This is a genomic window from Faecalimonas sp. LCP19S3_D12 (assembly GCF_052121495.1).
In the GTDB taxonomy this organism is placed as follows: Bacteria; Bacillota; Clostridia; order Lachnospirales; family Lachnospiraceae; genus Faecalimonas.
Genome location: NZ_JBQKED010000023.1, coordinates 1 through 54,595, shown reverse-complemented (window position 1 = coordinate 54,595; position 54,595 = coordinate 1). Strand labels below are relative to the sequence as shown.

Sequence of the window (54,595 nt, the reverse complement as noted above, 5' to 3'; positions counted from 1 at the left end):
ATTAAATATAACAAACTATGAAACGGTTAATTTTAAAAAAGCCCGTATTTCCGGGCTTTACAGCACTTTGTAACACGATATAAACCAGTCCGATAATCCCTCATTCCTTTAAATAACCAAAAAAGAAAGCTGTCACAGCTTTCTTTTTTTGTCTACCTTTTTCGTTTTTCCATCCAAGTCAGCAAATCGTGAAAAACCAGACTACGATCCACTTCATTTAAAATCTCATGGCGGTCATTTTCATATAACTTTATGGAAACATCTTCTATTCCACATGATTTGTAATCTTTATAAATGTTTTCCACACTCTTTCCAAAGTTACCAACAGGATCGTCTTTTCCAGCCACTAAAAATATAGGAAGTGTCTTTGGTAGCTTCCCATTTTTCTCCTGACGATTTACCTCCTGTATTCCACAGAACATCTGATAATAAGCATTGACAGTAAACATAAAGCTGCATAACGGATCTTTTGCATAATTTTGAGAATTAACGGGATTTCTCGACAGCCAATCAGAACCATTTGTCTCTTGTGAGAACTTCTTATTGAAACCGCCAAACGCCATATTGTTCACCAATTTACTGCGATATTCCCAGCCTCTTCCAAAAGCAATGATACGACATAGCACTTTGCCGGCTGTAAGAAGCAGATTGGACTTGCTTCCGGTTCCCATCACAATTGCTCCCGAAATCCCATCCCCATATAACCCGAGATACTGTCGAAGCAGAAAAGACCCCATACTATGTCCCAGCATAAAATATGGTACATCTTTATATTTTTTCTTCGTTATCTTTCTCAAATGGTGAATATCTCCTATCACGTAGGTATTTCCTTTGGATTCATGAAAAAATCCAAGCTTATCTTTTGACGTGACAGATTTGCCATGACCTAGATGGTCATGGCCCACAACATAATATCCTTTTTCTGCTAGAAATCGTGCAAATTCATCGTAACGGTCAATATGCTCCACCATGCCATGGCACATCTGCAATACCGCCACCACTTTTCCCTCCGGTATCCACTCAATTGCATGGATCTGCGTGGTGGCGTCTTTGGATGGATAATAAAATTCGTTTTTTACTACTCTTTTGTTCATTTACATCATCTACTATCTATCATGAATTCTTATATAATCTCTGTGCGGACACAATGGCTTGTAAGCCGGACGGATGATCTTATCCACATTCTTCAGCTCTTCTAACCGATGTGCACTCCAACCTACGATACGTGCTGCCGCAAAAATCGGTGTATAAAGCGCTTTTGGAAGCCCAAGCATTCCATATACCAAACCACTGTAGAAATCGACATTTGCGTTAACACCTTTATAAATTCTACGCTTTTCCCCGATAACCTCAGGTGCCATATGCTCTACCATCTCATACAAAGCATATTCTTTCTCGCAGCCTTTTTCCGTTGCAAGCTGCTTTACAAATTTCTTAAAGATATCCGCTCTTGGGTCAGAAACAGAATATACTGCATGTCCCATTCCATAAATCAGCCCTTTTTTATCAAATGCTTTTTTATCAAGCAGATCTTCCAAATATTTACGAACTGCATCCCTATCTTCCCAGTCTGACAAATGTTCTTTCATATCTTCAAACATCTGTGTCACCTTAATATTGGCGCCACCATGCTTTGGCCCTTTCAAAGATGCCATCGCTGCCGCCATAGTCGAATAGGTATCTGTTCCGGATGAAGTTACAACGTGTGTCGTAAAGGTCGAGTTATTTCCACCGCCGTGATCCATATGTAATACTAACGCCATATCCAGAATCTTTGCCTCTAATGGTGTATATTTCCGATCTTCACGAAGCATCATTAAAATATTTTCCGCCATAGACAGTTCTTTTAATGGTGCATAGATATATAAATCTTCACCTCTGCGATAATTGTAAGCATGATAGCCATATACCATTAACATCGGGAACTGGCTGATCAAATTCAGACACTGGCGCAGAACATTCGGAATCGATGTGTCATCCGCTTTTTCATCGTAAGAATACAGATTCAAGATGGAGCGAGACAGACTATTCATCATATCTCTACTTGGCGCTTTCATGATAATATCACGCACAAAATTCGGTGGAAGTGTTCTTCTCTCTGACAATGCTTCTGTAAATCTATTCAACTGCCCTTCTGTCGGAAGTTCCCCGAACAACAGCAGATAGGTCGTCTCTTCAAATCCGTAATGTCCCTCTGCTAAGAATCCATTCACCAGATCTTTAATATTGTAACCTCGGTAATACAAATTTCCTTCACACGGTACTTCCTCACCGTCTACAATCTGAGATGCACAGACATCAGAAATGTTAGTCAGTCCGGCAAGAACACCTTTTCCGTTAAGATCACGCAGACCTCTTTTTACCTGATACTCTGTATATAACTCTTTTTCAATTGCATTGCTTTCTTCACACAATTTTGCAAGCTGCAAAATCTCCGGTGTGATATCAAACAATAACTCGTCTATTGAATTTGCCATAGTCATTCCCCTTTCCGTCTTTAAAGTATTGTAGTTTATTATACTAAATTGTAAATAAAAAAACAACAAATATATCATGAACGATTTATTAAAAAAGAGACAACTCTTGTAAAATTTGTCTCTTTTCTGAAAATATTCTAATTACTTGACGGGAAGAACGGTCTCAATGCTCCCGCTACATTACTGATCGGCATCGTCTGAAGCCATACTCGACCTGGTCCTGTAACCACCGTATTGAACAGACCCTCTCCTCCAAATACGACATTTTTCAATCCTTTGATTGTCTGAATGTCCATCTGGCAGCTTGGTGTCATCGCTGCAAGATGTCCTGAATCAATTACAATTTTCTGTCCTGGCTGTAACTCATATTCGACCACATGGCCATCAAATTCAGCAAAAACAGTTCCCATACCGGATACCTTCTGTAGAATGAATCCTTCTCCGCCAAATAATCCGGATCCCACTTTTTTGTGGAAATGAATCGACAGTTCCACACCTGCTTCTCCCGCAAGGAACGCACTTTTCTGAAAAATCATCTCATTTCCAGGTGATACCTGAAATGCCTTGATAGATCCCGGAAAACTTGAAGCAAATGCGATCATTCCATTTCCGCCCTGTGCTGTGTACGTATTTTGGAATAAAGCTTCTCCTGAAAATGCTCTTCCAAATACTTTTCCGATACCTCCGTTTGATGTCGTCTGCATCTCCATATTCGGTGACATCCACGACATTGAGCCACGCTCTGTGATCATTTTTTCACCAGATTCCAAATAACAAACAACAACTGGTAATGTTTCTCCCTTGATTTCATAACGCATATGAATCCCTCCTTTTTCTGAAGTTATAGATTTTGATTAATTCTATCACTAAGCATCGCAAATTCCTGCAATGTCAAAGCCTCACCTCTCACACTCGGACCTTTTCCAAGACTTTCGATCGCAGTTGTGATCACTTCTTTCGGAAGATGAATCTCCGGCGAATTATTCAGTCCGTTGGCAAGTGTTTTTCTTCTCTGGTTAAAAGAAGCACGGATAATCTGGAACATTAATTTTTCATTTTCAACCTGTACCGGCGGTTCTTTATGACGTGTCAGACGAATGACTGCCGAACCAACCTTTGGTCTTGGCATAAAACAATTCGGCGGCACATTCGCAACAATATATGGTTCTGCGTAATACTGCACAGCGAGGGAAAGTGCCCCGTAATCTTTGGTTCCCGGCCCCACCTGCATCCGATCCGCCACCTCTTTTTGCACCATGACAGTAATACTTTCAATCGGTACATGGCTTTCAAACAAGCCCATAATAATCGGTGTCGTAATATAATACGGCAGATTTGCAACCACTTTGATCGGCTTGTTGTCATTATATTTCTTTGCAAGTTTTGGAATATCCACTTTCAGCACATCGTCATTGATCACAGTCACATTGTCGTATGCCTGCAACGTATCCTCCAAGATCGGAATCAATGCTTTGTCGATCTCCACCGCCACAACCTGTCTTGCAGCACATGCGAGATACTGTGTCATCGTCCCGATTCCCGGTCCGATCTCCAGCACAAAGTCATCCTTCGTAATCTCTGCTGAACTGATGATTTTATCCAACACATGCGTGTCGATCAAAAAATTCTGTCCAAACTTTTTCTGAAATGAAAAATCGTATTTTTGTAATATTTCAATTGTATTTTGCGGATTGCCTAATGTTGGCTTTGTCATATATTTACCTCAAATTCTAAATAAATCTCTTCCATTTTTCTCTGTGCGGGCAACAACTTCATCGTAGCTGATTCCTTTGAGCTGCGCGATCTCCTGAGCGATATAAGGAATGTTCAGAGAAGAATTGCGTTTTCCTCGATTCGGAGCCGGTGCAAGATACGGCGAATCGGTCTCCAGCAGAATCTTTTCCATCGGTATATCTGCCACAACTTCTTTGAGTTTCTTGCTATTCTTAAATGTGACAACACCTCCGACACCGATGTGAAATCCCATCTTCACATATTCCTGCGCCATCTCCTTTGAATACGAAAAGCAATGAATTACACCGCGAAGTCCTTTTGCATGCTGCTGCATCATCTCAAGCGTGTCCACCGCCGCATCTCTGCTGTGAATAATGACCGGAAGGTTGAATTCCCTCGCCAGTTCAAGCTGTCTTTGGAACCATTTTTTCTGTATCTCATGAGATTCGTTATCCCAATAATAGTCAAGTCCAATTTCTCCAACTGCCACAACCTTGTCTTTCTTGCACTGTTCTCTCAAATATGCAAATTTTTCCTCATCCAGTATTCCTACTTCATCCGGATGCACGCCTACTGCCGCATAGATAAATGGATACTCTTGTGCCAATTGTACCACTTCTGTGCAGGATTGAAAAGTGGCACCGACATTAATAATCGTGCCAATGCCATTTTCTTGCATAGAATTTAAAAGCTCTGTTCTGTCTTCCTCAAACTGCTCATCATCATAATGCGCATGGCTTTCAAATATCATTGCTTCCATCTTATAAAATCTCTTTTCTTAACTGTTCTGGAGTCTTCTGTGACAATAATGCCGGCGCGATATCAAATACTGTCTTCGCCCCACATTCACCATTTGCGGAAAGTCTGTATGCCGCTCTCGCATAAGCAACTAAAACACTTGAAGTAAACTCCGGATTTGAATCCAGTTTCAAAGAATACTCAATCACATGTTTATTTCCTTCTCTTCCTGTCTCTCCTGTGCGGATCACAAAACCACCGTGAGGCATTTTGCTGTGATTTTCCTTTAATTCTTCTTCTGTGATAAATGTCACTGTTGTGTCATAATCTGCAAAATAGTTTGGCATTTCCTTGATTGCTTTTTCAATCTGTGCCTTGTCCGCACCTTCTTCCGCTACAACATAGCATTCACGCAAATGCTTCTGTCTTGTCGTAAGCTCCGGCTCACTTCCACTTCTTACTTCTTCAACTGCCGCTTCAATCGGTACTGTATACTGGATGCCGTTTTTTACTCCTTCTACACGACGGATCGCATCAGAATGTCCCTGACTTACACCTTTTCCCCAGAATGTGTAAGTGCTTCCCTGTACTAAAATAGACTCTGCGTAAATACGGTTCAGCGAAAACATTCCCGGATCCCAGCCAACAGAGATAATTCCAATATGATTTCCCTCTTTTGCTGCTGCATCTACATTTGCAAAGTATTCCGGAATCTTTGCGTGTGTGTCAAAACTGTCAATAATATTAAAGTTCTTTGCAATCTGTGGACCCATAACCGGGAGATCTGTCGCAGAGCCGCCGCACAGAATCATCACATCCACTTCTCCTTTCAGAGAAAGTACATCATCTAAATGTACCTTTTTCACACCTTCCGTGAGAATCTTTACATCCTCCGGATTACGGCGTGTCACAACGGCCACAAGCTCCATATCATCGTTGCGCTCAATTGCAAGCTCCACACCACGTCCTATATTTCCATAACCTACAATACCAATTCTGATTTTATTCATTTTTCTGTTCTCCTTTCAACTTTGGGGACGTAGTAAAATTCAATTTTACTACGTCCCCAATTGAATTTTGCCCTGTCCCTTTTTGACTTCTACGTGAACTAATTTTAACAAATTTCCGCGCCTGCCGGCATTGTTTTTTCCGGTGTCATCAGCGCAAGATTGCCTTCTGCGTCTTCCGCACATAAAAGCATACCTTCTGACAGAACCCCTGCAAGTTTTGCCGGTTTCAGATTCACAAGTACCATCACTTTTTTTCCAACCATCTCTTCTGCTGTATAATGTCCTTTGATACCTGACACAATCTGTTTTACCTGACTTCCGATTTTCACCTGCGAGCAAAGTAATTTTTTCGATTTTTTTACTTCCTCACAAGCGATAATCTCTCCAACCTGGAACTGCATCTTCATGAAATCGTCAAATGTGATCTCTTCTTTTGCTTCGATATCAATTCCTTCCTCTTCTTTTTCTTCCTCTACCGGTGGATGAAGCTCTTCCACTTTTTTCATGACTTCTTCCAAATCAAGTCTCTGGAATAAGATCTCCGGCTTATCTGTTACATTTCCGCCGTTCAACTGAGCAAGAATCTTCTCAGATGTCTCCGGCATAAAGGATGACAATAATTCTGCTCCCTTGGAAATGCTGTCAATCAAGTTATAAAGCACTGTCTCAAGACGGTCTTTCTGCGCTTCATCTTTTGCAAGTACCCAAGGCATTGTCTCATCAATGTATTTGTTGCAGCGTTTGAAGAGATTGAAAATCTCTGTGATCGCATCTGCCACGCGAAGTTTGTCCATCTTCTCCTCGACAGCTGTCGGAGTGCCGTCTACAACCGCCTTCAAGTCTGCATCTACATCCCCTGCTACTCCCTTGTCAGTCACGCTTCCGCCAAAATATTTATTTGTCATGGAAACTGTTCTGTTCACAAGATTTCCAAGTGTATTTGCAAGATCAGAGTTCATACGCTCTACCATCAGCTCCCATGTGATCACACCATCATTTTCGAATGGCATCTCATGCAGCACAAAGTAACGGACAGCATCCACGCCGAACATATTCACAAGCTCGTCTGCGTAGATTACATTTCCTTTTGATTTACTCATCTTTCCGTCACCCTGCAAAAGCCATGGATGTCCGAAAATCTGTTTCGGCAGTGGCAAATCCAATGCCATCAAGAAAATCGGCCAGTAAATTGTATGGAAACGAATGATATCTTTTCCGATCAAATGCAAGTCAGCAGGCCAGTCTTTTTTGAACTGTTCTGTGCTCTCGCCATCACAGTCATAACCAATTCCCGTAATGTAGTTTGTCAGCGCATCAAGCCATACATATACGACATGTTTTGGGTCAAAGTCTACCGGAATTCCCCATTTAAATGAAGTTCTCGATACACAAAGATCCTGAAGACCCGGCAATAAGAAATTGTTCATCATCTCATTTTTACGGGAAACCGGCTGAATAAATTCCGGATGCGTGTTAATGTGCTCAATCAGTCTGTCCGCATATTTGCTCATTTTGAAGAAATATGCTTCCTCCTGTGCCGGCTGCACCTCACGTCCACAGTCCGGACATTTCCCGTCTACTAACTGAGATTCTGTGAAAAATGACTCACAAGGTGTACAGTACATTCCTTCGTAGTGTCCTTTGTAAATATCCCCTTGTTCATATAATTTTTTGAAAATCTTCTGAACTTGTTTCTCATGGTAATCATCTGTTGTACGAATGAATTTGTCATAAGAAGTATTCATCATATCGGCAATCGCCTTTACTTCCCCGGCAACTTTATCCACAAATTCCTTTGGTGAAACGCCTGCTTCCTCCGCCTTCAACTCAATTTTCTGTCCGTGTTCGTCAGTTCCTGTCTGGAAAAATACATCATATCCCTGACTTCTCTTGTATCTTGCAATCGCATCTGCAAGTACAAATTCATATGTGTTTCCAATATGCGGCTTGCCCGATGTGTAGGCAATCGCTGTCGTCATATAAAATTTCTTCTTGTCCATGTTCCTACTCCTTTTTGTATAAAAAATGAAACCCATCTTCCCAACAAAAGTTAAGAAGACGGGTCTGATACCGTGTTACCACTTCTCTTCGCTTATACTTCACAGTATAAACCTTATCAAGTATGTTCATACACCATACTCTTTCGCTATAAAGGGCGAACCCATTGTACTTCACTAAAATCTTTCAGCTTGGCACACCGCTCAGGAGCCATCTTCGATATCTCTTTCATCGTCTCTTCTCAGCTTCATGAGACTTCTCTGTAAATGTCTGAAATATCTACTCTTTCCATCATTGCGTTTCCTGTTTTTAATGTTATCTCACATGAGAAAAGCGTATCACAGGATTTTCCCAGTGTCAAGATTCCCATTTTTCTTTTTTATTACAATTCGCACATCAGTCAATAGTAAATGAGTTCATGCTTGCATGAGGACTCATTTGTTGCAGACTGATGAAGGGAACGCCCGTTTATGAGCAAAAATAGCTGTTTACAGCGGAAAAGCACTGAAAGTGCGTTTTGCGAATTGCGTGGAGTGAACTGTAGTCACACATCAGTCTACTTCCAATACTTATCCAAGTACTTTTCTATTTCTTCTTGTGGCAATGAGAATTCTTCCATCAAATTCTTCCTTGCCTGGTCTTTAGAAATATCACATTTCATGCAAATACGAATTGTTGCTTTAATCCCTTCAGCCAATCCCTCATTTCGTAAGTCTTCCCTCAAGGCTTTTCGAAATTCTTCTTCGTCATATTCTGTCAAAATCATATCTACGACCTCCGCTCGATTTTTTTGAAGTACATCTGCAAGAATTCCATTTTTAATACAATTATCCACTGCAATCTCCACTGACTTTTCAAACTGCATCCCTTCTGCAAGATACTTGCGGATTGTTGCAATAAACTCTGCATATTCTCTCAATTGCTTACACTTTTCCATTAATTCTCGATTCTTCCCCAAATTAATATTAAGCACAACTGCTGTACATTCCAGTGCTGGATTCATTTCCCATTTGTCCTCAATAAACAAATCACTCAACTTTAACTCCTGACGTTCCGGCTCCTTTTTTGTTCCATTGTAAAATACAATATACTGTGGGAACGGAATATGTAGTGGCGATGTGGAATACAATCGATATTTCACCGGCTCAATGTAATCCCGATACAACGATGAAAAATAGAATAAGCCACGCAACGGTAAGTTGGGACTGAACGAGCTCTGATGTTCATAGAGATTCATCACATCACCAATGATAAAGGACAGATCATTTTTCATCCCCATATAGACCACGTCTTCAATCGTTGTGATAGTTAAATCATCGGGATTCGTATAATTACTGTCATTAATCGCATTGTAAAGCTCCAGCAAATCCTTTTTCTCATGGAAAATAACTCGGAATACCCTGTCTTTATACTTCTTATTTATCTTATGTTCTACCAAATGTTTTCCTCCTTTACATTTTATCAAATACAAATCTATGAATCAATGAAAAGAGCATACTTTCATAGGCGCCACCTACCTTTTTAATACAGAATAAACTATAACTTTTTCATAAAATACAAATCGGATTTCTTGTGACGAACGCCACGGAATTTTAGAAAATATAGAATGTTTGATTTGTAGTATTAATCATAGCACGATAAGTCCCATATTACAATATTTTTGACCAAAAGAGATGCACCGACACAATGCATCTCTTTTTCCAATCTGATTACAATTCTTCTCCGTTTGTTTTGATCACCTGCTGATACCAGTAAAATGATTTTTTCTTCAGACGTGCAAAGTCTCCTGTTCCGTCATCATATCTTCTCACGTAAATCATTCCGTAACGTTTTGCATATTCTCCGGTGGATGCAGATACAAGGTCAATGCAGCCCCACGGTGTATATCCCATCAGATCCACCCCATCTTCCACCGCAAGCTTCATCTGTTCAATATGCTGTCTGAGATAATCAATGCGGTAGTCATCATTCACCGTTTGATCCTCTTCCAATACGTCCTTTGCCCCCAATCCGTTTTCTACAACCATCAGTGGTAAATGATATCTGTCACTTAAGTCATTCAACGCATAACGCAGTCCTTCCGGATCGATCTGCCATCCCCAGTCTGAGGCTTTCAGATATGGATTTAAAACTCCTCCGAGGATATTTCCCTCCCCGCTCTTTTCTTTTGAATCTGCTGTCTGGCAAGAAGACATATAATAAGAAAATGTGATAAAATCTACTGTTCCGTTCTTTAAGATTTCTTCATCTCCTGCTTCTTTCTCCAACACAACTCCCATCTCTTTCAGAAGAGAATCTGCATATGCCGGATATGCTCCGTATGCCTGCACATCTGCGCAGTAATAATTGTAAAGCCGATTGTATTTCTGGCAGACAAGAACATCCTTTGGATTGCATGTCAGCGGATAACTCGCCGCGTAAATCATCATATTTCCGACTTTATATTCCGGATCGATCTCATGCGCCATCTTCACGGCAAGTGCAGATGCAACGAACATGTGATGAAGTCCCTGAAATCTCTGCTGCGGAATGTCCGGCTGTTCCATGAACACCGTAGGATTTTCCAAATCATTTAAAATTCCCTGATTCAAAAGCGCTCCCATCGGCGCCACAGAGCTGTTGATCTCATTAAATGTAAGCCAGTATTTTACCTTCCCTTTATAACGCTCGAAAATTGCGCGGCAATAATTGAGATAATAATCGATCATTTCTCTGCTCACCCATGCATTACATTTCTTCGTCAATCCAAATGGTACTTCATAATGCGAGATGGTAATAATCGGTTCAATTCCGTATTTCAGACATTCATCAATCACTTCCTCATAGTGTCTTAAACCTGCCTCGTTTGGCTCTTTCTCGTCGCCGTTTGGGAAAATTCTTGTCCATGCAATTGAAAAACGATAGCATTTGAATCCCATTTCCGCAAAGAGTGCGATGTCCTCTCGGAACTTTTCATAGTGACGAATCCCCTCGTGACTCGGATAAAATGTCCCCTCCTCCAACACCGGAGTAATTCGCTTGCTCTGTCCAAATTTCCCTCCTGTACAAATATCAGAAACGGACACACCTTTTCCATCTTCGTTCCATGCACCTTCACACTGATTGGCAGCTGTAGCGCCGCCCCACAAAAATTTTTCAGAAAATCCCATCTTCTTATCCTCCTATCACAAGTCTTTCATTTTCTACTGTTACTCCACCGAGCTCTTCCGCATTGGTGATGATCACCGGAGTCTGAATCTCGCATCCGGCTTTTTGAATAGCATCTATATCAAATTCCAGCAGAAGCGCTCCCTTTTTAAAATGCTCTCCATTTCCGATATGTGCCTTGAATGGCTCTCCTTTCAAAGCTACCGTTTCGAGTCCTACATGAATCAACATCTCGATTCCATTGTCGGATGTGATTCCAATCGCATGTAATGTATCAAATAGATTTTCACACACTCCGTCAAAAGGTGCATATACTTTTCCTTCTGACGGCACAATCGCAAATCCTTCTCCGAGGATGCCTGTCGCAAATGTATTATCCTTTACTTCTGTGAGTGAAATCACCTTTCCTTTTACCGGCGCTTCGATTTCTACTTTTCCGGTAAGAACAGCTGCGCTCTTCTGTAATTCTGCTTCTTCTACAGCTTCCTCCTCTGCCTCACCCTTTGTGAGAATAAAGGAGAGTACAAAAGAAAGTACGAGTGTCACTGCAAAAATGATTACTGCATATAAAAAGTTTTTCCCTCCGTCCGGAGAAATGAACTGTACCAAAGATGTCATGGACGGAGTCACAAATGCATAAGATTTTACCTGTAAAATTCCTACGATCAATCCACCGATTCCACCGGAAATACACGCTGCAACCATAGGCTTTTTCAACTTCAGAGTAACTCCATACATTGCCGGTTCTGTTACCCCTGCAAGCAATGCAGATACAGCCGCCGGAAATGCCATCTTTTTCATTTCTTTATCTTTTGTCTTAAATGCTGCTCCAAATGTAGCTCCCGCCTGAGCAGTGTTGCTGCACAACATTGCCGGAAGCAACATCAAATCATATCCCACACCGGAAATTCCAAGCATAGACGCCGGCACGAATGCCCAGTGCATTCCAGTCATTACGATAAACGGCATAAATCCGGCAAACAGCATCATCGCAAGCCATGGTGCAAATCCATAAATTCCGTTGATTACGAATTGCAGACCATTTCCTATAATTAATCCAAGCGGTGCGATTGCACAGAGGGTAATCGGAGTTACAATCATTACAATCAAAAGCGGTTTCAAAAAGCTTTTTGACCACTCCGGTGTGATTCGATCAACAAGTTTCTCCACATATTTTAAAAGCAGTGTTGATAACATCGCCGGAATAATCGAAGACGAATAACTTCCATGTACTACCGGTATCACACTAAACAGATGTGTCGCACTATCACCGGCAAGCAACGTGATCACGTCCGGATAAATCAATACCGAGGCAACCATCACAGAAAGATACGAGTTACAATTCAGCTTTCTGGATGCCGTGAACGCCACCAGCACCGGCAAGAAATAAAACGGAGCGTCTCCAAGTGCATTCATCAAAATATAGGTGTCACTTGTCGTCTGCATCACATTCAAAAGTGTCGGACCAAAAATGACGAGCAGTACCTTCACAAGACCACCTGCAATAATCGCTGTGAACAGCGGTGTCATACACCCTGCAATAAAGTCCAGCGCCACAACAATCGGATTAACTTTTTCTATATGCTCTGCTGCACCGCTTCCGACCGCTGTATCAGAAATACCGGTTGCAGCTACTACTTCCTTGTAGACATTTCCCACGGAGTTTCCGATGATCACCTGATACTGTCCCCCCGCAATATTGACTCCCATCACACCCGGAATCTTTTCTACCTCTTTTTTGTTTGGAATACTTTTGTCCTTCAGAACAAATCTTAATCTGGTCATGCAGTGTGTCACCGACGTAATATTCGCAGTGCCACCAACTGCTTTTACGACTGCCTCTGCAATCTGTCTGTTTTTCTCTGCCATAATTTTTTCTCCTTATCGTTACTACGTTTTCTAAAATATCTTCTCGATTCATGTGCACCTGCCCCGAGAAAACAAAAACCTCCCACAACAGAGCCGCTATACGCCGTCTCTGCCATGGAAGGTAATGCCCAAATGGTTACAATCCTTCTCTCGTACATATCCTGTTAATATGCAGAATCAGATATAATTTTTCTTCTTTTGAAAGTATAATACCACATTTTCTTTTAAAATATCGTTCCAGCAATTCGACACATGCCGCAATCCCCGGAAACTCATCTTTCATGCTCTGATACATGATTCCATTGTCTGAATAAAGCATCTTGTTTCCTGCAATCCGGTCTAGCAGATACATCAGATGCGAGGAATAACGTGCAAAATTGAATGAATCTCTGTCAATCACAATTCCTATCTCATCTTCCACGATACTGATCGTGTCTTCCAGAATCTCCTGATATTGCTTCTTCAACTGATCAGCCACATCCGTCTTAAGCCTTGTATCATATCGGGCATTTACAAAATTCATTGCAATTCCCGAAGCTTCATTCGGATCTAACTGAACATTGAATCTGCGTTCTATCTGCTTCACCGCATATTTTCCAATGCGTGCCTCCGCTGGAAATGTCTGCTCCACCTCATAAATCAATGGCATCTGTACATCGATATTTTTCTGTGCCCTCTGAATACTAAAGTGAATGTGATCGGACATCGTCACGACCAAATTCGGGTTCATCTCATACCCCAGCTCATTTTTTGCAATCTCCACAAGTTTCGCTGTAAAATGAATCACTTTTTCCGGAATATCCTTGAAAAGTTCAATATACTTTGGGTCAATATCGTAAAATGTCCGTGTGATCAAGTTCAGGTCTTCAACCTCATATGGAGTTTTGGGAAATCCAATACCTTTACCGACAGCAATCAGTTCTTTTCCCTCACCATCGATACAAATGGCAAAATTATTGTTTAATTTCTTAATTACTTGCATCTCTCTCCAATAAAAAAACTCCTCAAGACACTAAACACCTCATTTTCACTAAACAGGTACTATTAGTAATGCCTCAAAGAGTAACAATCTAATCTACATGTATATATTAGCAAAATACATTAATTTTGTCCAGCGGCACATTACACAAATATTTCTTGCGATTTTTAGTGGTTTTCACAATAATATTTTTCTTTTTAAATAATTCCATTATTTATTTTACATCTCTTCACTTTCCCCGAATATCGCTTTCAACACCGCTGAGAATGCTGCTGCGACAGGCCATATGATCCAACTTCTTCCCCAGTCAAATGTATACAAACTATATCCAAGATACACTGCCGTCACCAGTGGCCAATAGATGGCAGCCCATTTTTCTGTTTTCCTGTCTATCTTTTTGGCTTTCGCCGTATATTCTCCTTCCTGCAGCAATCTGTCGTATGTCTCTCTGACCATGCACACCTGAATCAAAAGATAGACCGCAACAGCAACAATCATAAATAAAAAAACAATTCCTGTCACTAACAGGTGATCCGGAAGTCCAAACGCCCCCATCACAATAAGTGGAAGAATTGATATGATGCATAGACTGACACCAATTACAATTCCCATTGTATAACGTTCCGAATACCCTTGTTTTTTCTCTTTGATAATTCCGGTAACGCCGTATTCCAACTCAATGATTTCTGTATCAATATACTGGTATTTTTCCATTTTCATTCCGGTTGTGATAAAAAGAGCGACTGCCGGAATCACCAACAAAATTAATGCAGCAATTCCTATGCCTCCTGCCACATCTTCACTGATTCCGATCTTTCCGTATTCCGCCATACTTGCCAAATAAATTAATATCACCGGACTCAAAATACACAAAACAACCCCCACTCCGATTCTCTTTGCCGCACACCGTCTATCCTTTATATATTCCTTCGACTCTTCCAGAGAAATTTTATAAATGGTTTCACCGCCTGCCGCTTTCTCCACCGTCTCCTCTACAAAAATTTCTGCCTTTTGTGTTTCTTCTATATCGTCTCTCAACAGATAATCCGTACTCACGCCAAACACTTGACTCAGCAGCAGAATTTTACTCAGGTCCGGAATAGAAGCGCTGCTCTCCCACTTCGACACAGACTGCCTCGACACGTGAATCTTCTCAGCAAGTTCCTCCTGAGACCAACCATTTTTCTTTCTCAGCTCCATAATCTTTTCCGCTAAAATCATATTATCTCTCCTCCTGTATTGAATTTATACCACAACTCTAATCCATTTTCCAGTTGCAATCTACCAACTCCCCTTGAAAATGTGTCAACCGGCAGTTGCAAATGCCGAAAACACGCCACTTCCTGCTGTCATACATTCCCCGCATCCCACATAAGATACTAAAAACGCTCTGGAGTCTTTTATGAAACAGAAAAAATATTACGTATCTCTTATTTCATTTTTTCTCGCTATCACCATCCTTCTCACCAGTTGTTCTTCTCCCTCCATTCCGACAAATGCGAATACTGCATTTCAAAATTTTACCCGAAATCTGTTTGAGCAAGATGTCGTTTCCACAACAATCGGTCTTCACTATACCTTGCAAAATCCAGAATCCTACGGTATCAAAGAAATTCCGATTACATATGGTTCCTTCGATGTAGATGAAACCGCTTCCTACGCAGCTCTTGAAAACTGTAGTGCGGTGCTCGATAAATTTTCCTATGATACTCTGTCGAAAGAAAATCAAATCACATACGATGTCCTTTCTTCTTATCTGGATACTGCAAAAAAAGGGATTCCGTACAGTCTCTACGAAGAACCACTCAGTCCGGTCACCGGCATTCAGGCACAACTTCCAGTTCTGCTCGCTGAGTATCAATTTTTTTCTGCAAAAGATATCGAAACCTATTTAGCCCTCCTTAAGACGACACCGCAATACTTTGATTCCCTCATTCAGTTTGAACAGAAAAAATCGGATACCGGATTGTTCATGGCAGATTACACCGTCGACTCCATTTTGGAACAATGCAACGCATTTCTTGCTATGGGCGATTCTAACTATCTACTATCCACGTTTGAAGAACGGCTCTCTGCACTGGAAAATGTGACAGCGGAACAAAAACAAAGTTATATCAGCCAAAATCATGAACTTCTCTCTTCTTCGATTTTGCCCGCCTACGAGCACCTTGTGTCTGCACTCACTAAGCTCAAAGGCTCTGGTAAAAATACGAAAGGTCTCTGCAATTTGCCAAATGGAAAAGATTACTATGCTTATCTTGTTTCCCGTGACACAGGTTCTCCGCATACGGTAGAAGAAATTCAAAAACGAATCTATGCTCAGATTAGCTCCGACCTCATTGATATGCAGACAGTTGCCGCCAAAAATCCAACTCTCTCTCGGGAAACTTCCGTCACTTACGACGTTCCGCCGTCTGCTATCATACAGGATTTGGAGCAAAATATTACCGATGCATTTCCAAAACCTGCAAATGTCACCACGCGGATTAAATATGTCCCAGACGCATTGGAACCATACTTAAGTCCGGCATTTTACATGATACCTTCCATCGACAATACTTCCGAAAATGTCATCTATATCAATCAGGCTCATACTATGGAAGATATTCGCCTGTTTACGACACTGGCACACGAAGGCTATCCGGGACATCTCTATCAGACTACCTACTATGCCAATACCAATCCGGACCCACTCCGAAATCTTTTAAATTTCAGCGGTTACGTGGAAGGCTGGGCGACCTACGCTGAAATGTGCTCCTATTATCTGAGTTCTTTGGAAAAACCGTACGCCACGCTGCTGCAAAAAAACAGCTCTGTCCTCCTCGGGCTTTATGCGGCTGCCGACATCGGTATTCACTACGACAATTGGAGTCTTGCACAGACCACTCAGTTTTTTACTTCTTACGGAATCAAAGACGAGAAGGCAATTCGAGAAATTTATCAGCTGATTATCTCTGATCCTGCCAATTATTTAAAATATTATGTGGGATATTTGGAAATTTTAGATTTGAAAAAAGCGTCACTCAAAAAGAAGAAAGAAAAGTTCTCACAAAAAAAATTCCATAAGTCGATATTGGATATTGGTCCCGCTCCGTTTGATGTAGTGGAAAAATGGTTGTAATCTGCATACAATATAGCAATACCATTATGAAAGAAAGGGAATTTATGTATATCCTTTTTAGTATTTTCATCATCATACTACTGTTTTTCTTTGTAATCAATCACTCTCGAAAAAAATGTATTATACGTAAAATTTGCTGTATGACGCTGGAAGAAAAATGTAATTTGCTAAATACGATCATTGAACCGATGGGATTTTCCTATCTGGCTGATCAGGACATTTTTACTTCCACACGTGATGCCTGGCAGCGCAAAATGGGATATCAGTCACTTTATAACCGAGGCGCTGTTCATTTTAATATGGTGTTCGACTATCTTCCGGTCTACTTTGACTACAACGATAAAACCTGGATGATTCAGCTCTGGAAAGGACAATACGGAGTCAACACCGGAGGGGAAATCGGCGTATACCATGCAGACCACATTGTCTCACAAGAACAGCTTGACACCACATTATTCCAGCCGGTCGACGATTCAGATATGTTAAAAATGTCAATGGAGCTGATGCGAGATGGGAAATGTGTTTTTCGGCTGACCTGCGTTCATTGGTGGCTCACCGGATTTTCTATGGGGTTATTTTCATGGCCAAAACAGCTCTCCCTGAATGCCTCCATCACCTTTCCAGACTGTGCGATGATGAATGCATTTATCGAAGGGCTCCTAAAACAGTCTTACTGTCGATGTGACCTCGCCATCTGCGGACTGACATTGACTTTTGACATGAAACCTCTTTGCCGCCATAAAAATTGTCTGCAAAAATTAGCTGCCTGGTTCTCTCAATGGAAAAACCGTATGTTTTGTCGGCTCTTTTTATTTGCTACCCGACCATTTTGTCTTTCTTTAGATCGGCTTCTCTATCTTTACTATTTTCTTCCGTTTGCATTTCAAAAGACAATGCATGTTCGTGGCTACAAACGAAAATATATTCGCCGTTGTGGCTGTAGGAGGCAATAATTATGGGATATGAAACAAGAATTTCAAAAGCATTTGAGGGGGCATTAAAGCTCCCTCTCAGTGACAATTCTAAGTATGTTCTGTTCAGTGACTGCCACCGGGGAGTTGGCACTTCCAATGATAATTTTCTAAAAAACCAGCATTTATACTTTGCAGCCTTACAACACTATTACCAAAATAATTTTACGTATATTGAATTGGGGGATGGGGATGAACTTTGGGAAAACCGATCCTTTGACCGGATTCTTGAAATACACAGCAATGTTTTTTGGCTTCTGTCCCAGTTCTACTATCAAAAACGGCTATATTCGATCTACGGCAACCATGATATTGTAAAACAGAATTCCTCTTTTGCCACCTTGAAATGTAAGGCTTATTATTGCGATGCAACCCAATGTTACCTTCCGTTATTTCCAGGTATTACGTTTCAATCTGGGATTATTCTCTGGGATAAAAATCATAAAAAAGACATTTATCTCACTCACGGACACCAAGCTGATTTTTTAAACAGCACCCTTTGGAAAACAGCTCGTTTTCTTGTACGTTATGTCTGGGGTCCACTGGAACAAATCGGTTTTTCCAATCCAACCAGTGCCGCACGCAATCACACAAGAAAACAGAAAATCGAAGAACGACTTACCCGATGGGCAAAAAATGAAAATCATATCCTCATTACAGGACATACCCACCGCCCGATGCTCGGCACAAAAGATTCCCCTTATTTTAATACCGGAAGCTGCGTGCACCCACGGTGTATCACCTGTATCGAAATTGAACACCGCTGTCTGACGCTCGTGAAATGGTGCCTGGATACTCACGAAGATATGAGTCTGTATGTCTCACGAGAAGAATTAGCCGGACCAATTTGCGTGGATGAATATTAATTGGGGACGTAGTAAAGCTCAAAAAGGGACAGGGCAAAGTGCAAAAAAGGGACGTAGTAAAATTCAATTTTACTACGTCCCCAATTGTTATAAATTTATATTCCCGCTCTTACCGGATACGCTCAATCTTGACATTGCACGTGCCAAGGATGCAGAAGAAATATGGTATTCCTGTATGCTTTGTTTCTGTCTGAGTTGTTCTTCTGCACGCTCTTTTGCTTCCTGTGCTCTTTTTACGTCAATCTCTTCCGGACGTTCTGCTGTATCTACAAGCACATAAACTCGTCCGTGAGATACTCGTGCGAACCCGCTTCCGACAATCGCAATCTGCCATGTCCCATCTGGCATCTTAATCTTCAATTCTCCGCAATCAATTGCCATGATCACACTCTCATGATGTGCCAGCACTTCCCGCTGTCCATCCAGTGCCGGAATAATCACTCCGGTACACGGACCATCATAAAAGAGATGGTCACTGGCAATTAATCTGATACTAAATGTAGTTTTCATAACACTCAGCTCCTTTTAATGTTCCATTGACTTTGCTTTTTCAATCACATCATCAATTGTACCGACATTAAAAAATGCAGCTTCCGGATACTGATCCATCTCACCATCAATGATTGCTTTAAATCCGCGGATTGTCTCTTTTAATGGAACATATCTTCCCGGAATTCCTGTAAAGTTTTCCGCTACAAAGAATGGCTGAGATAAAAATCTCTGTACCTTTCTTGCCCGGTAAACAGTTGTCTTATCTTCTTCTGATAACTCTTCCATACCTAAGATGGAAATGATATCCTGAAGTTCTTTATATTTCTGCAAGATAGCCTGTACATTTCTTGCTACTTCATAGTGTTCTTCTCCCACAACATCTGCTTCCAGAATACGAGAGTTTGATTCGAGCGGATCTACCGCCGGGTAAATTCCCTGTTCTACAATCTTTCTTGACAATACAGTTGTCGCATCCAAGTGGGCAAATGTTGTCGCCGGAGCCGGGTCAGTCAAGTCATCAGCCGGCACATAAACAGCCTGTACAGATGTTACAGAACCATTTTTTGTAGACGCGATTCTCTCCTGCAGTTCACCGACTTCATTTGCAAGAGTTGGCTGATATCCTACTGCTGAAGGCATACGTCCAAGAAGCGCGGAAACTTCTGAACCAGCTTGTACGAAACGGAAAATATTATCAATAAACAACAATACATTCTGATGTTGTTCATCACGGAAATATTCTGCCATGGTAAGCCCTGTCTCAGCCACACGCATACGCGATCCAGGCGGCTCGTTCATCTGACCGAACACCAAAGCAGTCTTGTCAAGAACCCCTGACTCTTTCATCTCCGACCACAAGTCATTTCCTTCTCTGGAACGTTCTCCTACTCCGGTAAAGATAGAATATCCTCCATGCTCTGTTGCGATATTACGAATCAATTCCTGAATCAACACGGTCTTACCTACACCGGCACCACCGAACAGACCAATCTTACCACCTTTTGCATATGGAGCCAAAAGATCGATAACTTTGATACCTGTCTCCAAAATCTCTACTACAGGACTTTGTTCTTCAAATGTAGGAGCCTCTCTGTGAATTACCCAATGCTCTTCATTCTCCAAAGACTCACCGCCATCAATTGTATCTCCAAGAACGTTAAATAAACGCCCCAATGTCTTATCTCCTACAGGTACTTTAATCCCTGATCCGGTTGCAGTTACTTCCATATCTCTGCTCAATCCTTCACTGGCATTCAGCATGATACAACGTACTGTATTATTTCCAATGTGCTGTGCAACTTCCATCACGCAGCGTTTCCCATTGTTATCTACTTCCAACGCATCTTTGATATATGGAATATCATTATTTTCAAATTCCACGTCGACGACAGGTCCCATAACCTGTACGATTTTCCCTTTATTCATGCGTTTGCAACCTCCCTTCTGTTATTTTGCTTTCTTCTTTTTCTGTGCTTTTGCACCACTGATTACCTCTGTGATCTCCTGCGTAATGGCAGCCTGTCTCACTCGGTTAAATTCGATATTCAGATTACGCAAAATTTCTTTTGCACTCTTTGTGGCACCATCCATTGCCATCATTCTTGAATTCTGTTCACTACAGAACGACTCAACAAGTGATCCGTAAATAAATCCAGTCACATAATTCGGAATGATACAATCCAATACATCCTTTGGTGTCGGAAGCATCGGAATCTCATCCAGCTGAATTCCCGCCGGGACCTGACAAAATGCTCCTGACTGAAGTGGAAGAAGCTGCTTTGTCTCAGCCACCATCTCCACCGCATTCTCCATTCTTGTATAAATAATATGCACCTCATCCAATTCTTTTCGATTGAATAAATCCAGCATCTTCTCAGCAATCACTCTTGCACGGTGCATCGTTGGTTTTTGCACTGTATATTTAAAAGAAGTATCTACATCCACATTTTTCTTTTGAAAATAACTTCTTCCAAGCTGTCCCAGCACAAACAACTCATTATGTCCCGGCTTATCTAAAAACTCCTGAGCCAGCTTGATAACATTATGGTTATATCCTCCTGCAAGACCTTTATCTGCCGTTACCACAATATAGCCTTTCTTTCTGTCAGCTTCTTTTATCTCCGGACGCTCATCAAAATACTGATGTTCAATCCCACCCTGCATATGTCCAAGAATACCGGCAATCATGATTTGCAATGTATAAAAATACGGCTCTGTCTCTTCCAAATTCTTTTTCGCTTTCTGTAAATTAGAAGAGGCAATCATATGCATAGCACTTGTGATCTTCATCGTATCTTTTATACTTTTCATTCTGCTTTGCAGCTCTCTTGTATTTGCCATACTAACACCTGCTCTTGAATTCTTTTGCTAACTCTACAATTTTATCAATTAATTCGTCGGACAATACTTTCTTTTCTTCAATTTCATTTACAATCTCTGCATGTTCTATTTCAAAGAAATTCAGCATATCCTTCTGGAAATCTTTGATTTTTGAAATCTCTACATCAACTAATACTTTATGTGTTGCCACGCACAACGTGATAACCTGTTCATGTAAACTCATTGGATGGCACAGTGGTTGTTTTAACAGTTCCATCAAACCTTTACCATATTGTAACTGCTCTTTTGTTGCTGCATCCAAATCCGAACTAAACTGTGTAAACACTTCCATCTCACGGAACTGTGCAAGGTCGATACGGATACTTCCGGCAACTTTTTTCATTGCCTTTGTCTGTGCTGCTCCACCTACACGCGATACAGAAAGACCTACATTGACCGCCGGTCTCATACCTGCAAAAAACAGATCACTCTCAAGGAAAATCTGTCCGTCTGTAATAGAAATTACGTTAGTAGGAATATACGCAGAAACGTCTCCTGCCTGTGTCTCAATAATCGGAAGTGCGGTAATCGAACCACCACCAAGCTCATCACTCAATCTGCTGGAACGTTCCAACAATCTTGAATGCAAGTAAAATACATCTCCAGGATATGCCTCACGTCCAGGAGAACGTTCCAATAACAACGATAATGCACGATATGCAACTGCATGTTTTGATAAATCATCGTACACAATCAGCACATCTTTCCCTTTGTGCATAAAATACTCTGCAAGCGCTGTTGCTGAGTACGGTGCAATATATTGTAACGGTGCAGAATCACTCGCTGTCGCAGATACAACAATCGAATAATCCATGGCATCATTTTTTGTAAGAGTTGATACAATTTTTGCAATTGTAGATGCTTTCTGTCCGATTGCAACATAAATACAGATAACATCTTTTCCTTTTTGGTTGATGATCGTATCTGTTGCAATAGATGTCTTACCTGTCTGTCTGTCACCGATAATCAACTCTCTCTGTCCGCGTCCAATCGGGAACATAGAGTCAATTGCCAAGATTCCTGTCTCAAGCGGAACACTGACTGATTTACGATCAATAATTCCAGGTGCCTCTTGTTCAATCGGACGGTATCCGTCAGAAGGAATATCTCCTTTTCCATCAATTGGTGCTCCCAGAGCATCCACAACTCTTCCTAAGTATGCATCTCCAACCGGAATTCCGGCTTTCTTTCCTGTTCTTGTTACCTTTGTACCTTCTTTGATTCCTGTGTCTTTTCCAAGTAAAATGACACCGATCTCATTTCTTCTGATATCCTGAACCATACCTTTTACGCCTGTTTCAAAGATAACAATCTCTCCATACATTGCATGGTCAATTCCGTAAACAGTTGTAATTCCGTCACTGATCCAGATAACAGTTCCGACCTCCTGGTCTTTTGTTTCTAACTCATAATTTTCTATCTCACTTTTCAAAATAGAAATAATTTCTTCTGAACTAATTGAGCTCACACTTTCACCTCCAGATCAATCTTAACTGGTTCATACGGCCACGCAGACTCCAGTCATATTCATAGTCTTTCACATGCAAAATAAATCCTCCGAGCAGCTTATCATCCTGTTCAAGCTGCCACTCTACTTCTTTTACATGATACTTTTTACATAAAAATGTTTTCATTTGCTCTAACTGCTGTTCACTAGGGCAAGCCACATACGTAAGAACTGCCGGTAAAATTCCGTTCTGTTCGTTATAGTACTCTTTGTATGCGGAAAATATATCTTCAATTACTTCTACGCTATGGTAGTCGCATAAAATTTTCAGGAAATTTTTGATTTCCTTTTGAAATACTTTTTCTATAATGCTGTGTTTTACCTGAATTGGAATAATCGGACTCATCAGGGAGGTTCTAAGCTTTGGCACTTTCTTGAAAGCTTCTTCTGTCTCTTCTATGATCGTTTTGTCAATTCCTAACTCATAAAGAACTTTCGCATAATTAATTGCCGTTTGCGTCATTTTGCTCACCTACCTGGGATAAAAATTGTCCGTATAGTGCCTGATTTGCCGCCGCATTTTTCTGCTCTCCAAGCATTTTTGAAACTGCCACAAGTGCAAGATTGGCAACTTCTTTTTCCATGCCGCGCACTGCTTTTTCTCTGTCTAATTCCACAGTCTTTCTCGCATTGTCAATGATTTTTCCAGCCTGCTCATCTGCCTCTTTGACAATTCTTGAATATTCTTCCTGTGCTCTTGCCTTTGAATTTTCCACAATTCTCAAAGATTCGTCATGTGCATCATTCAACGAATTCTCATACTGAGCTTTCAACTGCATAGCATCCTGTTCCGTCTTTTTTGCAGTTTCAAGCTGAGTTTTGATCATTTCATCTCTTTTCTCAATGATTCCCATAACCGGCTTGTACAAAAACTTTCTCAGCAGCAAATACAGTACCAATATGTTAATAATGGTGATAACAAGGTTTGAAACACTTAAACTAAGCATCCTGATAACCTGCCTTCCTGTATATTATTTGTTAATATTCACACCGTTGTCTGATACGTGAACTATAAAAATTATTTTAAGAATAAGATGATTAATAATGCGATAACGAAACCGTAAATAGCTGTTGCTTCGGCTAAGGCACATCCAAGTAAGAGTGATTTACTGATCTTGCTCTCTGCTTCCGGCTGTCTTGCGATTGCATCCACTGCTTTTGATGTTGCGATACCAATACCGATACCTGCTCCAATACCTGTTAAAACTGCAATACCTGCTCCAATTGCGATTAATGTTGACATAATAAATTCTCCTTTTCTTCTTGTGATTATTCCATTGCTTCTTTTATAAACAATGATGTTAAAAATACAAATACATACGCCTGAATCAATCCATCGAAAATATCGAAATAGAAACTAAACGGAATTGGCAAAAGAACCGGTAAAATAATTTTAATCAGTTCCATTACTACAAATGATCCTAAAACATTTCCGAAAAGACGCATACATAATGATAATGGCTTGATAAATATCTCCAAGATGTTGATCGGTGCGATGATAGGCATTGGCTCCGCAAAGCTCTTCACCCACTTCTTCAACCCTTTCTGTCGGAATCCTGCATACTCAATTAAGATGATACTCATAATTGCGAGTGCTGCAGTCACATTCAAGTCTTTTGTTGGCGGCTTAAATCCTAGAAGCCCTATCAAGTTAGCAATTCCAATATAAATGCCAACTGACATCAAATACGGAATGTATCTCTTTCCCTCTTTTCCAATAATATCTTCAAAAAAGTGGTTCATTCCGCCAACTGCCGTCTCTAAAATAAGCTGTTTTTTACTTACACGTTCGACCGACAGGTTCCTAACGAGGCAGATACATAGCAACGTGACGACTGCCATAATAATCCAAGTAACTACAACCGATTCAGAAATAGGAATACCTCCGAAAATCGGAATAGTAAATGCTGTCTCGCAGTTTAATTCTTCTAATAATTGCGTTCCTAAATTTTCCGTATCTATTCACTCCCTTTCCTCATTTTTCGTTCGACTTATTATACAACTTTGATTTCGAGATACAATCCGCAATCCGCGAATAATTTGACGAATATCGTTTGTTTTTTTCAGCAGTTTGTACATTGTATTTTTTAGAAATGCGTGTATGGTTCATATTTTAATAACGATTCATCCCCCTACATTTCTGTTTTATTTATATACCGGAAGTAATCTTGCGCCCTGAATAGGAAATTTACACACAACTGTCGTTGGGAATACACGGTAATATGCATTATCCACCTTCAAAAGTGTTTCGTTTCCACTCTTTATCTCTTCTACATAATGACCTCTTTCGGAAAGAAAGTTCATAATCTGCATTCTTCGATTCTCTACTGTCGTCCCCAATACGACAAAATCTATAAAAATCGACTGTTTTCTGTCTAAAAACGGATACAGCATATTGACCCCTTCCAAATACGGATTCCGAAAAATATTTTTCTTAAACTGTAGGAAATTGCTGACCATATTTTCCAGACTCTTATGAAACTCTGACTGCCACAATAACCGGTAAACTTCATTTTCAGCTCCCAGTTGAATCATGCGTTCCTCTATCTTTTTCTGCTCTGCTACAGAAAAGAGGTCATGCATACATCCGCTTTCTCTAAACAGCCATAAAAGACAGATAGCATTCAAAGTCAGCGTTTCCCCCTCCAAAGCCTCTTTCCGCACATGCTCTACAATCTGCATATAGACCTTTGGATCACAGCGATATTCTCTTAAATTAACTCCGGCTGTGTAGTAATACATGTCACACGCCAAGAGATTCGGCACCTCTTCAAGCACTCCATCTGCTTTCAGGTGCTCAACAATTTCTCTTTCTAGTGCCTGAGACTCTTTTTTCTTTTGTTTTCTTGTTTTTGACAATATTTCTTCTAATCTTTCACTCAATTGTTCCCCCGTCTCATCTTCCGATAAAAATCGTTCCAAAGACTGTGCCATTGCGATTGCGCGAATTACAGCACTTTTTGCCATGTCCATGTGAATACTTTCAAGTCCATTCAATCCCACAAGGGCGTATTGTTGCGCTAACGTATAATCTTTCATATTGAACCTCCTGCATCTTTCTTATTTTCTTTTCATCCAAATTTTACATAGTTGCATTATAACATATAACAAAGAAAAAAATAGAGAAATTAATGATTTCTGTAAACCATTAACTCCTCTATATACTCAATTAGTTGCCAGCCATACACTTGCCATAATCCCAGCCAGCGTTGCCGCCAGTGCCCCGGCAAGTGTATATCTGGTCTTTCGCACTTTTGCCGCCATAAAATATACACTCATCGTGTAAAATATTGTCTCTGTGCAGCTCATCATAATCGAAGCAATCAAACCAATTCTGGAATCCGTGCCATATTCTTTAAATATATCTAGTACTAATCCCGTTGCCGCCGAGGAAGAAAACATTCTCACAATCGCAAGCGGAACCAACTGTGATGGGAATCCAACATATGCCGTCATTTTCCCGATTATTTCCGACAAAAAATCCAAGAAGCCGGAGGCTCTCAATATTCCGACTGCTACCATAAGCCCGATTAATGTTGGCATAATTTTAATCACTGTAAAAAATCCGCTTTTTGCTCCCTTGATAAAGTCATCATATACGTTCACTTTATTAAACACACCATAGGCAACAATTCCTAAAATAGTAACCGGAACAATAAAATCTGATAAATATAGAAGAAGCTTCATAAATTACTCCCGTTTTGGTAATCTATAAAATATATGTACTTCATTAGCTAAACATACTAAATCAATAACCTTCTCTGAGGAAATCCCTCAAATTACCAGTAAACAACTAATACAACTTCCGTTCCTACTTTTCTTCTTATAGTTTCTTCTTTATTATGTAAAAATACATTGCAATCAGCAATACCGATGCCAAAATCCAAGCTACCGGACTCGCCATACAGATTCCAAAATAGCTTTTATATCGTGAAGCAACGATTGCTGTCACACCTCTTCCCACAAGCTCCGCAATTCCCGCCATCATCGGAAGTAAACCAAATCCCATACCCTGAATTCCGTTTCGATATAAATTGACCACTGCCAAAGGGATAAAGAATACACCTGCACATTTTAGATAAACGTCTACGGAACCAAGGATATTTGTCAAATCTCCGGACAAAAACAATACCGTCAGGTATTTCCCGACCGTAGCAATCAAAACTCCTGTCACGATTGCATATGCAAATGAAATCAATGTTGCTGACTTAAATCCATCTCGAATACGTTTGATTTTTCCTGCTCCCACATTTTGTGCGGAATAGGTGGCAAGCGTCGTCCCCATAGCAACGAATGCCTGTGATACCAACTGCTCAATCTTACTTGCTGCTGTAAATGCAGCTACCATTGTAGAGCCGAGCACGTTCAACGCAGACTGTACCATCATTGTTCCAATCGCCGTGATTGAGTACTGAAATGCCATAGGAAGTCCTATACTCAACTGAATTCTTGCCATTTTCCAATCCATTGTCCAGTCCTCACGATGCATCTTAAGCACCGGAACTGCCTTTATAATATACACAAGGCAAAGAATTCCTGATACTCCTTGTGAAATAACAGTCGCATACGCAGCTCCCGCCGCGCCCATATGAAACACGATAATAAATACCAAATCCAAGACAATATTAAGCAGTGCTGCCAAAATCAGAAAATACAACGGCACCTTACTGTTTCCAAGTGCCCGCAAAATACTTGACAGCAGATTATAAAGCACCTGTGCCACAATCCCTGCACAGATAATCATAATATATTGATAGGCATCTGCAAAAATATCAGACGGTGTATTCATGAATGTCAAAAGCTTATTCATTCCCAGCATACTTATAATCGTAATCACAACCGAAATCACCGCCGACAGCACTGCTGCCATCGCAACCGTCTTTCGCATCCCTTTCATATCTCCCGCACCAAATCTTTGCGCAGTCATCACCGTAAAACCAGCAGTCAGTCCAATCAGACTTGTAATGATCAGAAACATAATCGTTCCCGTCGATCCGACTGCCGCCAATGCTTTTGTTCCAACAAACTTTCCAACTATGATCGTATCCGCCATACTGTAAAACTGCTGAAATACGTTGCCCAAAAAGATTGGAACCGTAAAATTAAAAATCACTTTTGCAGGATTTCCTACAGTCATATCTCTTTCCATCAATATTACCCCCTTGTTAATTGTTCCCTGCACAAATTGAGCGCAGCTTCCATCACCTTATCCATATCATAATATTTGTAGCTTCCCAAACGCCCTCCAAATATCACATTCCTCTCCTTCTTCGCAAGCTCCTGGTACTGCGCAAACAGCCGATTGTTCTGCTCATCATTTACTGGATAATACGGTTCCATTCCCACTTTCCATTCCAGCGAATACTCTCTTGAAATAACCGTTTTTTCCTGCATTCCAAACTCAAAATGCTTGTGCTCGATAATACGCGTATACGGAACCTCTCTTTCCGTATAATTCACAACTGCATTTCCCTGATAGTTGTCCGTATTCAATACTTCTGTCTCAAATCTTACCGAACGATACTGAAGCGCTCCCAACTGATAGGAAAAATACTCATCAATCATGCCTGTGAACACAGTCTTTTCTGCAATGTCTGGATTTTCCTTGATAAAGGAAAAATAGTCCGTATCGGTCTTCACCGGGATTCCATCCAGCATCTTTTCCACGATTCTTGTGTATCCGCCAATCGGAATTCCCTGAAAACGGTCATTAAAATAATTGTTGTCATAGGTAAAACGCACCGGCAAACGGCGAATAATAAATGCCGGAAGCTCCTTACACTCTCTTCCCCACTGTTTTTCAGTGTATCCCTTTACCAGTTTTTCAAACACATCTTTTCCGACAAGAGACAGTCCCTGCTCTTCTAGATTCTTTGGTTCTGTAATTCCCGTCTCAGCCACCTGCTGCGCAATCTTTTCTTTCGCCTCCTGTGGCGTTTTGATCCCCCACATTTTGCTGAATGTATTCATATTAAACGGCAAATTATAAAGTTCATCTTTGTAAACAGCAATCGGCGAATTGATATAATGATTAAATTCTGCAAACTGATTGATATAATCCCACACCTCTTTATTGGACGTATGGAAAATATGTGCTCCATACTTGTGCACCTGAATTCCTTCTATTTCCTCACAATAAATATTTCCGGCAATGTGATTTCGTTTTTCAATCACAAGGCATTTTTTTCCACTTTTCTTTGCTTCATGTGCGAAAACAGCACCAAAAAGTCCTGCTCCCACAATCAAATAATCGTATTTCATATTTTTTCTCCATTATTTTGTCTTATCTCTCCTCATTTTAGACAATTCAGCTTAGAATCGCAATATTTTTCTCCATCGATTTTCCCTTTTTATTGCACTAAAATAGTATTTAGAAAATTAGGAGGTGTTATTTTATGGGTGCAAAACAACAAGCTTACAAAAAACTTGCAGATACCATGATCAAAAATTTTTCTAAAAGAAATATCGAGGCTTTCTATTGTGATGATCGAAGTCAAGCAGTTTCGTTGGCAATGGAAATGATGAAAGAGGGTAGTACCGTCGGTTTTGGCGGTTCCGAAACATTGAACGAAATCGGAATTTTAGATACAATCAAGAATTCTTCTTTGACTTTAATTGACAGGAACACCGCAAAGACTCCGGAAGAGAAAAAAGAGATGTATTTTAAAAATGCGATGGCAGATTATTTTTTGATGAGTTCCAACGCCGTTACGATTGACGGAGAGTTAATCAATATCGACGGTAACGGTAACCGCGTTGCCTGTCTCATTCACGGTCCGGAGTACGTCATCCTCATTGTCGGGATGAACAAAGTAGTCACAGATGTAGAATCCGGAGTTGCCCGCGTCAGAAACGTCGCTTCCCCTGCAAACGCCGCTCGTCTCGGAACAAGAACTCCTTGTGGAGCAGTCGGACATTGTGGCAACTGCAATTCTCCTGACTGCATGTGCTGTCAGGTTGTCATTACAAGGCACTCCAGACACACCGGAAGAATCAAAGTTATCTTAGTTGGCGAAGAATTAGGTTATTAAGAATTTCTTAAAGGGGACGTAGTAAAATTGAATTTTACTACGTCCCCTTTTGAATATTTCAACAATATTTTTGAATGATTTCCTGCATTTTGTCAAACTGCTGCTCCATCTCATCCACCAGTTTGAACTGTGTGCGGGCGCGAACCAGATTGTGCTCCGGATACGCTGTTTTAAAGTAAGTGTCTCCCTGAAGATAATCTGTCAGGAAACGGATTCCACACTCTAATGTCATCAGTCTTGCCCCCCAAGGCAAGCTTTCTTTTTCTTCCTGTGTCAACACATCACCAGTACCTTCCAAATAGCCTTTTACATATGTGTCATACAGAGAAATATCAAAGTGAACCAAATCCAGATCCTTCTCATCTTCCGCCGCTGTGGCAGCACCAAAACGAATCGAATCTCCGAAGTCATTTGCCGCAAGACCAGGCATAATTGTATCTAAATCGATAATACAAAGTCCTTTTCCAGTCTTTGCATCAAATAAAATATTATTTAATTTTGTATCATTATGTGTAACACGCAACGGAAGGGTTCCCTCTTCCTGCTGTTTTACAAGCACTCCACAATCCTCTTTTCTATTTAATGCAAACTCAATTTCTTTCTTGCAGGAAGCTGCTCTGTTCTTAATATCACGCTTTAACGACATCTGGAATGCCTCAAATCGTTTTACCGTATTGTGGAAATCCGGGATTGTCTCATTCAACTCAGATGCCGGATAATTGCCAAGCTGTTTTAAGAAATGTCCGAAACTGTTTCCTGACTGATAGAACTGTTCCGGTTTCTCCACAGACTGGAAACATACCGAGTCATGAATGAAATGATAGCTTCTCCAAGGTTGTCCCTCGTTATCTTCAAAATATGTACATCCATTCTTTGTCTTAATCGCAGCAAGTGTCTCCCTATCCGGATCACCGCCTTCTTCTCGAATCACATTTCTCAAATACTCAGTCACACGGAAAATATTTTCCATAACTCCGGCAGGATCTTTGAATACATTGTTGTTTACTCTCTGCAAAATATAACACAACTCATCTTCTCCACCTACCGGCATATATACTGCATATGTCTCATTGATATGTCCTTCACCAAATGGCTTTACATAACTGCACTGTGTTCCAAAACCAAACGCGTACAATGCATCTTCAAGATTTCTGTTATTTCCTACTCCGTCAATCTTTCTTCTAGTCGAAAATACAACTTCGCCCTCTTCTACTTTTCTCTTTGACTCAATTGTACAGTTCGCCTTTACTACACTTCCAAGACCAATATGTGCGCCGCATCCCACAAAAGAATCATGGTCTACCACCGAACCACTATTTACCAAAACACCATGCTCGATCACAGTATTTGTGTTCACTACCGCATTCTGCATAATAAAACTTCCCTCGCCAATCTTTGCACTCGGGCTTACTACTGCAGACGGATGAATAATTGCCGGAACATTGTATCCAGCCTCCAGCAATTGTTCTGTCCAATACAAACGCATTCCATTATCTCCAAGACCTGCCACTGCCGTGTCATACTTTTCCAAAAACGCTTTATAATCACAGCATTTTCCTATAATGTCTGTTCCTATAACAGCATCATCTAAAAATACAACCTCTTCGTATCCAAGTATTTTAGCCGTCTCCTGAATCATATGACCAAATCCGCCAGCACCTAAAATCAATAAATTTTTCATCGTAATCTTCTGTGAGCAAATCCGCTCATGCTTCCCCTTTCACTATAATTTTTCTTCATTATAACATTTGTATCTGCTTCTGTCTCCCTTTTCATAAAATAATATTGGGTTTAGTTTTATTCATTTCATACCACTTATTGAGCGTATTGTAAACATACAACTTTTACGCTCAAAACATTTCTTAAAATTTTCAAACTCTTCGCCTTTTTCCCATCACCATCGCAAACACCACGCCCACAGCCGTACTGATCGTTGTCGCCACAATCCCAGCACCTACAATCCCAGCCGGGTTCACACTTCCATATTGGCTGCGATATGCGATAATATTAATCGGTATCAACTGTAATGAGGAAATATTCAGGATTAAAAATGTACACATATCCCGGCTTGCAATTGTCTTATCCCGATTCGGGTTGATTTCCTGAAGACTCTTCATTGCCATTAAGCCTGCCGGTGTCGCTGCCCAGCCAAGTCCCAGAAAATTAGCAATCATATTTGTTGTAATATGTTCATTCGCTTTATGCCCTCTTGGAATATCAGGGAACAAAATCCGCACAATCGGTTGGATTTTTCTGGATGCTGCCTTGATGATTCCTGCCTTTGTTGCTATTTCCATCAAACCGACCCAAAAAGACATCACTCCCATCATCGTAATACAAAGCGTCACTGCCTCCTTAGAAGAATCCAATGCCGCATTCGTAATTTCCGGCATCTTTCCGTTAAATGCTCCAAACAAAATTCCAATTACAATCATACCTGCCCAAAGATAATTTAGCATCAGTTCACCACATTTATTTTTTATAAAATGTATGCAGGAGGTTTTCAACTTATGTTCCTGTTCACACCACGCCATTCGCAGTAAATGAGCCCTCATGTAAACATGAACTCATTTGCTATTGACTGATGTGTGAACTGTAACCAAATTATCAATCCGGTTCAGTATATTTCTTCTCTTCTCATCAAATAGCAGATTCTTGTTATATTGATAATAACGCTCGCACTCATAATTTTGCAAAAACTGTACGCTGTAAAAATTAGTGTTCAGCTCTGTCACAAACACAGTCATCTCCTGACTATTGCCAAATACAATCTCCATAAAATCAAATCCATACTCCAACATTTGTCCTGCTGCATCCAGTTCTTTTTGATACGCCTCATTTTCTTTGGCAAATTCCTTTTTCACAAGTTCAAATGCCACTTCATGTTCCGGATTTCCCGCTTCTTTTAGTAACTTTTCATATTGCTCCAATTTCTCAATTGTCTGCTTCAACGCATACCCTTCTTCACGGTTTAGTATTTTTGCTTTTTTCTTTGACTTCAATGTCTGCTCCATCTCCGCACAAATCTGTTTCAGAGATAGTGCCCCACTTTTATATTCCTTCAGTTTTTCAAACATAACCGTAATACTCGCTTCTTTCTTGTATGTCTGTCGAAATGCCTCTACCGTCTTTGCAAGTACAAGACTTACAACACTTAACTTTTCATCAAACGATGCATGTCCGACTTTTTTCACAAGAATCGGATCGATTTTCCCCTGCATCACCTGATCAATCTGGTAATCTGCCTGATATTTATAATAAAGCTCCAAATAATTTGCAAAATCTTTTGCTATCTTCGGATACTGAATATACTGCACTACAACCTCCCGGTCTACTGTGATTTCGAGTTTTTCATATACCTGAATCAGACGTGACAAATCCTCCCATCCTCGCGGAGTTGCAAACAACATTCCATCCACAGTTGTCTCCATCTGATAGAAATATGCTACTCTCGTTGTCAGATAAGAAATCACCGCCGGGTGAATATCCTGCACATACGCATATTCTTTCCAAACCGAAAAATCCGGCTCCACCTCAATTTTCTTCACACGGTCCATCGTCACCACGTCAAACTCACGCACTGATTTGTTATATTCCGGTGGGTTTCCCGCAGCCACAATAATCCACCCCTCCGGAATGGCATGATTTCCAAATGTTTTATATTGAAGAAACTGCAGCATCGCCGGAGCCAATGTCTCCGAAACACAGTTGATCTCGTCGATAAACAAAATTCCTTCTTTGAGTCCACTTTCTTCAATTTTATTGTACACCGATGCAACAATTTCGCTCATTGTATATTCCGTCACTGAATATTCATTTCCACCATATATGTGCTTTGAGATAAACGGAAGCCCGATAGCGCTCTGTCTCGTATGGTGCGTAATTGTATATGCGACAAGACCAATTTCACACTCTTTAGAAATCTGCTCCATGATCTGCGTTTTTCCAATTCCCGGCGCCCCAATCAGAAAAATCGGCCGCTGTCTCTGCGATGGAATCTCATAATTTCCTTCTTCATCCTTTAACAAATATGCCTCTATTGCATGTTTTATTTCTTGTTTTGCTCTCTTTATATTCATTCTATCCTCTTTTCCTCCAACTCTTCCGGTTCTATAATCAATTTTATCGCCCAAACCGGCACATCCACATCCCGATAATCTTCTTTTAGAAATACAAATGCAACCTCATAGTTTGGACGCTTTGCCGGAAATGTTCCATACCCATCCGTAAAATAAATTAACCCTTTTAATCTGTGAAATGCTTTCGCCTTTAGCAATTGGTTGACATATCCAAACACCGGACGAAAATCCGTCCCTCCAAATCCTTTTACCTCAAAATGCTCCATATATTCATCCAATTCCTGCCGATTTGTAATCACTACATCCGACTGTACTTTATCATCGCACTGAATGACATGTACATTTATTTTTCGAAAGAAACTTTCTGATTTACCCAAAATATTGAACGTTTCCTCCAGAAATTTTTTTATTAACTCTTCTTTACAAGACATCGATGTGTCAATCGCAATGACAAAATCTTCAATTTTACGCAATTCTTTTGTTTCCTGTGGCTCAATCAACGGCATATTCCCATACATTTCCATTCCGTAATTATAAAAAATATAATCAAAGCTATCCTGATCCACCTGCATTTCCTCTTTTAAAATCGCAAACTTTTCCAAAAACTTTCGATAGTCATATCGGTTACGATTTTCAATCTGTACTTGATTTAAAATATTTTCCGCATTCTCAGAAGCCTCCTTTGAAAATGTCTCCATCTCCGTCTGCAATTTCTCATTTTGCTCTTTCCACTTTTTCTCCCGCTCCACGCATTTTTCAGGGGGCACATTCTCGTTCCACAAAACATGATCATCCACAAAAAATTCTTCCTGCATTTTTCCACAATGCTCTTCTTCTAAATGCATCCCCAGCAATTCCCGGTACACCCCTTTTGGCGTCAACACTTCCATCTTTTCTCTCAATTTTTGGTAAACTCCCTTTCGATATGGAGGCACATATTTGCGGACACTGTGCTCATTGAGTTCATCTATGATTGACTCCACAACAATATCACAAGCTAGATTCCAATACTGTTCATCCGCATGGTCCGGCTGTTTCAAATGCCCGAAAAGACAGTGAAAAATCATATGAAGATACGCACGGTTTACTTGCACCGGCGTCCTCTGGTACAGCCCAATCAGATAGTCTGGATAAAAATAAACTGTAAATCCATCCGTCCCAATACCGGAAATCTTCGTGTCCGGCAGAAACTCAAATCCACTTAAAATCACATCAAAAAAGCGCATGGACAAATATAGCTCATTCCGTGCATTTTTCAAAATATCTATGCAAATCTCGATTTTCTCCAGTTCTTTTTGTTGTTGTTTTTGAATTGGATTCATAGCTCAAATGTCTTCCTTTTTACTTGAAATTTTTGATGTTTTAACTCCATCAAATAGCTTGTCAGTTCCACTCTGCTTTTTTTATTAACCTGCTCGATTAAATACTCCAGCGTCTTTTGCTCTGAAATACAATGCTCTGCCAAAAATTTACATTCTTTCTCCCGCATCTCTTCCGCTGCCCATTTTATGCATGTTTCAATGTGCTCCTTCAAAAAGCTTATATATTTTTTCTTTGCCTTCTCACTTAACTGATACGGATATAAAAGCCTTCCGAACACAAGCCGAAATAACGTATCTTCATATTCCCTTCCTTTTGCCCATTCAAACCGCTCATCGTACAGATGAAACTGAAGTTCTTGGCGAACAAAACAATTCCGGTACATCATACCACTGCCATGCGTGTGTGTCTCCAAAATCCTCGCAGGCGTATTTTCGACCGCCTCCTCAAAAAACTCTGGGAATATCAGTTTCGCTTCCCCCTGTTTACTGTGATAAAAAATTGTCTGCTCCTCTGGAAGTTCCATCAAAAGTTCACGCAGACAAGACCTCTCATTCTCCACGAAAGTCACATCAATCTCCCTCACCTTGTGACACCCCGTAAATGCTCCCGCACCGATATCTTTCAACGTATTGTAAAATTGTATTCGCCTTAAATTACGGCAATTGTAAAATGCATATCGCCCAATTTTTTTAATAGAGTTTGGAAGGATGATTTCTTCAATCGGGGACGTAGTAAAACTAAATTTTACTACGTCCCCAATTGGTTGCGAAAATGCATAATCCCCTATCTCCACCACTTCAAATCCATCCATTTTTTCTGGTATTTCTATAGCCATGCTATTCCAGGAAACTCCTGTAATTTGGACTTTTTTGTCATTTACTTCATACTCATACTTTTGAAAATCTTTTTCCATTTTATTATTTTACCTCTAAAAAATTTTTCAAAAAACTACAAATTTATTGTAATAAATTTTTCTAAAGTTGTCAAAAAGGGACAGGGCTATTTTCATTTTGGGACACCCCCATATTCAATTAGGGACGTAGTAAAATTCAATTTTACTACGTCCCTAATTTAAACTTCTATCTCTTTTTCTTTCAATCTCCGATGTACAATTCCACGAAACAATGTATAAACCACCGAAGCAATCGGAATAAAAATCAACATTCCAACAATGCCCATCAGGCTCGCTCCAATACTGACTGCAACAAGCACCCAGATAGACGGCAGCCCCACAGAATTGCCAACGACATGCGGATAAATCAAATTTCCTTCGATCTGCTGTAATACAAGAAACATTACCACGAAGATCAATGCCTGCATCGGGTTCACCATAAAAATCAAAAGTGCTCCGATTACACATCCGATAAATGCTCCAAAAATCGGAATTAATGCCGTAAATGAAATCAGGATTCCAATCAACAGTGCATATGGCATTCCAAAAATTGTCATCGTCACAAAAAACATACTTCCAAGAATAATTGCCTCAACACACTGTCCGGTTAAGAAATTTGAAAATGTCTTATATGTCAGTGAGCTAAGTGCGAGCAAAATCTCTGTCCAGTCCTTTGGCATAAATGCGTACATTACCTTGCGAACCTGAATGTTTAGCTTTTCTTTCTGAAGCAGAATATAACAAGAAAATACAAAAGCGATAAAGAATGTCGTGACACCACTTACGATGCTTTTTGCAGCCTCAAATGTAGATCCAAGCACGCTTCCGGCACCATTTTTAAAGAAATCAATACCGCTTTTAATCATCTCATCCCACTTGAACTCCATACTGCCAATCCACTTCACGATTTCCTTATTATCCTGAAAAATGTTTTCCGCCCACTCCTGTACTTGCGGAATAAACGCCTGAATATTTCTTCCAAGATTCATCGCCGTATCTCCCAGCGCCGGCGCTACGACAAACACAACGATTCCAATGATTCCAAGTACAAACAAAATCGTAACCAGAAAGCTTACAGGTCTGGCAAATTTATTTGCCCATTTATTTTTTTTCATTTTCTTGCTTCCGAAAAACTTTTCCTCAATGAAATGCATTGGCACATTGAGTACAAATGCAATCGCACCACCAAGTACAAACGGAAAAATTACTCTGCCGATAAACCCAAGACCATCTAGCACTACTTCGTAGTTCCATAGTCCAATCAGTATAATTGCTGTAAAAACAATCAATCCTCTTATTTTCTTAATCGTTTCCTTATCCAAATTCATTTACTCGCCTTCCTATCGTCTTTTACGAATCCATTTCAGAAGCTGAATCACCGGAAGATTCAAAAGTGCAAGACCATAAACAGTAAATAATTGTGTCACATTCAACGGAACAACCTTAAATACATTCTGTAATGCTGGAATTGTCAATACACTTGTAATCAATACAAAGCCAATCAAAAATGCACCAATCAAGTAAATATTATTCCACAATTTTTTACTGAACATCATCGGTCTGTCTGATTTACAGTTAAATCCATGTACAAGTCTTCCTGTACATAATGTACCAAATGCCATCGTACTTGCAAGCACTGCATCACCGCCACGGTAACCAATCAAAAATGCTAACATTGTCATCAGACCAATACAGAAACCTTCTGTTCCAACCTTAATCAAAAAGTCTTTTGTCAAAATCGATTCATTCATTGGACGCGGTTTCTCATCCATGACAGTCTTCGTATGCGGCTCCAATCCAAGTGCGATTGCCGGGAGACTGTCTGTCAACAAGTTGATAAACAACAGATGTACCGGTGCAAACGGAACCGGAAGTCCTGCCAGCGAAGCATATAATACTGCAAGAATTCCACCAAAGTTACCTGACAGCAGGAACTGAATAGACCCCTTAATGTTTTTATATACATTTCTTCCGTTTTCAACTGCTTTGATGATAGTTGCAAAATTATCGTCTGTCAATACCATTGCCGCTGCGTCTTTCGATACTTCACTTCCTGTAATTCCCATCGCAACACCGATATCCGCCTGCTTCAATGCCGGGGCATCATTTACACCGTCACCTGTCATCGCAACAATATTTCCTTTATTCTGCCATGCACGCACGATGCGAATCTTATGTTCCGGAGAAACTCTCGCATATACGGAAATTCCATCTACAAAATCCATCAATTCTTCATCAGACATATTATCAATCACAGAGCCTTCACACGCTTCTGACTCATCTTTCAAAATACCAATTCGTTTTGCGATAGCTGCCGCTGTTACTTTATGGTCTCCCGTAATCATAATAGGCTTGATTCCCGCACGGATACAATCTGCAACCGCTGCCTTAGACTCCTCTCGCGGCGGATCCATCATCGAAATCAATCCCACAAAGATCAAGTCATCCTCATCTTCTAACTGCAGCACCTGATCTTTTTGAATCGGTTTATATGCAAACGCAAGTACTCGCAAACCACTTCTTGAAAATTCCTGATTCTGATTTTCAATCGCTTCTTTATCTTCCTGTGTAATCTGACAGACTTCTGTTCCCTTTTGAATCTTTGTAACACGATTTAAAAGTACATCCACCGCACCTTTGGTCACCATAACCGGTCCATTCTCCAGTACATGTGCTGTAGACATTAATTTTCTGTCACTGTCAAACGGAATCTCACTTGTACGAGGGAATTTTCCCCTTACATAGCCTGCTTCTGCTCCAAGCTTTGTTCCTAGATTAATCAGGGCTGTCTCTGTCGGATCCCCAATTTCCACACCATCTACATTTGTAGAGTCATTACATAAAATACTATATCTTAAAAGTTCTTTTTGTCCAAGTGCCTGACGGTCAATCTCTGTCGCCGGAATTCGTTTTCCATTTACATAGTAGTCTTCGACAGTCATACGGTTCTGAGTCAGTGTTCCTGTCTTATCTGAACAGATAATAGACACGCTTCCAAGACCTTCCACTGCCTGTAATTTACGGATAATTGCATGCTCTTTTGCCATCTTCTGTGTTCCAAATGACAGCACGATCGTCACGATAGAACTGAGTGCTTCCGGAATCGCTGCAACAGCCAGCGCTACTGCAAACATAAAGGAATCTCCGATGTTGACTCCCTGAAATACATTTACACCAAACAAAATACCACAGAAAATCAAAATTACAATTGATAATTTCTTTCCAAATTCATCTAAATTCATCTGAAGAGGTGTTTTCTTCTCAGACGTCGTCTTCAAAAGTGTGGCAATCTTACCTACCTCAGTATCCATTCCAATAGCTGTTACAAGGAAAGAACCACGTCCATATGTTACAAAACTTCCTGAGAATACCATATTGGTTTGGTCACCTAATGGCACTTCGCCAGTAATCGTATCTTCTGACTTTTCTACCGCAAGACTTTCTCCTGTCAGTGCACTTTCGTCAATTTTCAAACTCGCATTTGTCAAAATACGTCCATCAGCCGGAACATAATCTCCTGCTTCCAGAAAAACTTCGTCACCGATTGTCACCTCTTTTGACGGAATCTGAATCACATTGCCATCACGAAGTACCTTCGCAAGTGGCGCCGATAATTCTTTCAGACTATTCAACGACTGTTCTGCCTTTACTGTCTGAACCGTTCCGAGAATTGCATTGATTGTGATTACAACCAAAATAACAATCGCACTCTCTGCATCTCCAAGTATCCCTGATACGACTGCTGCCACAATCAAAATAATGACAAGAAAATCCTTAAACTGCTCCAGAAATATCTGAATCGTACTTTTCTTTTTTCCTTCTACAAGTTCATTCAGACCATACTTTTCCTGGTTCTGCTGCACTTCACTTGAAGTCAATGCCTCTTCTTTTCCATTGACTTCCCGCCTCACTTCATTTTGTGAGAGCTGATAATAATTTTTCATTCCAAAATCCTCCATTCTTCCGTGCACTACCTAGTCTCTATTGTTTACATTTTCACCCTTTTTATAAAAAATTACAAAAGAGAATAAAAAGAGACCTCTATTGCACGCTAATTATGCAATAAAAGTCTCACTATTTCATTACGATACGGATGAAATTCATCGTATTGACGACATCGTAAACGTTTAGTAACGCTAGTTACTCCCTTTTATCTATAAAATACTATAGTCAACTTTTTTGGTTCTGTCAACTGTAATTTTTAATTCTTTTACAATTTGATACAACAAAAGCATCATAACCTGCGTCGCCGCAAGTGACCACCAAATTCCGGTAATCCCGAACACAGCCGGCAATAAAAATAGAAATATCGGTGCCACAATCAATGTCTCCCCATAGATCAACGCCATAGCCGGCTTTACTTTCAATGTTGCATTTAAATAAGATATATGAAATTTCGCAAGTCCGGTAAACAAAAACGACACCGCACTAATTCTCATTCCCACATGAAAAAACTGCTCTGACTGCTTTGACATTCCAAAAATCGCCGGAAAGAAATCCGATACTGACACAACAACTGCAAGCATAACTACTCCCAAAACAATGACACTTGCTGATGCTACTCTTTTAATATACGCAAGTTCCTCTCGCCTTCCTGCACCACAATAAAAGCTCATAAGCGGCTGAGAACCATCTCCCACACCTACCAGCATCGACTGAACCGGAAATACAATATAAGAAATCACTGCATAACACGCGGCCGCTGCATCACCACCGTATTTCAGGCACTGCAGATTTGTAAAAATCAGCACAATCGACGGTGCCAGAGACAGTCCAAATGCAGACACCCCAATCTGAAAAATTTTCACACTTCTTTTCCAGTTCCAAACCAACTGTACCTTTGTTTTTCCTTTGATATAAATTAAGTAAATGCAAATAAAAATCACGGATATCTGCGCTGCAATCGTGCCAAGAGCAGCTCCCCGAATTCCCAGCCCCACTTTAAAAATGAATACATAATTCAATGCAAGATTTACGAACATCCCCGTGACCATGCTCACCATAGCGCTGACTGCCATCCCTCTGTTTCGAAGCAACGGTATCATTCCTGAACCAATGATCTGAAAAACACATCCTAAAATAATAATCTGCACATAGGCCTCAGCCTGCATCAGTACCTCTCCTCTTGCGCCAAGAAGCTGTAATAAGATCGGATACGTCAGGAACAATATTACACTTAATAAAATTCCGACTCCCACAAGCAGACACACCGTCAGATGATACGTTTTTTCACTTTCTTCTTTCTCATCTTTCCCAGCCAAATTCGAAAACAAAACACTGCCGCCACTTCCAATCCCTATCCCTGTTGCAGTGATTACTGCAACAAGCGGCCATGCAAGATTAACTGCTGCAAGCCCGGTATCTCCCGCTGCCCGACCTACAAATAATCCGTCCATCACGGAATAGAGGCCTGATAACATCAGCGAAAACACCGTCGGGAGACAATCCCTGATAAGATTTTTCTGAATTACTTTCTTTTCCATAGTCACTCCTTATTGCACAAAAAAGGACAAGGATTTCCACCTTGCCCTAAAACTTCATTCTCACTAGTTTGTGATTGTTTTTTCTGTTTCTTTATCAAATACGTGAATTTTTTCTGCATCTAATGCAAATTTCACTGTATCGCCTGTTCTTGCTGTTGTTCTTGGGTTTACTCTTGCTGTCATACTTGTTCCTTCATAATCGAAGTATAAGTAAACTTCAGCACCAAGCATCTCGTATACACGGATTGTAGCTTCGATTACTGTATTTGGTGAAGCTTCAATAAACATCTGCTCATCATGTACGTCTTCTGGGCGAATACCAAGTACAACTGTCTTTCCATCATATCCTCCGTCAATGAGCTTTTTCGCTTTTGCTGGTGGAAGTTCAATTGCAGAAGGTCCTGCTTGAAGATAAACTTTATCTCCTTTTACCTTACATACTGCATCTACGAAGTTCATCTGAGGTGATCCAATGAATCCTGCTACGAATAAGTTACATGGTGTATCATATAATACCTGTGGTGTATCTACCTGTTGAACAACACCGGCACTCATAACTACGATTCTTGTTCCAAGTGTCATAGCCTCTGTCTGGTCATGTGTAACGTAGATGATTGTTGTACCTAATCTCTGGTGTAATTTAGAAATCTCGATACGCATCTGTCCTCTTAATTTTGCATCCAAGTTTGATAAAGGCTCATCCATAAGGAATACTTTTGGATTACGAACGATAGCACGTCCCATAGCAACACGCTGTCTTTGTCCACCTGATAATGCTTTTGGTTTACGATCTAATAATGCTTCCAAGTCAAGAATCTTAGCTGCCTCACGAACCATCTTGTCAATCTCATCTTTTGGCACTTTTCTTAATTTCAAACCAAATGCCATGTTATCATATACTGTCATATGTGGGTATAACGCATAGTTCTGGAATACCATCGCAATATCTCTGTCTTTTGGTTCTACATCATTTACTAACTTATCTCCAATTCTTAATTCTCCAGAAGAGATGTCTTCCAGCCCTGCAATCATACGAAGTGTTGTAGATTTACCACATCCTGATGGTCCTACAAAAATGATAAATTCTTTATCTTGAATTTCAAGGTTGAAATCTTTTACTGCTTCAAATCCATTTGGATAAACTTTATTAATATGTTTCAATGATAAACTTGCCATTTCAATCTTCCTCCTAATAGCTTTCGTTTTTTATTCTTCCTAAAGTATATAGAAAAAGTAAATTATGGTCTATGCCCAAGTTGAACAAATTTTTCTCAGTTGTCTCGTCAAGTCGACGAATCTTACGAAATTAGCATCTGGTATACATCTCGTTTCCCAATTCCCCGGTCTTTCGCCACTTTTTTCATTGCCTCTTTCTTATCCACACCTTGATCCAAATAGAAATCCATATGCTCCTCTATGCTCATCTCTTCCCACTTTGCAACTTCTTCTTGTCGAAGTTCCTCGCGGCTTTTTCCTTCAATGACAAGCACACACTCACCCTTTGGCTCATTTGCCTCATAATATGCAAGTGCTTCCCCAAGCGTTGTCGCAAATGCAGTCTCGTGCTTTTTGGTCAATTCCCGGCACACCGTAATTCTTCGATCTCCAAGTCTCTCCAACAGTTCCCGCAGTGTACGAACAAGTCTATGCGGTGACTCATACAAAATCATTGTCCGTGTCTCATTTACAAGTTCATTCAATACAGACTGTTTTTCTTTTTTATCTGTCGGCAGAAATGCCTCAAACGCAAATCTTCTTGTCGAAATTCCCGACAACGTCAATGCCGTAATACACGCCGCTGCTCCAGGCAGGGATGTGACTTCAATCCCTTCCTCATAGCACATCTTCACAAGCTCTTCCCCCGGATCTGACACTCCCGGTGTCCCCGCATCTGTCACAAGTGCAATCTGCATCCCATCTTTCAGCTTCTCAATGAGCTTTTTACCTTTTTCTATCTTATTATATTCGTGATAACTTGTCATCGGAGTCTTAATTCCAAAATGATTCAAAAGCTTTACGCTATTTCTTGTATCCTCCGCTGCAATCAAATCCACCTCACCCAATGTACGCACAACACGATATGTCATATCTTCGAGATTTCCAATCGGTGTCGCACACAAATACAGCTTTCCTGACATATTTGTGCCTCCTTCTTATTTCATCGCATACTCCGAAAGCAATTCTTCCGAATATACGCCCTGCTCTTTATAGACAATCAATGGCGGCTCCACGCGCATACGTGAATTTGCCCCACGCATTCCTTCAATCAGCACCATATTCGGTTCCTTATGTACAAATGGATGTACCATTCTCATACGTTTTGGCTCAATTCCTACCTGTATCATCTTTGACAGGATTTCAGCCAATCGAAACGGTCTGTGCACCATATAAAATCGACCTCTTGGCTTTAAAATTCTTGCGCTTTCCCGCAAAATATCATTCAAATCACAAAGCACCTCATGCCTTGCAATTGCCTTTGCATCCGACGGATTCTCAATACCATGATGTCCAATCATATATGGCGGATTTGTTGTTATGACGTCAAAAGAGGCTGGTCCGAATAATTCGGCTGCCTCTTTGATATCTCCCGTCACAATGTCAACTTTCTCTTCCAAATGATTATGGGCTACACTTCTTCTTGCCATGTCAGCACTTTCTTCCTGTATCTCCAGTCCGGTAAAATGCATCCCTTCGGTCTTTGCCGTAAGTAAAATGGGAATGATCCCTGTTCCTGTTCCAAGATCCAGCGCACATTCTTTCTGTTTTACACGGGCAAAATTGGCAAGTAATACGGCATCCATTCCAAAACAGAATTTCCCCGGATGCTGTATGATCTCATACCCGTTAATCTGTAAGTCATCCAGACGTTCGTCTGATTTCAGATTAGTTATCATCTAATTTTGACGCTCCTTCGTTCTTCTCCAATGCTGCAAGCTCCTTCATCTCTTCTTTGGAAAGTCTCACATCATTTTTTCTCTTTCGCGGTCTGAATTTCAGCTCATCCACTTTGTACTCGCGAATCTCTTTCTCATCATTTTCTAACGTCACAACTACTTTCACAAGCTGGCGAAGCACGCTGACACTCTGTACTTCTCCTTTCAAGCCCTCATTCGTTGTAACTGTGTCCCCGATTGCCGGAAGACGACTGTTCAGTTCTTCATATGTCTCTTCCTCATTGGTCAGACAACACATCAGCCTTCCACACACACCGGAAATTTTCGTCGGATTCAAAGAAAGGTTCTGTTCTTTTGCCATCTTGATTGATACCGGTGCAAACTCTGATAAATATGTGTGACAACAAAGCGGACGTCCGCAAATTCCGATTCCGCCCCGAATCTTTGTCTCATCACGCACACCAATCTGACGCAGCTCAATTCTTGTACGAAATACTGCCGCCAAATCTTTTACAAGCTCACGAAAATCAATTCTTCCGTCTGCTGTAAAATAAAACAGCACTTTATTATTGTCAAATGTATATTCGGCATTGATCAGCTTCATATCCAGATTGTGTTTTCTTATTTTTTCCAGACAGATTTCAAATGCCTCTTTTTCTTTCTCACGGTTCTTTTCTTCCGCTCTTTTGTCTTCCTCTGTGGCAATTCGAATTACCGATTTTAGCGGCTGCATGACCTCTTCATCCTTCACTTCTTTCGGTCCTGTCACAACAGTTCCAAATTCTATGCCTCTTGCTGTCTCCACTATTACTTTGTCACCCTGTCTGATGTGAAATTTACCTGGTGCAAAATAATAAATCTTTCCTGCCGGACGAAATCTTACTCCGATTACTCTTGTCATATTCTAGTTCTCCTTTATCGTAAGCAACAATAATTCCATTACCAGATCAAAGTTTACATTCGCTTTCAGGCGTGTTTTCGCCTTTTCGATACTGTCCAGAATAATCTCAATTCCCTCATAAGAACTTTTGCTTGCCTTCTCCTTGATGTAAGTCAATTGGTCACTAAATACAACTTTTCCTGCTTCTTTTGTTGCCTTATAAAGCAGAACATCTCGGTACCAGACAGTAATCAGATCCAGATAATCTGTCACTTCTAATTTATATTTATTAATCTCTTTTATCGCACTGACAATCTCGTTCAGTTCCATCTCATCAATATATTTTAACAACTGAACTGCTTCTTCTTTAATCTCATTAAAGTGTTCTGACGTAGCCAGCATAATGGCACGCCCCATATTTCCCTGTGCAAATGCCGCACAGATATCTGCCTGATAATCCGGAATATGCAGTTGCTCCATCAAATACTTTTTAATCAAAGTATCCTTAATATTCCTCAATTTCAACATGACACATCTTGAACGAATTGTCGGCAGCAAACTGTCTGCATTCTCTGTCAGCAGAAAAATAATGGCATATTCCGGTGGCTCTTCAATCGTTTTTAACAGTGCATTCTGTGCCTGCACAGTCAACAGATCCGCTTCCGGAATAATGTATATCTTATAGCGGTTGCTGTATGGCTTGATCATAATGTCACCATTGAGCTGCTCTCGTATATCATCTACACTGATTGACCCCGGCTTTTCATGCTGTATCGTAATGATATCCGGCTGATTCCCGCTGTCTGCCTGCCTGCAGGAACGACACTCACCGCAAGGTTCTGACTGGCTGGTCTCACATTGCAGAGTCATTGAAAATAATTTTGCAAGCATCTTTTTTCCAGAGCCTTTTGCGCCATTTAAGATATATGCATGAGATACTTTATCCTGCTCTACGGCATTTTGTATATATTGAATTATGTCTTTGTGTCCTACAACATCTTTAAATCCGCTCATATTATTACCTTTCTGTTATATATTTTTTTATAAACAACTTCCTCGACGTGCAACCTTGCCGTCGCTTTGCTTACGTGAATATTATATCATATTTCTTGGTGAATACATAGCATAATTTCTTGGATGCAGTTTTCCATATTGTCATTGAAATAATGGTGAGTTATCCCCATTCTTTGTAAGTTTTCCTCAGAGAAATCCTCAGCATCCGCAAGGAATCGCCTGCACAGTTCTTCGTATTTTGGCTCTTTCTGTTTTCTTTCTCGTTCTACTGCCCTTAACAATCGCACTCCATCGTCAACATCAATGTATATAGGTACCAATGAATCCGTCCCCATATATGCGAGCATCTTTGCATATGACTCTAAAGTCCCGATTGCAATGTAATTCTCGTCTCCGTCAAACTGTCCATCATCCACAGTAAAATATTTCCACACTCCGTGTACCGTATTGTATGCGCGAAGTTCGATTACTTTCCCTTGTGCCTCGAACTCAGCCAATCTTTTTTCATCGACAAAATAATATTCTACACCCTCCTGCTCACCTTCCCGAATCGGGCGTGTTGTATAGATTACAATTGTCTTAAGATTTGGCATCCTCTCTTTGATCTGTTTAAAAATTGTATCTTTCCCAGAGGCACTTTTCCCCATAAAATAAAAAATCTTACTCATTTATCCACACCTTTATCTGTTTATCCACTTCCAGACCTTCAATCGAAAATCCTAGCTGTTCATACATCTCCAAATATGCAATCACATCCTCCGTAATCTGCTCTCCAGGCACAATAATCGGAATTCCGGGTGGATACAAATACGCATATTCCATCGAAATTTTTCCGATACTGTCTTTCCATCCACAAAGTTTTCCGCGCTTTTTATGCAGTACGTCAGAACTTTTTGCACAAAGTCTCGTTCTCGGAAGTTCTCTCCACACTCGTTGTTTGTTCATGGCAGACAAGGAACGATCAATTTCTAACAATGCCTGTGTAAATCTTTCCAATCCTTCTTTCGTGTCTCCTACTGCCGTCATTCCAAGCACATAGTCTCCCGAGGTCATCTCCATCTGCAAATGATACTTCCTACGCAATATTTTTTCAAGGTCTCTGCTTGAAATATTTGTATTTCTCACTGAAATCACAAATTTAGAGCAGTCATAATGTAAAGTCTCCACGAGCCTCAAATAAGAAAGTTTTCCCAACTCTTCCCGCATTTTTTGCAAGTTATCCACATACGGTGAAAAGATATCCTCACCTTTTTTTTCAATCAATTCCATACATTCATCTATGCTTGCCATCAATACATACGACGGACTGCTGGATTGTAACATATGCAGATACATCCGTACTTTTTCTCTATTTACAGACGTTCCATTGATATGAAGCAAAGCGGTCTGTGTGAGCGATGGAAGTGTCTTGTGCACACTATGTACAACAATGTCTGCACCATTTTCATTCGCATTTTTCGGGAAATACGAATCAAATCCAAAATGTGCTCCATGTGCCTCATCCACAATCAACGGAATCTTATGTGCATGTGCCACTTCTGCAATCTTTTTCACATCAGATACCACACCGTCATATGTCGGCGATACAATCATAACCGCCTTGATATTTGGATTTTTATCTAATAACAAAGTAATGTCATCTACTCTCACTTCCCCGTTTAATCCTGTTTTCTCATCGTATTCCGGATAGACATACACAGGTTTCAGCTCATTTAAATAAATTGCGTGATACACGGATTTGTGGCAATTGCGGGCTACAAGAATCTGGTCTTGTTTGTCAGTCACTCCCATAATCGCACTCAGAATTCCAACTGTGCTTCCATTTACAAGAAAATGTGTCTCATCTGCACAATATAATCTCGCGGCACGTTCCTGTGCCTCCCGAATGATCCCGTCTGCATGATGCAGATCATCAAACCCATCTATTTCAGTAATATCAATTTCATAAGGTAGATCATTCTCCATCATTTTTTCATTTCTCTTGTGTCCCGGCATATGCATTCCATAGAAATCACTCTCACTATATTCCTCCAGATAATTATAAATTGTCTTCATACTCTTCTCCCAATTAAAATGAGCCACATCCCAAGATGCAGCTCGCTTTTCTCTATCTGTACTCTTCATATTTCCCATAATACTTACCGTAATATTTTCCATAATAATGACCATTTTTCTTTCGATCAACCTTGTTGAGAACAACGCCAAGCACAGCGCATCCTGCATTTTCAAGCTTTGAACGCACTTCCTGTACCAAACGGTATTTAATCGAACCTGATTCAACAACAATGATTGAACCGTCACACTCTTTTGCAATAATTGCACTGTCGACAACCATGCCAAGCGGTGCTCCGTCAATAATAATATAGTCATATACTCCCCGGAAAGATTCCAAGGCCTTCGCAAAACGACTCGATGCAAGAAGCTCTGTTGGATTAGGGACAACCGGTCCTGAAAAAATCATATGAAGTCTTGAAATATTTGTCCCGTATACAATATCCGTCAATGCACATTGTCCTGAGAGAAAATGAGAAAGTCCTCTATCAATTTTTCCTGTTCCAAGTCTGGACACTAATACAGATTTTCGAATATCCGCATCAATAAACAGTACATTCTTATTTAATTCAGAAAGCGAAATCGCCAAATTCAGCGAGGTGGTACTTTTTCCTTCACTCGCAAGAGAACTAGTAAACACGATTACACGCTTATCGTCACCGCAGAACTGAATATTTGTACGCAAATTTTTCATCTCTTCTCTCATCTCATAATTCAATTCTTTTTGTAAAATATCAACCCGCTTCATAGACTTCTCCTATTCTTTCCTCAATATTTTCTCCGGATTTTTAACAAAAATACGCTCCGCATACTCTTTTCCCATTTTTTTAGTTACATATTTCGCACACTTTCCCAAATTAGGCTTACGATACTCAGTTCCATGCGCATCACTGGCAATAAAATGTACACAATCTTCTTTCATTGCTCTTTTACAAAATTGCTTTGTTTTCTTACCATACTCGCCAAGCACAGATGAAGCATTCAACTGCATATAAGCTCCGAGTTCAATCAAATCCCACACATTATCCATATCTTCTGTAAGAGCCGGATAACGCTCAATATGGGCAATTACCGGCTTATATCCGGCTACCACTAAATCATATATTTGATTACGAATTCGCTGAAACGAATGACTAGAGGAAAACTCTACAAGCACATAGCGGCTTCCAGCCAATGTAGGTCTTCTCTTCCTCTGTATATCCTCTGTCATGTTCGAATTCGTATGATATTCACATCCAAGATAAATTTTAAAATCGGGTGCTATCTTTGTTGCAACCCCTCGCATTCCTCTGTAATAATGTATAATCTCCTTCATATCCGGTTCAAACATCTTCACCCGATAATGTGGAGTTAATATGATATTCCTCACACCATCTTCATATTCCATCTGAAGAAGCTGTTTCGCCTCACTAACTGTAGACGGACCATCATCCACCTTTGGCATAAGGTGGCAGTGTATATCAGTCAGAGTCAAAACCCTCACTCCTTTCACAAGACCTCCCCAGGCAACAGCCCGGGGAGGGAACAACACTATCATAATTCAAATGAATTATTTAACGTATTCTTTTTTTCTCAATCCAACAGCTGCTACAACTGCTACAAGTGCTACCACTGCTACAGTTGCCATAGAAGCTTCTCCAGTTTTTGGAGAAGTTTTTCCTGTTGTTCCTGTTACAGTGTTTTTATCTACTACGAATGCAACTGGAGAAAGCTCTGTAAATGTAGCTGTGATAGTTCCGTTACCGGCTTTCACATTTTTTACAGTGTTAGCTTCCCACTTTGATCCATCGTAGTGAAGAACTGCAACTTTTGTGTTAGCTGTCACACCTGATGCAGCAAATGTAATAGTAGCTGGAAGTCTTTCTGCTGATACTTCTTTAACTGCCACAACTTCCATTCCTTCTACATAAGCGCTTCCAAGTGCTGTTTTGAGAGTTTCTTTTTTCTGCACTTCTGCTTTTACATTTGCATCAACGTCATCGCTGACTTTAACAGAAATCTTGTTTCCATTAGCATCAACGGCAGATACTACCTCATTCTTGATTGCACCATTAGCTGACGGACTAGGTGCAGCTAAAGTGTTAAAACCAAGTGCTAATGTCAAAGCGAAAGCAGAAACAACTCCTAACCACTTCTTTGCTCTTCTCATTGGTATCTCCTCCTTTTTTTATTAAATCATTTTACTCCCCAACAAAAGAATTTATCATTCTTCCACTGGCTTGTAAAATAATTCCACAATTATTTTGTACAATGCGTCATCATCCACATAGAACTCATCGTGCTTTTCCCCCGCGACTTCCTCGCCCGGAACAATAATCGTCTTGTCTAACTCATATGTCGATAATGTTTCTATATCATCTGCAGTAATATCTGTAATCAGATAATTCTGCAAGCTGTTCAGCATCATAGCATATCCCGATGAACCTCCGCTTGCGTAAGACTTCATCTGACTTGCTAAAGCCTCCAGGAACTGCGTCTGTCTTTGCATACGTTCCTGATTGCTTCCGGTCTCTTTAATATCTCTCGTTCGGACATATTTCTCTGCCAAATCTCCTTTTAAAGTAACCGTTGCTCCTTTCTGAAACGAAGGATCTATATCTGTATAATCTTCTGGCACTGTTAAAGTAACACCACCGATTAGGTCTGTTGCCTTCGCAATTCCCTCTATGGTCATAGCAAGATAAGCATCAATCTTTACACCATAGAGCAGTTCTGACACTGCATTCTTTGTGAGCCAGCAGCTTTTTCTGCCACCATCTCCATATGCATACTGCAAAGCAATCTGCCCTTTTTCTTTTCCAAGTTTCTCACCATTCATGTCGTAGATTTGAAGTTCAATCATAGAATTTCTGGATATTTCTAACATCTGTGTCTTCTTCGTAGACTTATCCATGATAAAAAGTATAATACTGTCTGACTGACCGCCATATCCAGCATACTCCTGAATTTGTACTTCTTGTTTCTTGTCTACACCCATAAATAATATTGTAGTAATATCACGATTGTATTCGTATTTCTTTCCATCTACTGTAATGTAATCCTGAGTTTCCGGTTCCTCTTTCCCCAACTCTTTCGCAACCTTTTTCTCTTCTTCCTTCGCTTTTAAATCCTGTATGCGCATCCCTGCTATAACTACAATTACTGCAATCACTATAATCGCAAGAATGACACACACTCCCTTTTGCAATTTATTCATCTACTAAAACCGCCCCTACAAGGAATCTGTGGTCTGCTTCGTTTCCAATACATGTGCTAAGTGTGATGATTCTATTTTCTGGCGTAACCTCCACACTTTCATCAATTGAGTTTCTCATATCTCGCGACTCGTATATCGAATCTAAAAATGCCTGTCTTTCACTTTCTAAAAGAAAATTATATCCTTCCATAATGTGCATGTCACTATAAACAACTGCAGCAAATATACGGTATACAAACTTTTTCTCTGGAGTGTAAATAATAACTTCCGGATGTTCTTTTAAAAACTCTGCATCCTCGTACTTATGCAAATCTTTGAACATCGTTCCATCGCGCATATCATGTCCATAAATAACAGTATTAAAATCTGAAAAATCTTTATAATTACAGTTTTCAGTATATATTGATCCAGGAAGTCCTGCCGTCCCATCAATTGTATGATCCAAATAATAGACGTCATCCGTCGGATGCTGTAGAATTGGATAATTTACATTCGTTCCAGGAATCTCAATCCACGCATATACATCTGGATTCTGTTCCTGAAGTTTCGCAAAGTCAATCGGACTAGTATACGTATCTCCCTGCTGCTGTTCTTCCTTCACTTCTTCTTTTACTACTTCTTTTTTTACTTCTTCATATTTCTTCTCATTTTTAGCTAATCTTGTGTAATAAAGAATCAAATACCCAATTGCTATCCCGGCTACAATAACACAAACCGCAAACAGTATCTTTCTTCCTTTTCCCTTCATCTAATCAACCCTATCTTTTATCTATCTATGCGTATTTTTCGGTTTCTTTTGCTGTTTCTTTGTCTTTGACGTACTCTTTGAACGTGTACTCTTTTTCACTTCTACATCACTATCCAGCGGTAAGGCTGCAAGTGTATTCAATCCCAAATACTTCGTTACATCTTCCTCCGTCTTAATTGTGTCATCAAGCAGATAACGAATTACAATGACCGCCATCGCAAGTAATGCCGCAACCAAACCGCCAATAACTGTATTCTTTCCCAAACTTGGACTAGAAGGCGCCTTTGACACAACTGCACGTTCTACAATACTAGGACGATCTGTACTCATAATCTCCGCAACACCATCGGCCGTAGCATCTGCAAATTCATTCGCCATCTCTGCCGCCAACTCCGGATCTGAATCTTCTACTGTTATCTTCAGATAACGTGTATCCGCTGGGTTTTCGACCGTAATCTTCTCAACCATCTCTTCATAGCTATATTCTAACTCCAACCCATCAATCACATTATTCACAACCGGGCGACTTGTCACTAAAATCGCAAAATCTTTTGTCAATTGACTTCCCATCTGGATATCCGCAAGAGAAGTTACACTTGTTGTCTTTGTCAAGATATATATCATTGAAGTCGAAGAATATTGTGGTGTGACCAAAAATTTTGTTCCACCAAAAAGAAGGGCAGCCCCTATTACTAACGACAAAATAATAATCCCTATCTTTCCAAGTAATACTTGAAACAATTCTAGCAAATCAATCTCTACTTCTTCTTCACGTACTTGATTATCCATGATCCGTCTCCTCTATCATACTATCTATATTTCATAAATTCCTTCTCCAAAAGGTAAACAAAAGTATTCACGTAGTTTGACCCTCGTGACACTATAACATAAATCCAAACAAAATGGAATACATATATTTTACAATTTTCGTCATTTTTTATCAATATTTTTATCAATTTTCTCTATGTTTCTCTACTTTTTTCTTCTATGTACCAATTTGTAAACAATATAGTATGTTATTCCTCCAACAATTCCTCCCAATGTGTTATAGAACAAATCCGCAATCTGAAATGTTCCGACTCTAAAGATTACCTGTGAAACTTCGATACTGAGAGAACATAAAAATACTATTTTACACGAGTTTCTAATTACTTTATAAAAATAAATCTTGCTTCCACATAATTTTTCCCCAAATATCCAAAACAAAAGCATAGAAAACGGAACAAACAAAATTACATTCTCAATCGACTCTGTCGTCAATTGACCATTTGCATCATACAGGCTCCATCCTCCCATAACATTCACCAATGGATTCAGCCATAAATTCCGATTTAAAAGGGTTCGAAATAAAATCAAGGCTGTATAAAACGCCAATAAAAACACTCTTCGAAATTCACTTTTTGATTTAAACGCGTCTATCCATTTGCGCCACGCCGCCTTCCATCCATGTTCTGTTGTAAAAAGATAAAAAAACATAAATAAAACAGCTAAAATTATAGAAAATCCAAACGGTTGATACAACGCTGTCAACACATTAGTTACAATCATCTTTATAATATCCGGCAAATCATCTTCTTCCTTCCAAAATCCCTTATTTCCCCCTCTAGAGCGTGTTTGAAAATTAAAAAGTGCACAAAATATTTGTTTATAGCCCTTCTTTCATGGTAAAATAAAGAAAAAGGGGCTGATATTATGTCAAGACGTTACGAACTAAC

50 protein-coding genes are annotated in these 54,595 nt (G+C 40.2%); 4 read left to right on the top strand and 46 right to left on the bottom strand.

All coding sequences use genetic code 11. The features are described 5' to 3' along the window. Nucleotides 1-152: 152 nt before the first annotated feature. The 12 genes from ACTQXY_RS08740 to ACTQXY_RS08685 form a co-directional block, all read right to left on the bottom strand. Nucleotides 153-1,094, bottom strand: coding sequence for an alpha/beta fold hydrolase (locus tag ACTQXY_RS08740; protein ID WP_441659159.1), 942 nt, complete (start codon nt 1,092-1,094; stop codon nt 153-155). A 12-nt stretch (nt 1,095-1,106) separates the two neighbouring features. Next, a complete protein-coding gene (locus ACTQXY_RS08735) occupies nt 1,107-2,477 on the bottom strand; it encodes a citrate synthase (RefSeq protein WP_441659158.1) in 1,371 nt (456 codons plus the stop codon). A 137-nt stretch (nt 2,478-2,614) separates the two neighbouring features. After that, a complete protein-coding gene (locus ACTQXY_RS08730; protein WP_441659157.1) occupies nt 2,615-3,295 on the bottom strand; it encodes a TIGR00266 family protein in 681 nt (226 codons plus the stop codon). A gap of 23 nt (nt 3,296-3,318) precedes the next feature. Then, nucleotides 3,319-4,191, bottom strand: a complete 873-nt coding sequence (gene rsmA, locus ACTQXY_RS08725) for a 16S rRNA (adenine(1518)-N(6)/adenine(1519)-N(6))-dimethyltransferase RsmA (RefSeq protein WP_441659156.1) — start codon at nt 4,189-4,191, stop codon at nt 3,319-3,321. Nucleotides 4,192-4,200: 9 nt separating this feature from the next. After that, a complete protein-coding gene (locus ACTQXY_RS08720) occupies nt 4,201-4,962 on the bottom strand; it encodes a TatD family hydrolase (RefSeq protein ID WP_441659161.1) in 762 nt (253 codons plus the stop codon). 10 nt (nt 4,963-4,972) lie between these two features. Further along, nucleotides 4,973-5,959: a diaminopimelate dehydrogenase gene (locus ACTQXY_RS08715; RefSeq protein WP_441659155.1), complete on the bottom strand. Its 987-nt coding sequence runs from the start codon at nt 5,957-5,959 to the stop codon at nt 4,973-4,975. 104 nt (nt 5,960-6,063) lie between these two features. Next, nucleotides 6,064-7,995 (bottom strand): methionine--tRNA ligase, encoded by a 1,932-nt coding sequence (metG, locus tag ACTQXY_RS08710; RefSeq protein ID WP_441659154.1) that lies wholly within the window; start codon nt 7,993-7,995, stop codon nt 6,064-6,066. A gap of 518 nt (nt 7,996-8,513) precedes the next feature. Next, complete coding sequence (locus ACTQXY_RS08705) at nt 8,514-9,395, bottom strand: hypothetical protein (protein ID WP_441659153.1); 882 nt, start codon at nt 9,393-9,395, stop codon at nt 8,514-8,516. Nucleotides 9,396-9,666: 271 nt separating this feature from the next. Beyond that, complete coding sequence (locus ACTQXY_RS08700; RefSeq protein WP_441659152.1) at nt 9,667-11,106, bottom strand: family 1 glycosylhydrolase; 1,440 nt, start codon at nt 11,104-11,106, stop codon at nt 9,667-9,669. A 4-nt stretch (nt 11,107-11,110) separates the two neighbouring features. Next, the gene (locus ACTQXY_RS08695) at nt 11,111-12,973 is read right to left on the bottom strand and encodes a beta-glucoside-specific PTS transporter subunit IIABC (protein ID WP_441659151.1); all 1,863 of its coding nucleotides are present in this window, start codon (nt 12,971-12,973) and stop codon (nt 11,111-11,113) included. 136 nt (nt 12,974-13,109) lie between these two features. Further along, on the bottom strand, nt 13,110-13,955 hold the full coding sequence (locus ACTQXY_RS08690) for a PRD domain-containing protein (RefSeq protein ID WP_441659150.1): 846 nt from the start codon (nt 13,953-13,955) through the stop codon (nt 13,110-13,112). 216 nt (nt 13,956-14,171) lie between these two features. Next, on the bottom strand, nt 14,172-15,173 hold the full coding sequence (locus ACTQXY_RS08685) for a helix-turn-helix domain-containing protein (RefSeq protein ID WP_441659149.1): 1,002 nt from the start codon (nt 15,171-15,173) through the stop codon (nt 14,172-14,174). 181 nt (nt 15,174-15,354) lie between these two features. On the opposite strand from ACTQXY_RS08685, the gene ACTQXY_RS08680 reads away from it, so the two are divergent. The 3 genes from ACTQXY_RS08680 to ACTQXY_RS08670 all read left to right on the top strand — a co-directional run bounded on the left by ACTQXY_RS08680 (nt 15,355) and on the right by ACTQXY_RS08670 (nt 18,910). After that, nucleotides 15,355-17,073, top strand: a complete 1,719-nt coding sequence (locus tag ACTQXY_RS08680) for a DUF885 domain-containing protein (protein WP_441659148.1) — start codon at nt 15,355-15,357, stop codon at nt 17,071-17,073. A gap of 140 nt (nt 17,074-17,213) precedes the next feature. Further along, nucleotides 17,214-18,026, top strand: coding sequence for a DUF4474 domain-containing protein (locus ACTQXY_RS08675; RefSeq protein ID WP_441659147.1), 813 nt, complete (start codon nt 17,214-17,216; stop codon nt 18,024-18,026). 2 nt (nt 18,027-18,028) lie between these two features. After that, the gene (locus tag ACTQXY_RS08670) at nt 18,029-18,910 is read left to right on the top strand and encodes a metallophosphoesterase (RefSeq protein WP_441659146.1); all 882 of its coding nucleotides are present in this window, start codon (nt 18,029-18,031) and stop codon (nt 18,908-18,910) included. A gap of 87 nt (nt 18,911-18,997) precedes the next feature. Here the strand turns inward: ACTQXY_RS08670 and atpC are convergent, their stop codons facing one another. The 12 genes from atpC to glf form a co-directional block, all read right to left on the bottom strand. Continuing rightward, on the bottom strand, nt 18,998-19,420 hold the full coding sequence (atpC, locus tag ACTQXY_RS08665; protein ID WP_441659145.1) for an ATP synthase F1 subunit epsilon: 423 nt from the start codon (nt 19,418-19,420) through the stop codon (nt 18,998-19,000). A gap of 15 nt (nt 19,421-19,435) precedes the next feature. After that, nucleotides 19,436-20,827, bottom strand: a complete 1,392-nt coding sequence (atpD, locus tag ACTQXY_RS08660; RefSeq protein ID WP_071144684.1) for a F0F1 ATP synthase subunit beta — start codon at nt 20,825-20,827, stop codon at nt 19,436-19,438. A 21-nt stretch (nt 20,828-20,848) separates the two neighbouring features. Beyond that, on the bottom strand, nt 20,849-21,742 hold the full coding sequence (atpG, locus tag ACTQXY_RS08655) for an ATP synthase F1 subunit gamma (protein ID WP_373207341.1): 894 nt from the start codon (nt 21,740-21,742) through the stop codon (nt 20,849-20,851). Between the two features lies 1 nt (nt 21,743). Continuing rightward, on the bottom strand, nt 21,744-23,249 hold the full coding sequence (gene atpA / locus ACTQXY_RS08650; RefSeq protein WP_441659144.1) for a F0F1 ATP synthase subunit alpha: 1,506 nt from the start codon (nt 23,247-23,249) through the stop codon (nt 21,744-21,746). 4 nt (nt 23,250-23,253) lie between these two features. Beyond that, nucleotides 23,254-23,751 carry an ATP synthase F1 subunit delta gene (gene atpH, locus ACTQXY_RS08645; protein WP_147611731.1) on the bottom strand — a complete coding sequence of 166 codons (498 nt, stop codon included), beginning with the start codon at nt 23,749-23,751 and terminating at the stop codon, nt 23,254-23,256. After that, nucleotides 23,732-24,235, bottom strand: a complete 504-nt coding sequence (atpF, locus tag ACTQXY_RS08640) for a F0F1 ATP synthase subunit B (protein WP_004614405.1) — start codon at nt 24,233-24,235, stop codon at nt 23,732-23,734. Before atpF ends, atpH begins: the two co-directional genes overlap by 20 nt. A 71-nt stretch (nt 24,236-24,306) precedes the next feature. After that, nucleotides 24,307-24,531: an ATP synthase F0 subunit C gene (gene atpE / locus ACTQXY_RS08635; RefSeq protein ID WP_441659143.1), complete on the bottom strand. Its 225-nt coding sequence runs from the start codon at nt 24,529-24,531 to the stop codon at nt 24,307-24,309. A gap of 26 nt (nt 24,532-24,557) precedes the next feature. Then, nucleotides 24,558-25,250 carry a F0F1 ATP synthase subunit A gene (locus ACTQXY_RS08630; RefSeq protein WP_441659160.1) on the bottom strand — a complete coding sequence of 231 codons (693 nt, stop codon included), beginning with the start codon at nt 25,248-25,250 and terminating at the stop codon, nt 24,558-24,560. Between the two features lie 183 nt (nt 25,251-25,433). Continuing rightward, nucleotides 25,434-26,327 (bottom strand): hypothetical protein, encoded by an 894-nt coding sequence (locus ACTQXY_RS08625; protein WP_441659142.1) that lies wholly within the window; start codon nt 26,325-26,327, stop codon nt 25,434-25,436. A gap of 126 nt (nt 26,328-26,453) precedes the next feature. Then, entirely contained in the window at nt 26,454-26,975 is a 522-nt protein-coding gene (locus tag ACTQXY_RS08620; RefSeq protein ID WP_004614409.1) for a spore maturation protein, read from the bottom strand. A gap of 136 nt (nt 26,976-27,111) precedes the next feature. Continuing rightward, nucleotides 27,112-28,437 (bottom strand): MATE family efflux transporter, encoded by a 1,326-nt coding sequence (locus ACTQXY_RS08615; protein WP_441659141.1) that lies wholly within the window; start codon nt 28,435-28,437, stop codon nt 27,112-27,114. A 5-nt stretch (nt 28,438-28,442) separates the two neighbouring features. Next, a complete protein-coding gene (glf, locus tag ACTQXY_RS08610; protein WP_441659140.1) occupies nt 28,443-29,549 on the bottom strand; it encodes a UDP-galactopyranose mutase in 1,107 nt (368 codons plus the stop codon). Between the two features lie 134 nt (nt 29,550-29,683). Between glf and ACTQXY_RS08605 the strand changes: the two genes are divergently transcribed. Next, on the top strand, nt 29,684-30,319 hold the full coding sequence (locus ACTQXY_RS08605) for an LUD domain-containing protein (RefSeq protein ID WP_441659139.1): 636 nt from the start codon (nt 29,684-29,686) through the stop codon (nt 30,317-30,319). Nucleotides 30,320-30,377: 58 nt separating this feature from the next. Here ACTQXY_RS08605 and ACTQXY_RS08600 read toward each other — a convergent pair whose 3' ends face one another. From ACTQXY_RS08600 to ACTQXY_RS08495, 22 genes are all read right to left on the bottom strand, one after another. Next, nucleotides 30,378-32,000: a phosphotransferase gene (locus ACTQXY_RS08600; RefSeq protein WP_441659138.1), complete on the bottom strand. Its 1,623-nt coding sequence runs from the start codon at nt 31,998-32,000 to the stop codon at nt 30,378-30,380. A gap of 190 nt (nt 32,001-32,190) precedes the next feature. After that, nucleotides 32,191-32,778, bottom strand: a complete 588-nt coding sequence (locus ACTQXY_RS08595; protein WP_156556141.1) for a nucleoside recognition domain-containing protein — start codon at nt 32,776-32,778, stop codon at nt 32,191-32,193. 108 nt (nt 32,779-32,886) lie between these two features. Continuing rightward, entirely contained in the window at nt 32,887-34,398 is a 1,512-nt protein-coding gene (locus ACTQXY_RS08590; protein WP_441659137.1) for an AAA family ATPase, read from the bottom strand. Next, nucleotides 34,395-35,720, bottom strand: coding sequence for a vWA domain-containing protein (locus ACTQXY_RS08585; protein ID WP_441659136.1), 1,326 nt, complete (start codon nt 35,718-35,720; stop codon nt 34,395-34,397). The genes ACTQXY_RS08590 and ACTQXY_RS08585 overlap by 4 nt, the downstream gene beginning before the upstream one ends. Beyond that, entirely contained in the window at nt 35,717-36,556 is an 840-nt protein-coding gene (locus tag ACTQXY_RS08580; protein ID WP_441659135.1) for a leucine-rich repeat protein, read from the bottom strand. Before ACTQXY_RS08580 ends, ACTQXY_RS08585 begins: the two co-directional genes overlap by 4 nt. A gap of 236 nt (nt 36,557-36,792) precedes the next feature. After that, the gene (locus ACTQXY_RS08575; RefSeq protein WP_071144690.1) at nt 36,793-37,941 is read right to left on the bottom strand and encodes an AI-2E family transporter; all 1,149 of its coding nucleotides are present in this window, start codon (nt 37,939-37,941) and stop codon (nt 36,793-36,795) included. A 12-nt stretch (nt 37,942-37,953) separates the two neighbouring features. After that, nucleotides 37,954-40,557 (bottom strand): HAD-IC family P-type ATPase, encoded by a 2,604-nt coding sequence (locus tag ACTQXY_RS08570; RefSeq protein WP_441659134.1) that lies wholly within the window; start codon nt 40,555-40,557, stop codon nt 37,954-37,956. Between the two features lie 210 nt (nt 40,558-40,767). Beyond that, nucleotides 40,768-42,096: an MATE family efflux transporter gene (locus ACTQXY_RS08565; protein WP_441659133.1), complete on the bottom strand. Its 1,329-nt coding sequence runs from the start codon at nt 42,094-42,096 to the stop codon at nt 40,768-40,770. Between the two features lie 63 nt (nt 42,097-42,159). Beyond that, nucleotides 42,160-43,272, bottom strand: coding sequence for an ABC transporter ATP-binding protein (locus tag ACTQXY_RS08560; RefSeq protein WP_022249888.1), 1,113 nt, complete (start codon nt 43,270-43,272; stop codon nt 42,160-42,162). Nucleotides 43,273-43,394: 122 nt separating this feature from the next. Further along, complete coding sequence (rsmI, locus tag ACTQXY_RS08555; protein WP_441659132.1) at nt 43,395-44,234, bottom strand: 16S rRNA (cytidine(1402)-2'-O)-methyltransferase; 840 nt, start codon at nt 44,232-44,234, stop codon at nt 43,395-43,397. Between the two features lie 15 nt (nt 44,235-44,249). Next, on the bottom strand, nt 44,250-44,990 hold the full coding sequence (locus ACTQXY_RS08550; protein ID WP_004614424.1) for a tRNA1(Val) (adenine(37)-N6)-methyltransferase: 741 nt from the start codon (nt 44,988-44,990) through the stop codon (nt 44,250-44,252). After that, nucleotides 44,980-45,891 carry a PSP1 domain-containing protein gene (locus ACTQXY_RS08545; RefSeq protein WP_004614425.1) on the bottom strand — a complete coding sequence of 304 codons (912 nt, stop codon included), beginning with the start codon at nt 45,889-45,891 and terminating at the stop codon, nt 44,980-44,982. The genes ACTQXY_RS08550 and ACTQXY_RS08545 overlap by 11 nt, the downstream gene beginning before the upstream one ends. Nucleotides 45,892-45,894: 3 nt before the next feature. Further along, on the bottom strand, nt 45,895-46,884 hold the full coding sequence (gene holB / locus ACTQXY_RS08540) for a DNA polymerase III subunit delta' (protein ID WP_441659131.1): 990 nt from the start codon (nt 46,882-46,884) through the stop codon (nt 45,895-45,897). 86 nt (nt 46,885-46,970) lie between these two features. Then, nucleotides 46,971-47,552, bottom strand: a complete 582-nt coding sequence (locus tag ACTQXY_RS08535) for a nucleoside/nucleotide kinase family protein (protein WP_441659130.1) — start codon at nt 47,550-47,552, stop codon at nt 46,971-46,973. After that, nucleotides 47,545-48,939 (bottom strand): aminotransferase class I/II-fold pyridoxal phosphate-dependent enzyme, encoded by a 1,395-nt coding sequence (locus ACTQXY_RS08530; protein ID WP_441659129.1) that lies wholly within the window; start codon nt 48,937-48,939, stop codon nt 47,545-47,547. The genes ACTQXY_RS08535 and ACTQXY_RS08530 overlap by 8 nt, the downstream gene beginning before the upstream one ends. Before the next feature lie 52 nt (nt 48,940-48,991). Further along, nucleotides 48,992-49,684, bottom strand: a complete 693-nt coding sequence (locus ACTQXY_RS08525) for a polysaccharide biosynthesis tyrosine autokinase (protein WP_441659128.1) — start codon at nt 49,682-49,684, stop codon at nt 48,992-48,994. A 9-nt stretch (nt 49,685-49,693) separates the two neighbouring features. After that, nucleotides 49,694-50,428 carry a CpsB/CapC family capsule biosynthesis tyrosine phosphatase gene (locus ACTQXY_RS08520; protein ID WP_441659127.1) on the bottom strand — a complete coding sequence of 245 codons (735 nt, stop codon included), beginning with the start codon at nt 50,426-50,428 and terminating at the stop codon, nt 49,694-49,696. Nucleotides 50,429-50,485: 57 nt separating this feature from the next. After that, nucleotides 50,486-51,085, bottom strand: a complete 600-nt coding sequence (locus ACTQXY_RS08515; RefSeq protein ID WP_441659126.1) for a hypothetical protein — start codon at nt 51,083-51,085, stop codon at nt 50,486-50,488. Between the two features lie 54 nt (nt 51,086-51,139). Beyond that, the gene (locus ACTQXY_RS08510; protein ID WP_441659125.1) at nt 51,140-52,132 is read right to left on the bottom strand and encodes an LCP family glycopolymer transferase; all 993 of its coding nucleotides are present in this window, start codon (nt 52,130-52,132) and stop codon (nt 51,140-51,142) included. Further along, a complete protein-coding gene (gene srtB / locus ACTQXY_RS08505; protein WP_441659124.1) occupies nt 52,125-52,880 on the bottom strand; it encodes a class B sortase in 756 nt (251 codons plus the stop codon). The genes ACTQXY_RS08510 and srtB overlap by 8 nt, the downstream gene beginning before the upstream one ends. Nucleotides 52,881-52,901: 21 nt before the next feature. Next, a complete protein-coding gene (locus ACTQXY_RS08500) occupies nt 52,902-53,669 on the bottom strand; it encodes a Wzz/FepE/Etk N-terminal domain-containing protein (RefSeq protein ID WP_441659123.1) in 768 nt (255 codons plus the stop codon). 183 nt (nt 53,670-53,852) lie between these two features. Next, on the bottom strand, nt 53,853-54,446 hold the full coding sequence (locus ACTQXY_RS08495; protein ID WP_441659122.1) for a VanZ family protein: 594 nt from the start codon (nt 54,444-54,446) through the stop codon (nt 53,853-53,855). Nucleotides 54,447-54,595: the final 149 nt, after the last annotated feature.

Excerpts from the sequence above, each read along its gene's own strand:
- ACTQXY_RS08580 (WP_441659135.1), bottom strand. The coding sequence starts at position 36,556 with ATGGCTATAGAAATACCAGAAAAAATGGATGGATTTGAAGTGGTGGAG.
- rsmA (WP_441659156.1), bottom strand. The coding sequence starts at position 4,191 with ATGACAAAGCCAACATTAGGCAATCCGCAAAATACAATTGAAATATTA.
- ACTQXY_RS08730 (WP_441659157.1), bottom strand. The coding sequence starts at position 3,295 with ATGCGTTATGAAATCAAGGGAGAAACATTACCAGTTGTTGTTTGTTAT.
- ACTQXY_RS08680 (WP_441659148.1), top strand. The coding sequence starts at position 15,355 with ATGAAACAGAAAAAATATTACGTATCTCTTATTTCATTTTTTCTCGCT.
- ACTQXY_RS08550 (WP_004614424.1), bottom strand. The coding sequence starts at position 44,990 with ATGATAACTAATCTGAAATCAGACGAACGTCTGGATGACTTACAGATT.
- ACTQXY_RS08670 (WP_441659146.1), top strand. The coding sequence starts at position 18,029 with ATGGGATATGAAACAAGAATTTCAAAAGCATTTGAGGGGGCATTAAAG.
- ACTQXY_RS08545 (WP_004614425.1), bottom strand. The coding sequence starts at position 45,891 with ATGACAAGAGTAATCGGAGTAAGATTTCGTCCGGCAGGAAAGATTTAT.
- ACTQXY_RS08535 (WP_441659130.1), bottom strand. The coding sequence starts at position 47,552 with ATGAGTAAGATTTTTTATTTTATGGGGAAAAGTGCCTCTGGGAAAGAT.
- metG (WP_441659154.1), bottom strand. The coding sequence starts at position 7,995 with ATGGGTTTCATTTTTTATACAAAAAGGAGTAGGAACATGGACAAGAAG.
- ACTQXY_RS08530 (WP_441659129.1), bottom strand. The coding sequence starts at position 48,939 with ATGAAGACAATTTATAATTATCTGGAGGAATATAGTGAGAGTGATTTC.
- ACTQXY_RS08595 (WP_156556141.1), bottom strand. The coding sequence starts at position 32,778 with ATGCTAAATTATCTTTGGGCAGGTATGATTGTAATTGGAATTTTGTTT.
- atpD (WP_071144684.1), bottom strand. The coding sequence starts at position 20,827 with ATGAATAAAGGGAAAATCGTACAGGTTATGGGACCTGTCGTCGACGTG.
- rsmI (WP_441659132.1), bottom strand. The coding sequence starts at position 44,234 with ATGTCAGGAAAGCTGTATTTGTGTGCGACACCGATTGGAAATCTCGAA.
- atpF (WP_004614405.1), bottom strand. The coding sequence starts at position 24,235 with ATGCTTAGTTTAAGTGTTTCAAACCTTGTTATCACCATTATTAACATA.
- srtB (WP_441659124.1), bottom strand. The coding sequence starts at position 52,880 with ATGAAGGGAAAAGGAAGAAAGATACTGTTTGCGGTTTGTGTTATTGTA.
- ACTQXY_RS08685 (WP_441659149.1), bottom strand. The coding sequence starts at position 15,173 with ATGATTTTAGCGGAAAAGATTATGGAGCTGAGAAAGAAAAATGGTTGG.
- ACTQXY_RS08690 (WP_441659150.1), bottom strand. The coding sequence starts at position 13,955 with ATGCAAGTAATTAAGAAATTAAACAATAATTTTGCCATTTGTATCGAT.
- atpG (WP_373207341.1), bottom strand. The coding sequence starts at position 21,742 with ATGGCAAATACAAGAGAGCTGCAAAGCAGAATGAAAAGTATAAAAGAT.
- holB (WP_441659131.1), bottom strand. The coding sequence starts at position 46,884 with ATGAGCGGATTTAAAGATGTTGTAGGACACAAAGACATAATTCAATAT.
- ACTQXY_RS08500 (WP_441659123.1), bottom strand. The coding sequence starts at position 53,669 with ATGGATAATCAAGTACGTGAAGAAGAAGTAGAGATTGATTTGCTAGAA.
- ACTQXY_RS08605 (WP_441659139.1), top strand. The coding sequence starts at position 29,684 with ATGGGTGCAAAACAACAAGCTTACAAAAAACTTGCAGATACCATGATC.
- ACTQXY_RS08585 (WP_441659136.1), bottom strand. The coding sequence starts at position 35,720 with ATGAATCCAATTCAAAAACAACAACAAAAAGAACTGGAGAAAATCGAG.
- ACTQXY_RS08560 (WP_022249888.1), bottom strand. The coding sequence starts at position 43,272 with ATGGCAAGTTTATCATTGAAACATATTAATAAAGTTTATCCAAATGGA.
- ACTQXY_RS08600 (WP_441659138.1), bottom strand. The coding sequence starts at position 32,000 with ATGAAAAATTTATTGATTTTAGGTGCTGGCGGATTTGGTCATATGATT.
- ACTQXY_RS08700 (WP_441659152.1), bottom strand. The coding sequence starts at position 11,106 with ATGGGATTTTCTGAAAAATTTTTGTGGGGCGGCGCTACAGCTGCCAAT.
- ACTQXY_RS08575 (WP_071144690.1), bottom strand. The coding sequence starts at position 37,941 with ATGAATTTGGATAAGGAAACGATTAAGAAAATAAGAGGATTGATTGTT.
- ACTQXY_RS08695 (WP_441659151.1), bottom strand. The coding sequence starts at position 12,973 with ATGGCAGAGAAAAACAGACAGATTGCAGAGGCAGTCGTAAAAGCAGTT.
- ACTQXY_RS08515 (WP_441659126.1), bottom strand. The coding sequence starts at position 51,085 with ATGAGAAGAGCAAAGAAGTGGTTAGGAGTTGTTTCTGCTTTCGCTTTG.
- glf (WP_441659140.1), bottom strand. The coding sequence starts at position 29,549 with ATGAAATACGATTATTTGATTGTGGGAGCAGGACTTTTTGGTGCTGTT.
- ACTQXY_RS08715 (WP_441659155.1), bottom strand. The coding sequence starts at position 5,959 with ATGAATAAAATCAGAATTGGTATTGTAGGTTATGGAAATATAGGACGT.
- ACTQXY_RS08570 (WP_441659134.1), bottom strand. The coding sequence starts at position 40,557 with ATGAAAAATTATTATCAGCTCTCACAAAATGAAGTGAGGCGGGAAGTC.
- atpH (WP_147611731.1), bottom strand. The coding sequence starts at position 23,751 with ATGACGCAAACGGCAATTAATTATGCGAAAGTTCTTTATGAGTTAGGA.
- ACTQXY_RS08615 (WP_441659141.1), bottom strand. The coding sequence starts at position 28,437 with ATGGAAAGAGATATGACTGTAGGAAATCCTGCAAAAGTGATTTTTAAT.
- ACTQXY_RS08620 (WP_004614409.1), bottom strand. The coding sequence starts at position 26,975 with ATGAAGCTTCTTCTATATTTATCAGATTTTATTGTTCCGGTTACTATT.
- ACTQXY_RS08525 (WP_441659128.1), bottom strand. The coding sequence starts at position 49,684 with ATGAAGCGGGTTGATATTTTACAAAAAGAATTGAATTATGAGATGAGA.
- atpC (WP_441659145.1), bottom strand. The coding sequence starts at position 19,420 with ATGAAAACTACATTTAGTATCAGATTAATTGCCAGTGACCATCTCTTT.
- ACTQXY_RS08565 (WP_441659133.1), bottom strand. The coding sequence starts at position 42,096 with ATGGAAAAGAAAGTAATTCAGAAAAATCTTATCAGGGATTGTCTCCCG.
- atpE (WP_441659143.1), bottom strand. The coding sequence starts at position 24,531 with ATGTCAACATTAATCGCAATTGGAGCAGGTATTGCAGTTTTAACAGGT.
- ACTQXY_RS08720 (WP_441659161.1), bottom strand. The coding sequence starts at position 4,962 with ATGATATTTGAAAGCCATGCGCATTATGATGATGAGCAGTTTGAGGAA.
- ACTQXY_RS08735 (WP_441659158.1), bottom strand. The coding sequence starts at position 2,477 with ATGGCAAATTCAATAGACGAGTTATTGTTTGATATCACACCGGAGATT.
- ACTQXY_RS08625 (WP_441659142.1), bottom strand. The coding sequence starts at position 26,327 with ATGAAAGATTATACGTTAGCGCAACAATACGCCCTTGTGGGATTGAAT.
- ACTQXY_RS08675 (WP_441659147.1), top strand. The coding sequence starts at position 17,214 with ATGACGCTGGAAGAAAAATGTAATTTGCTAAATACGATCATTGAACCG.
- ACTQXY_RS08590 (WP_441659137.1), bottom strand. The coding sequence starts at position 34,398 with ATGAATATAAAGAGAGCAAAACAAGAAATAAAACATGCAATAGAGGCA.
- ACTQXY_RS08510 (WP_441659125.1), bottom strand. The coding sequence starts at position 52,132 with ATGAATAAATTGCAAAAGGGAGTGTGTGTCATTCTTGCGATTATAGTG.
- ACTQXY_RS08740 (WP_441659159.1), bottom strand. The coding sequence starts at position 1,094 with ATGAACAAAAGAGTAGTAAAAAACGAATTTTATTATCCATCCAAAGAC.